The sequence below is a fragment of the Meridianimarinicoccus roseus genome (assembly GCF_003172915.1).
Classification (GTDB): domain Bacteria; phylum Pseudomonadota; class Alphaproteobacteria; order Rhodobacterales; family Rhodobacteraceae; genus Meridianimarinicoccus; species Meridianimarinicoccus roseus.
In genome coordinates this window covers 1-46946 of the sequence record NZ_QGKU01000041.1, presented here as the reverse complement: position 1 = coordinate 46946, position 46946 = coordinate 1, and the positions used below count along the sequence as shown (strand labels likewise).

At 64.6% G+C, this 46946-nt stretch carries 45 protein-coding genes; 27 read left to right on the top strand and 18 right to left on the bottom strand.

What is annotated here, in order from left to right:
* Nucleotides 1-77: 77 nt before the first annotated feature.
* A protein-coding gene (locus tag DKT77_RS13610; RefSeq protein ID WP_109810157.1) for an IS3 family transposase occupies nt 78-1180 on the top strand; the annotation gives its coding sequence in 2 pieces (ribosomal slippage) (nt 78-339 and nt 339-1180; 1104 coding nt in all).
* A gap of 248 nt (nt 1181-1428) precedes the next feature.
* On the opposite strand, the gene DKT77_RS13605 is transcribed toward DKT77_RS13610, so the two are convergent.
* The 5 genes from DKT77_RS13605 to DKT77_RS13585 all read right to left on the bottom strand — a co-directional run bounded on the left by DKT77_RS13605 (nt 1429) and on the right by DKT77_RS13585 (nt 7622).
* Nucleotides 1429-3066 (bottom strand): FAD-dependent oxidoreductase, encoded by a 1638-nt coding sequence (locus DKT77_RS13605; protein WP_109812238.1) that lies wholly within the window; start codon nt 3064-3066, stop codon nt 1429-1431.
* A gap of 128 nt (nt 3067-3194) precedes the next feature.
* A complete protein-coding gene (locus tag DKT77_RS13600) occupies nt 3195-3983 on the bottom strand; it encodes an SDR family oxidoreductase (RefSeq protein ID WP_109812237.1) in 789 nt (262 codons plus the stop codon).
* 22 nt (nt 3984-4005) lie between these two features.
* On the bottom strand, nt 4006-5499 hold the full coding sequence (locus DKT77_RS13595; protein ID WP_109812236.1) for a sugar ABC transporter ATP-binding protein: 1494 nt from the start codon (nt 5497-5499) through the stop codon (nt 4006-4008).
* Between the two features lie 22 nt (nt 5500-5521).
* Nucleotides 5522-6472, bottom strand: coding sequence for a substrate-binding domain-containing protein (locus DKT77_RS13590; protein ID WP_109812235.1), 951 nt, complete (start codon nt 6470-6472; stop codon nt 5522-5524).
* A gap of 94 nt (nt 6473-6566) precedes the next feature.
* The gene (locus DKT77_RS13585; RefSeq protein ID WP_238547895.1) at nt 6567-7622 is read right to left on the bottom strand and encodes an ABC transporter permease; all 1056 of its coding nucleotides are present in this window, start codon (nt 7620-7622) and stop codon (nt 6567-6569) included.
* Nucleotides 7623-7737: 115 nt separating this feature from the next.
* Between DKT77_RS13585 and DKT77_RS13580 the strand changes: the two genes are divergently transcribed.
* The 7 genes from DKT77_RS13580 to DKT77_RS13550 all read left to right on the top strand — a co-directional run bounded on the left by DKT77_RS13580 (nt 7738) and on the right by DKT77_RS13550 (nt 14101).
* Nucleotides 7738-8559 (top strand): transketolase, encoded by an 822-nt coding sequence (locus tag DKT77_RS13580; RefSeq protein ID WP_109812242.1) that lies wholly within the window; start codon nt 7738-7740, stop codon nt 8557-8559.
* On the top strand, nt 8556-9515 hold the full coding sequence (locus DKT77_RS13575) for a transketolase family protein (protein WP_109812233.1): 960 nt from the start codon (nt 8556-8558) through the stop codon (nt 9513-9515). The genes DKT77_RS13580 and DKT77_RS13575 overlap by 4 nt, the downstream gene beginning before the upstream one ends.
* 3 nt (nt 9516-9518) lie before the next feature.
* The gene (locus DKT77_RS13570; RefSeq protein ID WP_109812232.1) at nt 9519-10982 is read left to right on the top strand and encodes an FGGY family carbohydrate kinase; all 1464 of its coding nucleotides are present in this window, start codon (nt 9519-9521) and stop codon (nt 10980-10982) included.
* A 43-nt stretch (nt 10983-11025) separates the two neighbouring features.
* A complete protein-coding gene (locus tag DKT77_RS13565; RefSeq protein ID WP_109812231.1) occupies nt 11026-12024 on the top strand; it encodes a sugar-binding transcriptional regulator in 999 nt (332 codons plus the stop codon).
* A complete protein-coding gene (locus tag DKT77_RS13560; protein WP_109812230.1) occupies nt 12011-12790 on the top strand; it encodes a glucose 1-dehydrogenase in 780 nt (259 codons plus the stop codon). Before DKT77_RS13565 ends, DKT77_RS13560 begins: the two co-directional genes overlap by 14 nt.
* Nucleotides 12791-13538: 748 nt before the next feature.
* On the top strand, nt 13539-13838 hold the full coding sequence (locus tag DKT77_RS13555) for a hypothetical protein (RefSeq protein ID WP_109812229.1): 300 nt from the start codon (nt 13539-13541) through the stop codon (nt 13836-13838).
* Nucleotides 13835-14101: a cupin domain-containing protein gene (locus DKT77_RS13550; RefSeq protein WP_238547894.1), complete on the top strand. Its 267-nt coding sequence runs from the start codon at nt 13835-13837 to the stop codon at nt 14099-14101. The genes DKT77_RS13555 and DKT77_RS13550 overlap by 4 nt, the downstream gene beginning before the upstream one ends.
* A 644-nt stretch (nt 14102-14745) precedes the next feature.
* Here DKT77_RS13550 and DKT77_RS13545 read toward each other — a convergent pair.
* The 7 genes from DKT77_RS13545 to chvE form a co-directional block, all read right to left on the bottom strand.
* Nucleotides 14746-16263: an aldehyde dehydrogenase (NADP(+)) gene (locus DKT77_RS13545; protein WP_109812227.1), complete on the bottom strand. Its 1518-nt coding sequence runs from the start codon at nt 16261-16263 to the stop codon at nt 14746-14748.
* Nucleotides 16264-16275: 12 nt separating this feature from the next.
* Complete coding sequence (locus tag DKT77_RS13540) at nt 16276-17193, bottom strand: dihydrodipicolinate synthase family protein (protein WP_109812226.1); 918 nt, start codon at nt 17191-17193, stop codon at nt 16276-16278.
* 44 nt (nt 17194-17237) lie between these two features.
* Entirely contained in the window at nt 17238-18161 is a 924-nt protein-coding gene (locus DKT77_RS13535; protein WP_109812225.1) for a Gfo/Idh/MocA family protein, read from the bottom strand.
* A complete protein-coding gene (gene araD, locus DKT77_RS13530; protein ID WP_109812224.1) occupies nt 18161-19903 on the bottom strand; it encodes an L-arabinonate dehydratase in 1743 nt (580 codons plus the stop codon). Before araD ends, DKT77_RS13535 begins: the two co-directional genes overlap by 1 nt.
* Before the next feature lie 3 nt (nt 19904-19906).
* Entirely contained in the window at nt 19907-21136 is a 1230-nt protein-coding gene (mmsB, locus tag DKT77_RS13525; RefSeq protein WP_109812223.1) for a multiple monosaccharide ABC transporter permease, read from the bottom strand.
* Nucleotides 21137-21145: 9 nt separating this feature from the next.
* Entirely contained in the window at nt 21146-22666 is a 1521-nt protein-coding gene (gene mmsA, locus DKT77_RS13520; RefSeq protein WP_109812222.1) for a multiple monosaccharide ABC transporter ATP-binding protein, read from the bottom strand.
* A 105-nt stretch (nt 22667-22771) separates the two neighbouring features.
* Nucleotides 22772-23827: a multiple monosaccharide ABC transporter substrate-binding protein gene (gene chvE, locus DKT77_RS13515; RefSeq protein WP_109812221.1), complete on the bottom strand. Its 1056-nt coding sequence runs from the start codon at nt 23825-23827 to the stop codon at nt 22772-22774.
* Nucleotides 23828-23954: 127 nt separating this feature from the next.
* Here chvE and DKT77_RS13510 point away from each other — a divergent pair, with 127 nt between their 5' ends.
* Nucleotides 23955-24869 (top strand): LysR family transcriptional regulator, encoded by a 915-nt coding sequence (locus tag DKT77_RS13510; RefSeq protein ID WP_109812220.1) that lies wholly within the window; start codon nt 23955-23957, stop codon nt 24867-24869.
* Nucleotides 24870-25000: 131 nt separating this feature from the next.
* Here the strand turns inward: DKT77_RS13510 and hpxZ are convergent, their stop codons facing one another.
* The 5 genes from hpxZ to DKT77_RS13490 are packed head-to-tail and all read right to left on the bottom strand — an operon-like array spanning nt 25001 to nt 28757.
* Nucleotides 25001-25384: an oxalurate catabolism protein HpxZ gene (hpxZ, locus tag DKT77_RS13505; protein WP_109812219.1), complete on the bottom strand. Its 384-nt coding sequence runs from the start codon at nt 25382-25384 to the stop codon at nt 25001-25003.
* 9 nt (nt 25385-25393) lie between these two features.
* Complete coding sequence (locus tag DKT77_RS13500; RefSeq protein ID WP_274520090.1) at nt 25394-26743, bottom strand: AtzE family amidohydrolase; 1350 nt, start codon at nt 26741-26743, stop codon at nt 25394-25396.
* Nucleotides 26740-26925: a hypothetical protein gene (locus DKT77_RS21070; protein ID WP_238547892.1), complete on the bottom strand. Its 186-nt coding sequence runs from the start codon at nt 26923-26925 to the stop codon at nt 26740-26742. Before DKT77_RS21070 ends, DKT77_RS13500 begins: the two co-directional genes overlap by 4 nt.
* Nucleotides 26926-26940: 15 nt before the next feature.
* Complete coding sequence (locus tag DKT77_RS13495; RefSeq protein ID WP_109812217.1) at nt 26941-27816, bottom strand: ABC transporter permease; 876 nt, start codon at nt 27814-27816, stop codon at nt 26941-26943.
* Nucleotides 27817-27818: 2 nt separating this feature from the next.
* Nucleotides 27819-28757, bottom strand: coding sequence for an ABC transporter permease (locus DKT77_RS13490; protein ID WP_109812216.1), 939 nt, complete (start codon nt 28755-28757; stop codon nt 27819-27821).
* A 75-nt stretch (nt 28758-28832) separates the two neighbouring features.
* Here DKT77_RS13490 and DKT77_RS13485 point away from each other — a divergent pair, with 75 nt between their 5' ends.
* The 13 genes from DKT77_RS13485 to DKT77_RS13425 all read left to right on the top strand — a co-directional run bounded on the left by DKT77_RS13485 (nt 28833) and on the right by DKT77_RS13425 (nt 41147).
* A complete protein-coding gene (locus DKT77_RS13485) occupies nt 28833-29852 on the top strand; it encodes an ABC transporter ATP-binding protein (RefSeq protein WP_109812215.1) in 1020 nt (339 codons plus the stop codon).
* Nucleotides 29849-30904, top strand: a complete 1056-nt coding sequence (locus tag DKT77_RS13480; protein WP_109812214.1) for an oligopeptide/dipeptide ABC transporter ATP-binding protein — start codon at nt 29849-29851, stop codon at nt 30902-30904. The genes DKT77_RS13485 and DKT77_RS13480 overlap by 4 nt, the downstream gene beginning before the upstream one ends.
* Nucleotides 30905-30982: 78 nt before the next feature.
* Nucleotides 30983-32494: an ABC transporter substrate-binding protein gene (locus tag DKT77_RS13475; RefSeq protein ID WP_109812213.1), complete on the top strand. Its 1512-nt coding sequence runs from the start codon at nt 30983-30985 to the stop codon at nt 32492-32494.
* Complete coding sequence (locus tag DKT77_RS21370) at nt 32491-32811, top strand: SH3-like domain-containing protein (RefSeq protein WP_109812212.1); 321 nt, start codon at nt 32491-32493, stop codon at nt 32809-32811. The genes DKT77_RS13475 and DKT77_RS21370 overlap by 4 nt, the downstream gene beginning before the upstream one ends.
* Complete coding sequence (locus DKT77_RS21365; protein WP_109812211.1) at nt 32811-33122, top strand: SH3-like domain-containing protein; 312 nt, start codon at nt 32811-32813, stop codon at nt 33120-33122. The genes DKT77_RS21370 and DKT77_RS21365 overlap by 1 nt, the downstream gene beginning before the upstream one ends.
* Nucleotides 33112-33750: a nitrile hydratase subunit alpha gene (locus tag DKT77_RS13460; RefSeq protein ID WP_109812210.1), complete on the top strand. Its 639-nt coding sequence runs from the start codon at nt 33112-33114 to the stop codon at nt 33748-33750. Before DKT77_RS21365 ends, DKT77_RS13460 begins: the two co-directional genes overlap by 11 nt.
* Nucleotides 33751-33889: 139 nt before the next feature.
* Nucleotides 33890-35068 (top strand): carbohydrate kinase family protein, encoded by a 1179-nt coding sequence (locus tag DKT77_RS13455; protein WP_238547891.1) that lies wholly within the window; start codon nt 33890-33892, stop codon nt 35066-35068.
* A gap of 259 nt (nt 35069-35327) precedes the next feature.
* Nucleotides 35328-36098 carry a glutamine amidotransferase gene (locus DKT77_RS13450; RefSeq protein ID WP_109812208.1) on the top strand — a complete coding sequence of 257 codons (771 nt, stop codon included), beginning with the start codon at nt 35328-35330 and terminating at the stop codon, nt 36096-36098.
* A 5-nt stretch (nt 36099-36103) separates the two neighbouring features.
* The gene (locus tag DKT77_RS13445) at nt 36104-36883 is read left to right on the top strand and encodes an ATP-binding cassette domain-containing protein (RefSeq protein WP_238547890.1); all 780 of its coding nucleotides are present in this window, start codon (nt 36104-36106) and stop codon (nt 36881-36883) included.
* A 28-nt stretch (nt 36884-36911) separates the two neighbouring features.
* Nucleotides 36912-37895: an autoinducer 2 ABC transporter substrate-binding protein gene (locus tag DKT77_RS13440; protein ID WP_109812207.1), complete on the top strand. Its 984-nt coding sequence runs from the start codon at nt 36912-36914 to the stop codon at nt 37893-37895.
* A 31-nt stretch (nt 37896-37926) separates the two neighbouring features.
* Nucleotides 37927-38874: an ABC transporter permease gene (locus DKT77_RS13435; RefSeq protein ID WP_109812206.1), complete on the top strand. Its 948-nt coding sequence runs from the start codon at nt 37927-37929 to the stop codon at nt 38872-38874.
* Entirely contained in the window at nt 38874-39821 is a 948-nt protein-coding gene (locus DKT77_RS13430) for an ABC transporter permease (RefSeq protein WP_109812205.1), read from the top strand. The genes DKT77_RS13435 and DKT77_RS13430 overlap by 1 nt, the downstream gene beginning before the upstream one ends.
* Before the next feature lie 3 nt (nt 39822-39824).
* Complete coding sequence (locus tag DKT77_RS13425; RefSeq protein ID WP_109812204.1) at nt 39825-41147, top strand: M20 family metallopeptidase; 1323 nt, start codon at nt 39825-39827, stop codon at nt 41145-41147.
* A gap of 14 nt (nt 41148-41161) precedes the next feature.
* Here the strand turns inward: DKT77_RS13425 and DKT77_RS13420 are convergent, their stop codons facing one another.
* Nucleotides 41162-42112, bottom strand: coding sequence for a ribokinase (locus tag DKT77_RS13420; protein ID WP_109812203.1), 951 nt, complete (start codon nt 42110-42112; stop codon nt 41162-41164).
* Between the two features lie 60 nt (nt 42113-42172).
* Between DKT77_RS13420 and DKT77_RS13415 the strand changes: the two genes are divergently transcribed.
* From DKT77_RS13415 to DKT77_RS13395, 5 genes are read left to right on the top strand one after another with little or no spacing between them, the layout of a single operon-like run.
* A complete protein-coding gene (locus DKT77_RS13415) occupies nt 42173-43297 on the top strand; it encodes a LacI family DNA-binding transcriptional regulator (protein ID WP_338016080.1) in 1125 nt (374 codons plus the stop codon).
* Complete coding sequence (locus DKT77_RS13410) at nt 43294-44229, top strand: ABC transporter substrate-binding protein (RefSeq protein WP_109812202.1); 936 nt, start codon at nt 43294-43296, stop codon at nt 44227-44229. The genes DKT77_RS13415 and DKT77_RS13410 overlap by 4 nt, the downstream gene beginning before the upstream one ends.
* Nucleotides 44229-45038, top strand: a complete 810-nt coding sequence (locus DKT77_RS13405) for an ATP-binding cassette domain-containing protein (protein ID WP_238547888.1) — start codon at nt 44229-44231, stop codon at nt 45036-45038. Before DKT77_RS13410 ends, DKT77_RS13405 begins: the two co-directional genes overlap by 1 nt.
* The gene (locus tag DKT77_RS13400; protein WP_109812201.1) at nt 45035-46036 is read left to right on the top strand and encodes an ABC transporter permease; all 1002 of its coding nucleotides are present in this window, start codon (nt 45035-45037) and stop codon (nt 46034-46036) included. Before DKT77_RS13405 ends, DKT77_RS13400 begins: the two co-directional genes overlap by 4 nt.
* Nucleotides 46037-46077: 41 nt before the next feature.
* A complete protein-coding gene (locus DKT77_RS13395; RefSeq protein WP_109809928.1) occupies nt 46078-46923 on the top strand; it encodes a BtpA family protein in 846 nt (281 codons plus the stop codon).
* Nucleotides 46924-46946 lie beyond the last annotated feature (23 nt).

The following is a 46946-nucleotide window of genomic DNA, read 5'->3' as shown; positions in this document are numbered from 1 at the left end:
CTGCCCCCTGAAAACTGGACCGTTTGAAGCTGGAGTTTTCGGCTAATCTTTCCTGGCTGGGAGAGGAGCGGAAACGCATGAAGGCATCGAAGTTCACGGAGGCGCAGAAGGCGTTCATCCTGAAGCAGGGGGAGCAGGGAACGCCGGTCGCGGAGATCTGTCGCAAGGCGGGGATCAGCCAGGCGACCTATTTCAATTGGAAGAAGAAATATGGCGGGTTGCTGCCAGACGAGATGCGCCGGCTGAAGGCGCTTGAGGACGAGAACACACGGCTGAAGAAGATCGTCGCCGATCTGACCCTCGATCGGGAGATGTTGCAGGACGTGATCCGCCGAAAGCTCTGAAGCCTGGGCGTCTGCGAGAGATCGTGACCGGGATGTGCGTCGACTGGGGCGTGTCGATCCGGAAGGCCTGTGGGGCCATCTGCCTTGACACGTCCAGCTACCACTACAAGTCCCGGCGGACGCATCAGGCTGCCGTCGAAAGGCGGATCAGGGAGATCTGCGAGACGCGTGTGCGGTATGGCTATCGCCGTGTGCATGTCTTGCTTCGGCGAGAAGGTTGGATCATCAACATGAAGAAGACGCGCAGGATTTACAACGAATTGGGGCTTCAGCTGCGGAACAAGCACCCGAAACGCCGGGTGAAAGCGAAGCTGCGCGAGGACCGCCAGGAAGCGGTCGGCCCGAACGATGTCTGGGCGATGGACTTCGTTCACGACCAACTCGCCATGGGCAAGAAGCTCCGCATCCTGACCGTGGTGGACACCCATTCCCGGCTCTGTCCAGCGGCTGATGCCCGCTTCGCCTACCGCGGCGAAGACGTCGTGCAAACACTGGAGAAGGTCTGCGCCAAGATCGGCTACCCGAAGACCATTCGGGTCGATAATGGCAGCGAGTTCATCTCCCGTGACCTCGACCTCTGGGCCTATGCCAACGACGTCACGTTGGACTTCTCGCGACCGGGAAAACCGACCGACAACGGGTTCATCGAGGCGTTCAATTCGAAGCTCCGCGCGGAATGCCTGAACGCGCACTGGTTCATGAGCCTTGCCGACGCCCGCGAAAAGCTGGAAGATTGGCGTAGACACTACAACGAAGACCGACCTCACAGCGCGATCGGATACAACATCCCGATGGCCATGCATTATCCCGATGGCGTCACCAGCCCGTCATCGTGAGACAGCCGGAAAAATCCAGCTTCCGGCGGTCCAAGGTCGGGGAGCAGTGCAATCCCACCTGTAGACTCTCATTGTGAATGAGGAACCGGAAGGGGGCAGGTCAGATACCGTCATGCGATTCCGCTCTTCTCCCAGTCTGGGCAACTTGGCGGAAAACGCCAGCTTCAAACGTTTTTCTGCGGATCAGAGCAATTCGTTGGCCGACCCGTTGGGGCCGCCCGGCACCTTTACGCGGACGTGCTGCGCGGCTATTGGGCAGCGTTTTTGCGGCCGGGCCGGGACGGGGTCCAATCGAGGCCGTGCGTTTCGCGCAGGTAGTCGCTGAAATAGGATTGCAGCGGCGCGAAGCCCTCGGCCAGGTTCAGGAAAGCTTCTTCGTGGATCACCATGACCCTGCTGTCTTCCAGCGCGCGGACCGTTGCGCCGCGCCGGGTCTCGCCGAAGAGGATCCGCTCGCCAAAGTGATCGCCCGGCCCGATGTTCCGGGTCGTTTCGGTGCCGTCCTTGTTCATGCGGCGCACCTCGAGTGCGCCTTCGATCACCGTGTAGACCCCGTCGGCGCGATTGCCGCGCTCGTAGACCCTGTCGCCCGCGCGGTACTGGTGATGGCGGATGTCGCGCGGAGTCTCGGCCCGCAGGTGCACCACGCTGCGCGGGCTGAGTCCGTCGAGAATCCAGTTTATCAGGACGCGCGCGCGCGTGGCGATGCCCGGCAGGAAGGCCAGGTAGTACATCCGCCACAGGAGCCACGCAGAGAAGCCCGTGAACTGCATTCCACGCACTTCGGCCACGCCGCGCCGTGCGCCGAGCGAGGCAAGCGCCCCCTGCGAGGCATAGACGAACGGCGACAGCGGCTTTCCCTCCAGCGACGCCGCGATGTTCTCCGCCACCTGCCGGGCCTCGCGGACGGCGAACTGCGCGGTCGGCGGCGCGAAATCTCCGCGTGCACTGGCGTTGTCCTTCATGGGGATCATCGCGCAATCGCCCAGCGACCAGACATCGTCGCGGCCCGTCACACGCATCGTCCTGTCCACGGCGATCTTGCCCTTCTCGATCGGAAGGTCGAGCCGCAGAACGATCGGCGATGGCGCATTGCCAATCGTCGCGACGATAGTGCGGGTGTCGATCACTTCTCCTGCGGTCGTAACAAGCTGCGTTCCGGTCGCGGATGCCACGCCGACCCCGGTCTGGATCTCGATCCCGCGCCGAGCGAGCGTCCTATGGGCATAGTCTGCCAGCTTTTCAGGCATCTCGCCCAAAATGCGGTGCGCGAATTCCAGCACCACGACGCGCACTTCGCCGGGGTCGACATTGGGATAGAAGCGCAGCGAGCGGTCGATCAGTTCCTTCATCTCGCCAACGGTTTCGATCCCCGAGAAGCCGCCGCCGATCACGGTGAATGTCAGCGCGCCGCGTTTCACGTCCGGCAATTGCGTGATCTCGGCATGTTCGAGCCGTTCGATAACATGCGCCCGCAAGCGGCGTGCATCCTCGAGCGTCTTCATGGTCAGCGCGTGGTCTGTCAGGCCCGGCATCCGGCTGAGATCGACCTCCTGCCCGAGTGCGACTACAAGGTGATCATAGGGCACTTCGGTCGGACGGCGCTGCACGCCCTGGAAGACTGTCACGATCTTTCGCTCGAAATCGACGCTTTCGACGCGGGCCTTGCGGACGAATACGCCCCTCAGAAGTTCCCGCAGTGGTGAGACAGCGTGCAGCGGGGCGATGGAGCCGGCCGCGACTTCCGGCAGGAGGGGCTGGAAGACGAAGTAGTTGTCGCGGCTAATGACCTCAACATCGGCCTTTGCGCCGAGTCTGCGTTTCACCTGATTGGCCGCGTACATCCCGGCGAAGCCGCCGCCGAGGACCAGAATTTTCTGTGCCATGACCGCACCCCCTGCGACGAAAGCATAATGCATCGCGCGCGAAAGGCGACCCCACGGGGTCGCGGAATCTATGCACGGGGTGGCGGTGCGGCGTCGGCGGTGGCTTCACGCGCCGTCGTGTTTGCGGCTCACCAGCAGCAAAAGCCCCCATCGACCAGCAGGTCGACCCCGGTGCAGTAGGACGAGGCATCGGAGGCGAGAAACACGGCGGGGCCGACCATTTCGTCCACGCTCGCCATGCGTTGCATCGGTGTCTGGCTTTCGAATTCCCTGGTCTGGTGGACCATCTCGGGGCGCGTGTTCATGGGAGTTGCGGTGTAGCCGGGAGAAATGGAATTCACCCGCACGCCGCGATCAACCCATTCCATTGCCATGGATTTTGACATGTGAATCACGCCAGCCTTCGACGCGTTGTAGTGCACCTGCGAAAGACCGCGATTGACGATCACGCCCGACATGGACGCGATGTTGATGATGGAGCCCTTTCCGTGCCGCAGCATCGCGTTCGCCTCGGCCTGGCAGGACAGGAAGACGCCCTTCATGTTGATGTCCATGAGGGTCTGATACTGCTCCTCACCCATTTCCTCGGCCGGGTTCGCATTGGCGATCCCGGCGGCGTTGACCGCGATGCCAAGGGCCCCGAACGTGCGTTCGGCCTGCGCCACGGCGTCGTCGAGCGCGGCGCGGTCCGTGACATCGGCCGAGACGGCGATGGCCCTGCGCCCGGTGGCGTCGATCATTTCAACCGTGTCCGCAAGGCCGCCGTCCGTACGTCGGTCGAGGCAGGCCACGTCGGCGCCGCATTGTGCAAGTCCAACCGCTATGCGCTGGCCGATGCCGCTTCCCGCGCCGGTAACCAGTGCCGTGCGGCCGGACAGATCGAAAAGGGCGGGTGCGTTCAACGTCGTTTGTGTCATGGAAATCCCTCGTGGTGTCAGTTCACGCCGTCGCCAATTCCATGACGGAGACGTCGTTCGCTTCTTTATGGTCGAGGATGCCGGCCTGCCGCCCCGCCGCCATGACGAGTATGCGGTTCGACACGCCCAGCACCTCTTCAAGATCGGAACTGACGACGATCACCGCCACGCCGGCCTCGGCAAGGGCGTGGATGATTTCGTAGATCGAGGACCGGGCGCCCACATCGATTCCTCGGGTCGGTTCGTCCAGAAGCACGACCGACGGGTTGCGGGCCAGCCATTTCGCGATCACAACCTTCTGCTGGTTGCCGCCCGACATCTCGTTGGCCTTTTGATGCCCGCGGCCTTTCACGCCGAACCGCAAGATGCTGTCATCGGCAAAGCTGCGCACCTTGCGCGCCGCGATCCATCCGCCACGCGCAACGGCGTCGAGATTGGAGTAGGCGATATTCTCGGCAATGCTGTGGTCCAGGATGATGCCCTGCTGCTTGCGGTCCTCGGGCACAAGAACGATGCCTCTGTCCATCGCATCGCGCGGCGAGCGGGGGGTCACGTCCTGCCCGTTCAGCAGCACGCTGCCCTCGGCCAGCGGATCGGCGCCGGCGATCGCGCGGACAAGCTCCGTCCGGCCCGCCCCGACCAGCCCCGAGATGCCAAAGATCTCGCCCCGGCGCACCTCGAAATCCACGCCCGAAAATGCCCCCGCGCGGGATTTCAGGCCTTTGACTTCTAGAACGATGCGGTCTGACGGGGTGGACAGCGGCGGGAACAGCTGGTCCATGCTGCGCCCCACCATCGCCTCGACTATGGTCCTGACAGGCATGTCGGCCGTATCGAAATCCCTTACCCGTTCCCCGTCGCGCAAAACCACGATCCGGTCGGCGATCTGCTTTATCTCTTCCAGCCGATGGGAAATGTAGACAATCCCGACGCCTTCCGCTTTCAGGCGTTCGATCTGGCGGAACAGAAGCTGCGTTTCCTCCCCGCCAAGCGCGGCGGTCGGCTCGTCCAGAATCAGTAGCCTCGCATCGTGGGTGAGCGCCTTTGCGATCTCGATCAGCTGCTGGCTGGCCGTCGACAGACCCGCGACAAGGCGCCCCGGCGGCAGGTCAAGACCAAGCCGCGCCATGCCCTCCCTTGCGCGGCGGCGCATCTCGGCGCGATCGACCCGACCCGCCCGCGACGGGTAGCGGCCGACGAACATGTTCTCGGCGATCGACAATTGCGGCAGCAGCAGCAATTCCTGCTGGATCATGCCGACGCCCGCTGTGATCGCCTCCTTGGGATTGGCGGGCGCATAGGGGGCGCCCTGCCAGGTCATCTTGCCGGAACTCGGGCGCACGGCGCCCGAGATGATGTTCGAGAGAGTCGATTTTCCGGCCCCGTTCTCGCCAAGAAGCGCCACGACCTCGCCGGCATGCACATCCAGATCGACCCCGTGCAAGACCTCGATCGGGCCATAGGACTTGCAGATGTTTCGCAGGGTCAGGATCGGACCGGACGACGGCTTGGTCATGGCGCACCTGTGTCGGGACGGATCAGGGATGCTTCTCGACGAACTGCTGGGCGTTCTCGCAGTCGGTCAGCACGGCGTTCGGGATCTGCCGCGCGGGTACCGAGGCGCCCTTCGAAACGGCGATGGCCGAGTTGACGGCAAGCACGCCCATGGCTTGGGTGCTTTGCGTTGCGGTTACCACGAACGGCGTGTCGCACCGTGCCAGCGATTCCAGCGCGGCGACGTCGCCGTCATACCCGCCAACGACGATCTGATCGTCGAGGCCAGCCGCCTGTACCGCCTTCGCGGCACCCATTGCGATCCCGTCTGCCTGCCCGAAGATCATCTTCAGGTCGGGATGCGCCTGAAGCATGTTCTGCCCGATGGAGAAGCCTTCATCGGGTGACCACATCTGCGTCCACTGCTGGGCCACCAGTTCCACGCCCGGGTTTTCGTCGATGGCCATCTTGCAGCCTTCGAAGCGCTGGACCTCCGGGGTCGTGCCCTTCTGGCCATGGATTATCACCATCTTGCCTTCGCCGCCGGCCCGTTCGATGATCGACGAACAGACTTCGTAGGAGGACATGACATTCTCGCCGTAGATCACCGTGTCGCCGGGCTCTCCCTCGGGTTCGCGGTCCACGTTGATGACCGGGATGCCTTCCTGGCGCGCGAGCCGCGTGGGCACGGCAGCAGCCGCGGCCCCGGCGGGGATGTAGATGAAGGCGTCGATGCCCTGAGTGATCAGGTCCTGGACCTGGCTTACCTGCGTTGCGGTATCCCCCTTGGCGTCGACGGTGATCACCTCGATCCCGAGAGAGGCGGCATAATTCTCGACCCCCAGCTTGATCTGGTTGAAGAAGTCGGCCTGAAGGTTGGGCACGGCGAGGCCGATCTTCTCGATGCCGATGCCGACATGATCGTCAGCCGATGCGGTGGTGGCCGCCGCCGTCAGTGCGGCGACTGCCAGCACCTTGCGTGTCGTGGATTTCATTGAATTTCCTCCTCCTTGGGTGATCCATTGTTTTTCCGGATCGGTTGTACCCGGTTTGCCGGGCCGGTTTCTTGTTGGGATTTCATGCCGCCCCTTACCTTCGGGCGCGCTTGAACGTTTCGGCGGCGACGGCCAGCACGATGACAAGGCCTATAATCACCGCCTGCAGGAACGGGGACACCGACAGCAGATTGAGACCGTTGCGCAGCACGCCGATGATCAGCACACCGATCAGGGTGCCGACGATCCCTCCGGTGCCGCCCGACAAGCTGGTGCCGCCGATGACCACGGCCGCGATCGCGTCGAGTTCGTAGGCGATGCCGATGGTCGGTTGTACCGCGTCGAGGCGTGCGGCCAGCAGAACCCCGCCCAGGCCCGACAGCGCGGCGCAGGCGGTGTAGACTAGGATGGTCATGCGGTTTACGTTGATGCCGGCAAGGCGCGCCACTTCCGGGTTGCCGCCGATCGCGTAAAGCTCACGCCCCTCTTTGCGGTAGCGCTGGAACAGCCAGGCAGCGATGAAGACCGCCAGCATCACCGCGACGGTCATCGTCAGGAAGCCGCCATGCCGGACGATCGCGCCCATGTTGAACCAGATCGGGAAGCCGATGATCTGCGAGCCGTTGGTGATCATGCTCGCCAAGCCCCGAGCGATGGACATCATGGCAAGGGTCGCGATGAAGGCCGGAACGGCGAAAACCGTTATCATGACCCCGGACAAGGCCCCGGCCAGCCCGGAGGCCAGCAGCGCGCCTGAAATCGCCAGCCCCATAGGCAGCCCGGCCTCGACGTTCAGGAAGCCGAGGACCATCATCGACAGGGCAAGAACCGATCCGACCGACAGATCGATGCCGCCGATCAGGATCACGAAGGTCATGCCGACTGCGAGAATACCAAGAACCGTGATTTGATCGAGGATATTCAGGAAATTGCGGATCGACAGGAACGAGTCGGTGGCCAGGGACAGAAAGGCGCACAGCAGCAGTAGACCTATGAGAGGTCCAGTTGCACCGGTGAGCGAGAAGGCCTCCCGCAGGGCGCCGATGCCAAAACGTGAGTCAGCTGTATCCGACATAGTTCCCGTTTTCTTGTTAGCATAAATATTCAATACCGTTGTAAAATTCGTATCTGAGTGAATTGAGCCTGTCAAGCACGCCGGATTCTGAGAGTGCCCCGCCTTTCTAGCTTTTTGCGGGCCGACGGCGACTTGACATATCGAGTGAATGGATGTTTTTTGAGGGGCAAATAATTATGCAGGTATGAAAATGGATTCTCAGGAGCTCCGCTTCGTCGCCAGCCGGATACGCCGCCGAGACCTTCAGGCTGTATTCGAGGCAGGCGCAGGCCATGTCGGCGGCGAAATGTCGGTGATCGATATCCTGACCTGCCTCTACTTCAACGAGCTTTCCGTGGATCCCGCGGCGCCGCTTGATCCTGAACGCGACAGGCTGGTGCTCAGCAAGGGGCACACGGCGCTTGCGCTCTACGTCGTGCTGGCCGAGCGCGGTTTTCTGCCCCGCGACGAAATCTCGACCTTCCTAAAGCACAGGTCGCGGCTGAACGGGCACCCCAACCGGGTCTATCTGCCCGGTGTTGAAACCAACACGGGACCGCTTGGGCATGGGCTTCCCGTGGCGGTCGGTATGGCCAAGGCGGCCAAACTTGATGATCGGTCATGGCGCACTTTCGTCATCGTCGGCGACGGCGAGATGCAGGAGGGGTCCAACTGGGAGGCGATCATGGCTGCCGCGCAATTCCGTCTCGACAACCTGACGCTCATCATCGATCACAACCGCCTTCAGCAGGGCGCGCGCCTTTCCGAAACCAACGATCTCGCCCCGTTCAGGCCCAAGCTCGAGGCCTTCGGATGGCATGTCGAAGACATCGACGGCCATGACCATTCTCAGATCTGCCATGCCGTTTCGACGGCGACCGGAACGCCAGGAAAACCGAAATGCGTCGTCGCCAACACCAACAAGGGCCACGGTATCTCGTTCATGTCGGATAATGTGGCGTGGCACCACAAGGTGCCGGACGAAAGTCAGTACCGGCAGGCGATGGCCGAACTGATGGAGACCGGGGAATGAACGCGCCATTCGAAACGGCCAGGCTGCACGACTGCCGCGATGCCTTCGTGGGAATGCTGGAAGAGCTTGCAGCGGCGAACCGCGACATCGTCGCAGTTTGCAACGATTCTGTCGGATCGTCCAAGCTGACAGGGTTTCGTGACCGCTTTCCGGACCGGCTGATCAATGTCGGCATCGCCGAGCAGAACATGGTCGGTGTCGGGGCGGGCCTTGCCAATGGTGGCAAGGTTCCCTTCGTTTGCGCTGCCGCGCCGTTCCTGACCGGGCGCGCTCTGGAGCAGATCAAGGCGGACGTCGCTTATTCGCAGACCAATGTGAAGCTGGTCGGGATCAGTTCTGGCATGGCCTACGGCGAACTTGGCGCGACACACCACTCGATCGAGGATTTTGCCTGGATCCGGGCTCTGCCCAATGTGCCGGTAATCGCACCCGCCGACCGCCTTGAGACCGCGGCGGCGGTGGCCTGGGCCGCCGTGCACGACGGCGGTTGCTTCCTGCGGTTAAGTCGCGTGGGTGTCCCCGACCTGTTCACTGAAGGCCATGTTTTCGAATTGGGAAAGGCGAACCTGCTGCGCGACGGCGGCGATGTCACGCTGATCGCGAACGGTGTTCTGACGCATCGGACGCTTATTGCGGCAGCGCGGCTCGCTGCGCGGGGCGTGTCGGCGCGCGTGCTGAACATGGCCAGTGTCCGACCCATCGACGCAGACGCTATCCGGGCCGCCGCCTCGGAAACGGGCGCCATCCTGACCTGCGAGGAGCACACGATTTTCGGCGGCCTCGGCAGCGCCGTTGCCGAGGTCGTGGTGGACAGTTGCCCCGTTCCGATGACACGGCTGGGCGTGCCTGGTGTGTTCGCGCATACCGGTTCAGCCAACCAGTTGCTCGACGATTTCGGCATGTCGCCCGAGGCGATCGCCGACAGCGCCGTCGCCCTGCTTGGCCGCAAGGTCTGACTTATGCGGACCGGCGCCGTTCTGGCCATCGACGAAGGCACCACGAACTGCAAGGCGATCCTTGTCGGCCATGACGGCCGGGTGCTTGCCAGCGGGTCGTCGCCCGTACCGATCCGCCATCCCAAGGCAGGATGGGTCGAACAGGATGCTTGCGAGATCTGGTCCGCGACCCGGTCGGCCGTCAAGGACTGCCTATCAAACGCTGCCGACGCCGAAATCGTTGCCCTGGGCATCTCCAACCAGCGCGAATCGATCCTGATCTGGGACCGGAGAACCGGCGCGCCTCTCGGACCGGTGATCACGTGGCAATGCCGACGCACCGCGCCCGAATGCGCCGCGCTGCGCGGCGCAGGCCATGAACCCGGCGTGATCGCGCGGACCGGCCTGCCTATCGATCCGCTCTTCCCGGCCACGAAAATCGGCTGGCTTTTGCGCGAAGCCGCGCAAAGCAGCCCTGACATCTGTATCGGCACCGTGGACAGCTGGCTGATCTGGAACCTGTCAGGGCGCGCGCTTCATGAAACCGACCGATCGAATGCGGCTCGCACGCAGTTGTTCAACCTCGCGGACGGGGCTTGGGACGATGCACTATGCGAGTTGTTCGGCGTGGACAGGGCAATGCTGCCCACGGTGCGAGACTCTGCCCACGTGTTCGGCACCACCCGTGACACCGGCGTGATGCCTGACGGAATTCCGATCGCGTCGGCCATAGGCGACTCCCATGCCGCACTGTTCAGCCACGGTGCCTTCACGCCGGGCGACGGCAAGGTGACTTTCGGCACCGGATCGTCGGTGATGACCGCGGTGGCCGACTACATCTCCCCGCCGAAGGGCATCACGACCACGATCGCTTGGTCGCTGGGCGGCGTGTCAACCTTCGCCTTCGAGGGCAACATCCTGACAAGCGCATCGGTCTTTCCCTGGACGGCCGAGCTTTTGGGGCTGAACAGCGTGGAGGAGCTGCTGACCCTCGCCGAGAGCGTCGAGGACAGCGGCGGCGTATCGCTCGTTCCGGCGCATGTGGGGCTCGGGGCGCCGCATTGGGTTTCGGAAGCGCGTGGCCTCGTGACGGGGCTTTCCTTCGCCTCCGGTCGGGCCCATTTGGCGCGCGCTGCCACGGAAAGCATGGCGCTTCAGGTCGCCGATGTGTTCACTGTCATGGCTGGAGCCGCAGGGCATATCGGCCGCCTTTCCGTCGATGGCGGCCCGAGCCGGAACCGGTTCCTGATGCAGATGGTGGCCGACTACATTGCACACCCGATCGTTCCATGCAGGCAGGCCGAAGCCTCCGCGCTCGGGGCGGCGCATCTTGCCGGGCTGGCCGTCGGCTTCTGGGCGGATCTGCATGCGCTTTCGGCACTCGTGCAGCACGACCTGGCGATCCCGCCGCGGATGCCCGACGCCCGGCGCGAGGAGGATCTAAAGAGATGGCGGGGCGCCGTTGCGCGCGCGCTTCAAACTGGCTAGTGAATAAAAATTCACATGGATCCGCACAGAGTGACCATCCTGTATGTCTCGCCTGAATGAACTGAGGCTCATCGCGCGCGTCGCGCAGATGTATCATATCGAAGGTGCGCGTCAGGCGGATATCGCCCGGCACCTTCGGATGTCGCAGGCCACAGTATCGCGGATGCTGAAGAAGGCCGTCGAAGAAGAGATCGTGCGAACCACGGTCGTCTCGCCATCTGGAACCTATGCCGATCTCGAAACCGCCATCCGGGACGCGTTCGGCATCGTCGAGGTCATCGTCGTGGAATGTTCCGAGGACCGGGATGGCGCAATCATGGCACGCATCGGGGAGGCCGCCGCGCATTTCCTCGAGGCGACCCTGCAACCGGCCGAGATCATCGGCGTGTCGAGTTGGTCCGAAACCATCCTGCGCATGGTGGACAACATCCACCCGATGAAGGGCGGGCGGGCGAAGCACGTGGTTCAGACGCTGGGCGGCATGGGCGATCCGACCGTGCAGATCCACGCCAACCAGTTGACCACCCGGCTTGCCCGGTTGACCGGGGCCGAGGCGCATCTGCTCAGCGCGCCGGGCGTGGCGCAATCGCGTGAAGCCAAGCTGGTGTTGCTGAGCGATGCTTATGTCCGCGAAACGATGGACCTTTTTGGAAAGATCACACTCGCCATCGTAGGGATCGGCGCGATGGAACCGTCCAGCATGCTGGCCCGTAGCGGCAACGTGTTCTCGTCCCGCGAGTTGGCCGATATCGCCGAGGCAGGCGGCGTCGGCGACATGAGCCTGCGCTTTTTCGATGCCGATGGCGCGACAGTCAAGACGCCGCTCGATGACCGGGTCATCGGCATGTCGCTGGAAAGTCTTGAAAACGTGGATCGCGTTATCGCGCTGGCCGGCGGCCGGTCAAAAACGCAGGCGATCCGGGGCGCACTCAGGACCGGCGCGATCAACGTGCTGATCACCGACAAGTTCACGGCCGAGCGGCTGGTGGCGGACAACCCGCCCGATGCGTCGAAGGAGGGGGAACAGGATGCACAGGTTTGAGGGGAAGACCGTTGTCGTGACGGGCGGCAACAAAGGGATCGGCCTGGCTCTGGCCCGAAGGTTCGTGGACGAGGGAGCGAACCTTGTTATCGGTTCGATCGATGCGGATGTGGAAGACACTGCCGCCAAGCTTGGCGATGCCGGGCGCGTCCGTGGATTTCGCTGCGACGTTTCCTCGAAGCCGCAAGTCGAGGCGCTTTACGATTTCGCGGCAGGAACATTCGGGCAGATCGATGTATCCGTTCAGAATGCCGGCATAATCACGATCTCAAAGGTCGAAGACCTGACCGAAGCGGAATGGGACGCAACGCTTGCTGTCAACACCAAGGGCGTGTTCTTGTGCTGCCAGACGGCGATCCGGCACATGAGAGCCCAAGGCAGGGGCGGGCGGCTGATCAATACCGCTTCGGGCCAGGCCCGCGAAGGGTTCATCTATACCCCGCACTATGCCGCGTCCAAATTCGGGGTGATGGGCGTCACGCAAAGCCTTGCAAAGGAAGTCGCGCTCGATGCCATAACGGTCAATGCGATCTGCCCCGGCATCATCGAAACCGACATGTGGGACTACAATGACCGGGTGTGGGGCAAGATGCTGGGCGACTATGGCCCGGGCGAATTGATGCGTGACTGGGTGCAGAACATACCGATGAAGCGCGCGGGGCAGGGCCGAGATGTTGCCGGGCTGGTCGCTTTTCTCGCCAGTGACGACGCCGCTTACATCACCGGGCAGACGATCAATGTGGATGGCGGACTGATCATGTCCTAGGCGCGGCACGCCGTCGGCCCTCCGGCGCTGAAATTTCTTGTGCGGCTACCGATCGGACGCGGCTCGGGGCGAGCAGCTGACAGAACATTCTGGCAGGTTCTCGTATCGCAGGTGCGTGCGTGTAGAAGGCAGTTGGCCGGTCATGTGCCAGCCCGGTTCGCGAAGATGTGGCGGTTCACCGGGGCGCAAGACCAAAAGACTTCACAGAACCCGGGTTTCGCCTCGTCCGCTAGAGCGAACTGTCCGCGAATGATCGAACTCGGGCACATCCCCGGTCAAGGCTTCAAGCACACTGGCGGTGATCGCTCTGCGGCTTCCGGGTCATCGCTGACGGTCGGCCAAGATCGTTTCCGCAATTGGCAGCCTTCTTGGCGAGCCGCAGGAATTCCCAACGACCCTTCGCTGTGAGACCGGTAGGCATGTCGTGTTGCATCGCGCGGACCGCGGGTCTCGTGTCGTCGAGCAGTGTTTCTTACCCATCGGCTTGAGCGACAATTGCCGGACAGGGTGGTCGCGCGGGCGGGTTTTAGCCCTTCGCCCCTAGCCGTTCGATCACCCCGCCGAAGGTGGCGCGGTCATGGGGGATAAGCTCTGCTAGGCTGGCATGGTTGATCACGGGATTTGCATGGATGGCGACCTTCGCAGCGGACTGCACAGACGTCAGCGCGTGTCCGGCCGCCTTCATCCGGTTCTGAAGAATCAATCGGCCGATTGACTGCCATGGTTCACCGAGTGGGTCGGCCTCACCTTGAGCGCGCTGAGAACCGCGCTTGCGGACGGCTGCGGCGTCGGGCGCCTCTGCTACCGCAACACGCCGGGCCGAGCCGATCTGTGCCTTGACGCGCAGGTGTGGAACAACCGCTGCTGCGCCACTGTGCCCGACGCTTGGCCCGCCACCGGGCGCATCTCGACGCGCTCCCCGCGTTCGGCCAGGGTCCGACGCCTCCTGACCCCGACACAAGGAGGAAAGACCGTGGACCATGCCATGCAACCCGAGGATTTGCCGGGCCTGCGCGCGCTTTGTGACTGGTTCGCGCAGAACATGTGAACCCGCTCTGGACCCAGAGCGGTGACCTGATGCCGGAATTCCCAAAGCTCAAGGCGCAGCCCCATGGCTTGAAAAGGGCGGTCCTGCTGCCGATGGCCGAACGGTCCGATAAGCTGCTATTGGTGGACTGGGCCGGGGAGTGGCGCGCCATCGAAGGTGCCGATCCCGGCCGTGGCGTGTGGGCCCACATCACACCAAAGCTGTGGTGCGTGATCGAGTCCCTTCCGACGTTTGAGAACGCCGCCGCGAACCGCCATTCGTAGCACTCGTTTCATGGTCAAGGGCGCGGGCGTTCGGACAGCCGTGAACGGCGATCCGGTGCGCATGTCGCGGTACGTTCGGTTGCTGACGCCGGGCTGGAACGTTCATGGCCACCCCAACGTCGCCACAGGGGCGATGGGGTGGACCTAAGGGCTCGACATCCCGTTCAGTCGGCAAATGGACTTGGGCTTCTTCGAATCCGGAGCCGTGCGCGTGACCGACAATGCCACGCTGAACTATGGCCAAGGGGAACGCCTCTGGTGTCATCCAGGCCTGTGCCCGAGCTCGCAGTTGGGGGACACAGGGACCTCGCCCCTCGGCGCCTCCCGCTGGGACCATACCGACGCAGCCTGACAGAGCAACTTAGCTCGAGGAAGAAGGGAACCCGGCGACGCTGGAACAGGACCATGCCGCGATCCGGCACGTCAACGCGACGCGGATGCAGGCGAGTCGCGCGCATCTTTCAGCGGTGCGCTACCGGCCACCGCGACTTCAAGGGTGCGGCGGTGAGCGCGCAATTCTGGCATCTGGCCCCCCAGCCCGGCTGTTGGCGCCGTGGATCATCTGCCGGACCATCGGGTCCACAGTATGTCCCGCGCGGGCGCATCCGCCAAGGTCACCGATGTGACGTATCAATCCGGCCGTTCTATGGCCTGAGATCGTCCGGCAGCAGCGGGCTTGCCACGTTCTGATAGCAGACCGGCCGAAGAAAGCGACGGATCGCCAGCGTGCCGACAGAGGTTGCGCCGAAATTCGTCGATGCCGGGTATGGCCCGCCATGGACCATGGCATCGGCCACTTCGACGCCCGTGGGAAAGCCGTTTACAAGGATCCGCCCGGCCTTGCGTTCAAGCACCGGGACGAAGGGACGCGCGATGTCTGTGTCGGCATCGTCCATCTGCAAGGTCGCCGTCAGTTGGCCCTGCAAGCTGCGCGCAACATGCAGCATGTGGTCCGGGCCGCTGGCTACCACAAGAATGCCGAGGGGGCCGAACACCTCTTCGGCCAGCACGTCATTGGCCAGCCAAGTTTCGGCATCGACCTTGTAAAGGGCCGGTGCGGCATTGCGGTGTGCGCTGCTGCGGCCAAGCAGGTCCTGAACGCCCTTCACCGAACCGACCTCGGCCGCGCCGTGCCGAAATGCTGCCGCAATCCCGTCTGTCAGCATTGCGCAGGCCTCCAAGGGCATCAATGCATCGACCGCGGCTTTCTCGAAGGCGTCGAGCCCCGGTCCCTCAGGCGCGACGACGATGCCCGGGTTGGTGCAGAACTGGCCAACCCCCATTGTCAGCGACCCGGCCCAGCCCGCACCAAGATCCGCCCCGCGCCGGGCCAGCGCAGCGGGCATCACGAAGACCGGGTTGACCGATCCGAGTTCACCGAAGAACGGGATCGGAACCGGCCGCGCGGCGCACAGATCGAACAGCGCGCGGCCGGCCCCGAGCGAGCCGGTGAATCCGACCGCAGTGATCAGCGGATGCCGTACAAGCGCACCGCCGAGGTCATGGCCGGTGCCTTGGACCAATGAGAACGTGCCCGGCGGCATTCCGCAGCGCGCAATCGCCGCCGAGATCGCATCGGCCACGATTTCGCCGGTGGCCGGGTGTGCCGGGTGCCCCTTGACGATGACCGGGCAGCCCGCTGCCAGCGCGGAGGCCGTGTCGCCCCCAGCCGTCGAAAACGCCAGGGGGAAGTTGGACGCGCCGAACACTGCTACCGGCCCGACGGGACGCTGCACCATCTTCAGATCGGGCCGGGGCAGGGGCTGACGGTCTGGCATTGCCGCGTCGTGGCGACGGTCAAGATATGCGCCGTCGCGGATATGGTCCGCGAAAAGGCGCAGCTGACCGACCGTGCGCCCCCGCTCTGCCTGGAGCCTGGCCTCGGGCAGGCCGGTTTCCGAGGAACCCAGCCGCGTGATGTCGTCCCCCCGCGCGTCGATCTCTTCCGCAATGGTTTCAAGGAAGGTGGCGCGCGTCGCGCGACCAGTCCATCCGTAGGCGGCGAAAGCGTCTTCGGCGGCGCGCGCCGCGCGATCCACCTCGTCGGGTCCGCCTTCGCAAAAACCCGTGCCTTCCCCGGTCACGGGCTGAGACCTGAAGGTCGTCCGGCCGGACACCCATTCGCCGGCGATCAGGTGTTTGCCATTCGGTTCATAGCCCATTGGACCTCTCCTTCATTTGCCCCAGCGCAACGCGATCAGGTCGTGTTCGGCAGCCAGGTGCAGCAGTCGCTTGCGGGTGCGCCCCGACATCGGTTTGAGGGGGTGGCGCACATGATCCGACGCGATCACCCCGCCGACCTGCATCACCACCTTGGCGGCCCGCAGACCGCATTGACGGTTCTCGTGGTTGATCAGTGGCAGGCAGTCGCGCCATCGCGCCAGTGCCGCGTCGATGTCGCCCGCGAGGTAGCTGTTCACGATCGGCCCGATCCGTTCGGGTTGCAGGGCTGAGGTCATTGTGCCGGTGCAGCCCGCATCCAGATCCGCCAGCAAGGTCGCCGCTTCTTCGCCGTCGAATGGCCCGATGACATGATCGCCCCCCGTTTCGATCAGGGCCGCCAGTTTGTCCGCGGCGAAGGGCGTTTCGATCTTGAAATAGCTTACATTCTCGATCTCCTGCGCCATCCTCGCCAGCAGCGGCACCGACAGCGAAACACCGGACAGCGGCGCGTCCTGCACCATGATCGGGATCGACACGACGCCCGACACTTCGGCGAAGTGCTCGAAAACGCCCGCTTCGGCGGGAGCCAGGCCGACGCCGTGATAGGGCGGCATCATCATCAGCATCGCAGCCCCCATCGCCTCGGCCTCGCGGGCACGTTCCATCACGATCCGGGTGCTGAAATGGCTGACGGTGACGATCACGGGCACACGTCCCGCGACATGCTCCAGCGAAAGCCGGGTGAGGGTGGCGCGCTCCGCGTCCGACAAGACAAACTGTTCGGAATAGTTCGCAAGGACGCAGATCGCATCGACGCCTTGGTCGATCATGCAGTCCAGCACGCGTGTCATGCCTTCGGTATCGAGGGACCCATCCTCGTGAAACGGTGTCGGGGCCACGGGCAGAATGCCGGTCAACGGATGTTTCATGGTCTGTCTTTCAAGGTTTCTTGCAGTCCGGCAGGTGCGGGGCTTCAGTCGTGAAACGTGTCCGTGGGGATGCGGCGGCCAAGCGCAAGCGCATCGGTGGCAAGCGTCATCGGGCGCAGGTCCATGTCGATCTCGCCCTTTCGGACAAGCTGCGCCATCCGGGCATAGAGACGCGGGTATTCCCCATCAAGCGGCGCAGCGTCTCCGGTGCGGATACCGTCAACCTCCATGACCGCGCCCCCTTCGCATAGCCTGAGCGTGCCGACATCTGTCTGCGCTTCGATCTCCCATGTCTGGTCTCCGTCTTGACGCCAGTCGAACACGGCGCCGATGCGCGCGCCGCCGGGATGGTGAAAGGCGATCCGCGCGCCGATCGGGGTCTGGCAATTCTCGGGAATGTCGAGTTCCGCCTCTGACACGTGAATGTCGTCCGGCAGGATCTCGGTCACGATGGACAGGGCGTTGATGCCGGGATCGAAAACGCCCAGCCCGCCCGGTTCCCAGATCCAGGCCTGGCCGGGGTGCCAGCGGCGCACGTCTTCCTTCCAGGTCACGGTCAGCGCCCGCAGCGCGGTGCCTGCCAGCCACTCTTTCGCGGCGGCCACCATGTCGGCATGGCGGGAATGCCAGGTGGCATAGATCGAAAGGCCAGCCCGACGCGCGGCGGCCTCCAGCGCGTGACATTCGGCGATGGTTGCGCCGGGTGGCTTTTCCAGCATCACGTGCCGCCCTGCCTTCAACGCCTGCATCGCGTAGTCGAATCTTGGAACCGGCGGCAGGCACAGCGACACCACGCGGATGTCCGATCGTGCGTCCAGCATCGCGCCAAGGTCGGTGAACGCCTCGATGCCGTCGACCTTGCCATGGCGACTGACGGTCGCCGCAAGGTCCCAGTCCGTGCTGCCTGCAATGGCCGGAACGTGCTGATCCACTGCGATCTTCCCGATCCCGACAAGTGCGATCTTCATCAGTGACTGTCCTTTCCGACCGGGGCACCCCGGCATCCTTTGAGGAAATCGAGGTCCGCGCCCGTGTCGGCCCCCTCGACATGCTGCTGATGCAGCCACGCATAGCCGCTGTCCGGGCGATCGTGGGCGGGTGCCCATCGGGCAAGACGCCCGGCCAGTTCAGCGTCGGAAATGTCGAGGTGCAGACGCCGGGCATCCACGTCCACTTCGATCATGTCGCCGGTTCTGACGACCGCCAGCGGGCCGCCCGCTGCCGCCTCGGGCGAGGTGTGCAGGATCACGGTACCATAAGCGGTGCCCGACATGCGTGCATCAGAGATCCGGATCATGTCGGTGATGCCTTTCTTCAGAACCTTGGGAGGAAGACCCATGTTCCCGACCTCGGCCATGCCGGGGTAACCTTTGGGCCCGCAGTTCTTGAGCACCATGATGCAGGTCTCGTCGATGTCGAGCGTGTCATCGTTGATCTTCGACTTGTAGTCGTCGATGTTTTCGAACACCACGGCGCGCCCCCTGTGCCGCAACAGCGTCGGCGAGGCGGCAGAGGGTTTAAGGATCGCGCCCTTGGGCGCCAGGTTACCCTTAAGCACCGCGATGCCACCCTTTTCCGTCAGCGGCCGGTCAAGCGGGCGGATCACGTCCTCGTTCCAGTTCTGCGCTTCACGGACCTCGTTCCAGATCGTTTCGCCCGAGACGGTCAGCGCGTCCCTGTGCAGCTTGTCGGCCTCACCGAGGCGTCTCAGCACCACGGGCAGGCCCCCGGCATAAAAGAACTCTTCCATCAGGTATTTGCCCGATGGCTGCAGGTTCAGGATCGTCGGGATGTCGCGCCCGCACCGGTCCCAGTCGTCCAGCGTCAGGTCGATGCCGACGCGACCCGCGATCGCCAGCATGTGCACCACCGTATTGGTGGAGCCGCCAACGGCGCCGTTGCAGCGGATGGCGTTCTCGAACGCTGCGCGGGTCAGGATGTCGGACGGTTTCAGGTCGTCCTTGACCATCTGCACGATCCGCCGCCCCGAAAGTTGTGCCATGGTCCGTCGGCGCGCATCGACAGCAGGGATGGCCGCATTGCCGGACAGCGCCATTCCCAACGCCTCGGACATGCTGGCCATCGACGAAGCCGTCCCCATGGTGTTGCAGGTGCCGGTCGACCGAGTAACGGCAGATTCGGCGCCAAGGAACTGCTCCTGGGTCATCTCGCCGGCCTTGACCGCTTCGGAGAAACGCCAAAGATGCGTGCCCGCGCCGACGCGTTCACCCTGGAACCAGCCGTTCAGCATAGGCCCGCCGGTCACGATGATCGACGGCAGATCGCAGGAGGCGGCAGCCATCAGCAGGCTAGGCGTGGTCTTGTCACAGCCGACCATGAGCACGCAGCCATCCATCGGCTGACCCCGGATCTGCTCCTCGATGCTCAGTGCCGCAAGATTGCGGAACATCATCGCGGTGGGGCGGAACGTGTTTTCTGAGGCCGAGAAGACCGGCACTTCCATCGGGAAACCGCCCGACTCCCAGATCCCTGCCTTCACCTTTTCGGCCAGTTCGCGCAGGTGGCCGTTGCAGGGGGTCATGTCGGACCACGTGTTCAGGATGCCGATCACCGGCCGTCCGTCGAACAGGTCGTCCGGGTAGCCCTGGTTTTTCATCCAGCCGCGGTGATAGATCACGTCCTTGGTGCTGCCGCCGTACCATTCCTGGGACCGCAGCTTGCGGGGCCATTGGGCTGGTTTGAATGACATGCCTCAGCCCTTCTTCTTGTTGTAGACATCGAAGATCACTGCGGCGAGCAGGACCAGCCCCTTGATCATCTGCTGGTAGTCGATGCCGATGCCCATGATCGACATGCCATTGTTCAGCACACCCATCAGGAAGGCCCCGACCACGGCCCCCACGATCTTGCCGACCCCGCCGGACATGGATGCCCCGCCGATGAAAACCGCCGCGATCACGTCCAGTTCCAGTGCGAAACCGGCCTTGGGCGTCGCTGTATTGAGCCGCGCCGCGAAGACCAGTCCGGCGACGGCGGCTAGGATGCCCATGTTGACGAAGGCGAGGAAAGTCAGCCTTTCGGTTTTGATTCCTGACAGCTTGGCCGCCTTTTCGTTGCCCCCAAGCGCATAGATACGGCGGCCGAGGACCGTGCGTTCTGTGATGAAGGCGTAGATGATCGTCAGAACGCCCATCGTCAGCAGGACATTGGGCAGGCCCCGAAATGTCGCCAGCTTGTAGAGGATGAAAACCAGCGCAATCGCGATGACGGCGATCCGCGCCATGAAGAAGGCGCGGGGTTCGTCCTCGATCCCGTAAGCCCTGTTCTGCGCGCGCTGGCGCAGACCAGACCAGACCACCCAACTTGCAGCGACAAGACCCGTCGCAAACGCCAGCACGTTGAAGTTGCGCACGCCGAGCAGCGCCTTGAACGCCTCGCCGCCCGGCAGGATGTCGGGCACGAAGCCCGTCGCGATAACCTGGAACTCGCGCGGGAACGGTCCGACCGACTGCCCTTCGAGCAGCCATAGCGACAGCCCCCTGAACACCAGCATTCCTGCAAGGGTCACAATAAATGACGGGATTTTCCAATAGGCGATCCAATATCCCTGCGCACCGCCGATGACCGCGCCGACTGCCACGCAGGTCAACATCGTCACGCCGATCGGCAGCTCGTGATTGACGATCATCACCGCCGCCAGCGCGCCGATGAACCCCATGACGGAGCCGACCGACAGATCGATATGCCCCGCCACGATCACAACCAGCATGCCAAGCGCCATGATGATGATATAGCTGTTCTGAAGCAGCAGGTTTGTCAGGTTGATCGGTCTGAGCAGCGTGCCGCCCGTGACGATCTGAAAGAACCCCATGATGGCGATCAGTGCGAACAGCAGCCCGTATTCGCGCAGATGCGCCGCGAGGTAGCTGCCGATACGTCCGGTCGCGCCCGCGTTTCGGGACGAGTTTTCCGCTAAAGACATGCCTGCCCCCTATTCGTTCACGATGAGCGACATGATGCGCTCCTGGCTGGCCTCGGATGTGGGCATCTCGCCCACGAGGGTTCCTTCGTTCATCACGTAGATCCGGTCGCACATGCCCAGAAGTTCGGGCATCTCGGACGAGATCATCACCACGCCTTTTCCGGCCGCGGCCAGATCGTTGATCAGGCCATAGATCTCGTATTTCGCGCCGACATCGATGCCGCGCGTCGGTTCGTCTAGGATCAGCACCTCTGGTCCGACGAACAGCCATTTCGACAGCACGACCTTTTGCTGGTTGCCGCCCGACAGGTTGACCACCTTCTGGAACACGCCCGGTGTCCGAATGCTCAGATCCTTGCGGTATCGCTCGGCCACCTGCGTTTCCGCGCGATCGTTCAGAACCGGACCGCGCGCCACCTCGGCTAGGTTGGCGAGGGTGATGTTGCGCGTGATCGTGTCGTCCAGGATCAGCCCGAGGCTCTTGCGGTCTTCCGTGACGTAGGCAAGGCCGGCCCGGATCGCCCGGCCGACATCCGAGACATCCACCGGCTTGCCGTGCATTTCCACCGTGCCGGTGATGTTCCGCCCCCAGCTTCGCCCGAAGATCGACATCGCCAGTTCCGTGCGGCCGGAACCCATCAGCCCGGCAATGCCGACCACCTCGCCGGCGCGCACGTCGAATTCGACATCGCGGATCGCCTTCCGGTCCGCGTGATCGGGATGCGTCACCGACCAGTCGCGCACCCGCATCAGAAGATCGCCGATCCGCCGGGTGCGCGGCGGATAGCGGTTCTCCATCGACCGGCCCACCATGTCGCGCACGATCCGGTCTTCGGTGATGCCGTCGCTTGCCGCGAAACTCGATACGGACTGGCCGTCGCGGATCACCGTGACTGTATCGGCTATGCGCCTGACCTCGTTCAGCTTGTGGCTGATGATGATTTGCGTCATGCCCTGCGTCTTCAGTTCGAGCATGAGATCGAGCAGCGCCTGGCTGTCGCTTTCCGACAGCGCTGCGGTTGGCTCGTCCAGGATCAGCAGACGCACGTCCTTGGCCAGCGCTTTGGCGATCTCGACAAGCTGCTGCTTGCCCACACCCAGCTTTTCCACCAGCGTCGTTGGCGCGTCGCGCAGACCGACCTTGCGCAGCAGGCTTTCCGTACGCCGGTTGGTCTCGCGCCAGTCGATCACCCCGCCCCTGGCATTCTCGTTGCCGAGAAACAGGTTCTCTGCGATCGACAGAAGCGGCACCAGGGCCAGTTCCTGATGGATGATGATGATGCCCCGCGCCTCGCTGTCGGAAATGTCCCGAAACTGCGCCAGCGCGCCGTCATAATGAATTTCGCCGTCGTAGCTGCCCGCCGGATAGACCCCGGACAGTACCTTCATGAGCGTCGACTTGCCCGCACCGTTCTCGCCGCAGATCGCGTGGATCTCTCCGGTCCGGACTTTGAGGGACACATCGTCCAGCGCCTTTACGCCCGGAAACGTCTTGGTGATGGAACGCATGTCCAGCAGCGCGTCCTGCATGGGGGCAGCCTTAGGATTGCAAGGTTTCTTCGGGGCGGCGATCCGGCCCGCATCGCCTGCGGGCCGGTGTACCGGGCCTGTGTCGGACGCCCGGGTTCGGTGCGCCTACTGGATCTGGTCCATCGTGTAGTAGCCGCTATCGATCAGCCGTTCTTCCCAGTTGTCCGCAGTCACCTTCAGCGGTTCGAGCAGGTAGGAGGGCACGACCTTAACCCCATTGTCATAGGTGCTTGTGTCGTTGATCTCGGGTTCGCTGCCCTGCAGTACGGCTTCGACCATGCCTACCGTGACACGCGCCAGTTCGCGGGTATCCTTGAAGATTGTCGAATACTGCTCGCCGGCCAGGATCGACTTGACCGACGGCACTTCGGCGTCCTGGCCCGTCACGATGGGCATCGGCGTGTCGCCGGAGCCATATCCGACCCCTTTGAGCGAGGACAGGATGCCAATGGACAGCCCGTCATACGGCGACAGGACGCCGTGTACCTGCGTATCGGTGTAGTGGGCCGACAGCAGGTTATCCATCCGTGCCTGCGCCACCGCGCCGTCCCACCGCAGCGTCCCGACGGTGTCCATGCCCATCTGGCCCGACACGATGCTGACCTTGCCGCTGTCGATCAGCGGCTGAAGGACGGACATGCCGCCGTCGTAGAAGAAATATGCGTTGTTGTCGTCGGGCGACCCGCCGAACAGCTCCACATTCCAGGTCTCCGCGTCCGGGAACCGCTCTTGCAGGCCCGTGACCAGCGTTTCCGCTTGCTGCACGCCGACCTTGAAGTTGTCGAAGGTCGCGTAGTAGCTGACATGCGCGCTGTCGCGGATCAGCCGGTCATAGGCGATGACCTCGATCCCGGCGAAGCTCGCGTTCTCAAGAGCGTTGGACAGGGTGGTGCCGTCGATCGCCGCGATCACCAGCGCGTCGACGCCGTTTGTGATCATGTTCTCTATCTGGGCAAGCTGGTTGGGAATGTCATCTTCCGCATATTGCAGGATCGTCTCGTAGCCGGCGGCTTCGAACTGTTCCACCATCGACTCGCCATCCGAGATCCAGCGCGCCGATGATTTCGTGGGCATGGCGATGCCGACAAGGCCTTCTGCAAGGGCGGATGTCGCCAAGGTGGTCACCAGCGCCGTGGTGACCAGGATGGTCTTCAGGGTCATGTCTTCTCCTCCCGTGGCAGACGCTCTCCCATGCGGCTCTGCCTCCTGAAAAATCCCTAGTCGAGCGAAACATATCAAACTAATGCAAAATAGCTCGACCAACATATCGATAATGATATGCTTCGGTATGTCCTCATCTCTGTCCAACCGGCTCAAGCCCTCGCACCTCAGACTGATCCGCGCGATCAACGATTGGGGCAAACTGCAACTGGCAGCGGATGCCGTGGGCATGTCTCAGCCGGCTGCATCCCGCATGCTTTCCGATATCGAGGCGGATGCCGGGGGGGCGCTGTTCGACCGCTTGCCGCGCGGCATGGTGCCCACGGCGGTCGGCGCGGCCTTCGTCCGGCGCGCCCGCATCATCCTCGCCGAGGTGGAAGCGCTGGACAGCGAGATCGAACAATTGCGCACCGGCCTTTCCGGCGCTGTGCGCGTCGGCGCCGTTACCGGTCCTGCCGTCGGGGCACTGGTGCCGGCGCTGACTCAGATGCGGCAGAAGGCGCCCGAGATCCGGCCGACGGTCGAGGTGGCGCCATCGGTGACCCTGATCCGCGGGCTGGAAGAGGGGCGCTTCGATTTCGTCTTGGCGAGGCTCGGAGCGAACAACGACACCCGGTCCTTCCATGCCTATCCTGGCCGAACGGAAGAGGTGTCCCTTGTTGTCCGGAGCACCCATCCGCTTGCCGACCGGGTCGTGTCGCTGTCCGGCACCCTTCCTTTCGAATTCGTCATACAGGAGCCGGGCTCCCCCATCAGAACCGCGCTGGAAAAATCGTTCCTGGAGCACCGGCTGCCGACCCCGTCCAAGGTCACCAACAGTTCCTCCCTGCTGATCGCGCTCAGCTATATCGCCGTGACGGATGCGATCGCCCCGCAAACGCGCGAGGTGGCGCAATTGCTGACCCGGACCAATTCGGCCCTGTCCGTGATCGAAACCGAAGAGGACATCACCGTTTCATCCTTCCTCGTTCTGCATCACCGGCACCATCCGCTGTCACCGCTGGCCAAGAACCTGCTTCACGAGGTTCTTCAGCGGATGTGAACCGCCCGGTGGACCGTGCCCTTCGCGCCCGCGGCGCGAATGCAAAGGCGTCGAATTGTTTCCCATGGCGCAATGCGCGCCGACATTTTTCGATTGAAGGCGGCGCGTCGTCCCTTTCGCCCCGAACAAGCCTAGGCGGTTCCGAAACCCAAAAACGAAACATGCGCCGCCACGATGCGCCAGCCTTCAGGCAGACGGACCCAGGTTTGCGATTGCCGGCCCAGCCGGGTTTCTCGATCATGGACGAATTCCGTGTTTGCCGTCCCGAAATCGGTCCCGAAGCTTGTGAAGGTGGTGCGCCGCAGCGTGCGTTGCGGAACCTGCGTCATCGTCCGCCTGAAGCGCGCTATTGCGTCGTGCCCGTACAGGCATTCGCCCTCGCCAAAGCGCAGCACGCGTGCGTCCTTCCAAAAGAATGCGTCCAGCGCATCGGGGTCATAGGTCATCAGAGCGGCCTCGTAGCGCGCGAAGCAGGCGGCGATCTCGGCGATGACCTCGGGGGCATCGATCTTCATGGGCGGTCCTCAGGTAACGACATGGGCAGCGGCCACACCGGCCGCGACAAGCTGCCGGGCCGCACGAAAGAGCTGCCGTTCCTGCCAGGGCCGCGCCACAAGCTGGACGGCGCGGGGCAGGCCGGACCCGCCGACCAAAGGCACCATCATCGCGGGCCAGCCGATGCAGCTGAACGGTTGCGTGAACAGCCCCAGCATACTGCGCGGATCGACCGTTTCGCCGTTCAGCAGCAGCGCGTCGCAGCTCAGCGGCGGCGGCGCGAAGGGCAGGCCCGGCGTGATCAGGACATCGATATCCGCCGCTGCGTGCAGAGCGCGCGACTGCCAGAGTCGCCGGGCGCGCTGCGCGGCCAGATAGGCGGGCGCAGGCACCAGCGCACCGGCCAGAAACCTGTCGCGGGTCATCGGGTCGAAGGCGTCCGGTGCGTGGCGCAACTCGTCCAGATGCGCCTCGGACCCTTCGACCAGCGTGATGACCGTCGCCGCCGACCAGCCCGCGTCGATGCCCGGCAAATCAAGCCGCCGCGCCGCGCCCAACGCCTGCGCCGCCCGTTCAGCGCCTTTGCTCGCCGCTGGATCGCAACGGTCGAAGAATGCCCCAGCGGCAAGCGCTGCACGCAACGGTGCCGCGTTCTCGACCGGGTCCGGCGGTGGCGGCAGCTGCGCAGGATCGTCGGGGTCGGTCCCCTGCAGCGCGTCATAGGCTGCCTCCAGCATGTCGAGATCACGGGCGATCGGCCCGACATGATCTAAGCTTTCCGCAAACAGCACCGTGCCTGCCCGTGACAGGCGGCCGAAGGTCGGTTTGAGCCCGAAGACACCGCAGGCGGCGGCGGGCACCCGGATCGACCCGTTCGTGTCCGTGGCCAGCGCCAAAGGCACCATCCCTCCCGCAACCGCAGCCGCCGATCCGCCCGATGATCCGCCTGCCGTGCGGGCCGGATCATGCGGGTTGCGCGTCGGGCCGTAGTGGGTGTTTTCCGTGGTGAAGCCCGAAGCGAATTCATCCATGTTCAGGCTTCCGACCAGCACCCCGCCTGCCGCTTCCAGGCGGCGGATCGCGAAGGCGTCGCGCGGGGCAGGGGCATGGGTTTCGCGCAGTCGCGCGCCGGCCAGCGTCACCTCACCCGCCACGTCGAACAGCGCCTTCACGCCGAAACAGACTCCGGTCAGCGAGCCGGTCGTCGCCCCTGCGGCGGTCTGGTGGTCGAGCGCGTCCGCCCGCGCGCGGGCACGCAATGCCAGGACCGAGGTGAAGGCATTCAGTGCACCGTTGACGGCGTCGATGGCGCGCAGGCAGGTGTCCACCCGGGTCCTGATAGCTGTCTCTCCGGCGGGTGTGAGGCCGGGCTGCGTCACGGGCGAAAGACCGGTGCGATTGCCGGCAAAGGGGTTCCGAGGCTCTCCTCGCAGATCCGGGCCTGTGACAGCACGAAGGCCAGATCGCGGCGGATCGCGGCGCGGCTTGCCTCCGGCAGTGTAAGGTCCAGCGATGCGGCAGAGGCCTCCATCAACCGGTCGAGCGTGTGCGCATCCTCCAATTGAAATCTCCTTTTCTACAGAGACTTGCGCAGGCGCGGGTCCAGCCTGTCGCGCAGCGCATCGCCAACAAGGTTCAGCCCGAGCACTGCCACGAAAATCGCCAGCCCCGGGAACCAGGCCATCCAGGGCGCCAGCGAGAGGAAGCCGATCGCGTTCTTCAGCATTGCGCCCCAGCTTGGCTGTGGCGGCTGCGTGCCGAGCCCGAGAAACGACAGATAGCTTTCCACGATGATCGCGTCACCGAACAGAAGCGAAGCCTGCACGATCAAAGGCGCCATGATGTTCGGCAGGATCGCGCGCAGCATGATCGACAGGTCCGAGAACCCCATCGCGCGGTCCGCTTCGGTGAAGGTCTGTTCGCGCACCACAAGTGTCTGGGCGCGCGCGAGACGTGCGAAGATCGGCAGGTAAACGATGGAAATGGCCAGCATCGCGTTGGTCAGCGAAGGGCCAAGCGCCGCCGTGATCCCAAGCGCCAGAAGGACGGCCGGGAAGGCGAACAGCACGTCCATGACGCGCATCAGAACCATGCCGACCCAACCTCCGTAGAACCCCGCCAGAAGCCCGATCATCGTGCCGAAGATGATAGAACTGCCGACGCTGACGCAGCCCACAAGAAGCGCGACGCGTGCCCCTGACAGGATCCTCGAAAAAATGTCGCGCCCCAGATCGTCCGTGCCGAACGGGTGCGCCGCATTGGGCGCTTGCAGAGTGACGAGGAAGTCCGGCTTCACCGGGTCATAAGGCGATACCAGCGGGCCGATCAGTGCGCCCAGCACCAGCACCGCCAAAAGCAGTAGCCCGAGCGCAGCCCGTGGATTGGCCCCCGCCCGCCGCAGTAGGCCCGGCTTGCGCGCCGGTGTGGTCGCTGCTGTATCCGAAGCTGTCATGTTCAGCCCGTCGCGCGCGGGTCGAGCACCGCATAGACAAGATCGGTCGCAAGGTTGATCAGCACGAAAGCCGTTGCCGTCAGAAGCACAGCACCCTGCACCACCGGGTAGTCCCTCGCGAAGATTGCGTCCACCGTCAGCTTGCCGATCCCCGGCCAGGAAAACACGGTTTCGGTGATCACGACACCGCCCAGAACCTGTCCCATCTGGATGCCCAGAAGCGTCACCACCGGCATCAGCGCCGTGCGGAAGGCGTGGTGTGTAATGACCGCTGCGGGCGACAAACCCTTGGCCCATGCGGTGCGGATGTAGTCCTGCGACAGCACTTCCAGCATCGCCGACCGGGTCATCCGCATCGTGGCCGCAGCCAGCGAGGTGCCTAGCGTGATCGCGGGAAGCACCAGTGTTCTCAGATGGCCCGCCGGATCTTCGAAAAGCGGCACATAGCCCGAAGCGGGGAAGATCGGCCAGGTAACCGAGAAGGCGAGGATCAGCATCACGCCCAGCCAGAAGCTGGGAACCGACAGCCCGGCGAGTGCCACGAAGGAGGCGCCAAAATCCCACGCCCCGTTGCGCCGCACCGCTGACAGGATACCTGCCGGAATCGCGATCAGCAGCGAGATGAAGATCGCTGCGCCGGCGAGTTGCACCGTGGGCCAGATCGCATCACCGAGCATCGCCAGAACCGGCCGCCCGGTCTGGATCGACCGGCCCAGATCGCCCTGAAGAACATTTCCGAGCCATGCAAAATATTGCACCACGACAGGCTGATCCAGCCCGTAGCGCGCGCGCAGCGTTGCGATCGCCTCGTCCGTCGCCTCGAGCCCGATCATGGCGACGATCGGGTCTCCGGGCACCATCTGCACCACCGCGAAGGTCAGAACGGAGATCCCGAAAAGGATCGGCACGATGGCGAGCAACCGAAAAGTCAGGTAGCGCATCGACGACCCTCCAGCATTGCGCGTTTCTGCCGATTTGGCTTGATTGAAACGTATTATTAGTAAAGCATTGCCGCAATGCGGACGCTTGTCAAACCCTCATCCAAGCTTGCGAAGAACACGTCCGTCGCTGTCTCGGTCGACGGGTTGAGCATCGACGTGCCCGGCCCGACCGGGTTCCGACGGGTCGTCGATGCTATCTCGTTCGAGATTCCGAAAGGCCGGGTTCTTGGGCTGGTCGGCGAGTCCGGTTCGGGCAAGTCGCTTACGGGTATGGCTTTGAACGGACTTCTGCCGATGTCCGGCGCGCGCATCTCCGGTGGGCGTGTCCATCTTTCGGGGCGCGACGTCACCGCGTACCGGGACCGCGACTGGCGCCCGCTACGCGGGCAGGTTGTGTCTATGGTTTTCCAAGATCCGCTGATGTCGCTCAATCCGGTGCACCGCGTCGGCCGCCAGATCGCCGAGGCACTGCGCGTCCACAAGGGCCTTGGCCGCACCGCGGCGTGGGACGGTGCCGTCGCGATGCTTGACGCCGTCGGCGTGCCCGAAGCCGCGGCGCGGGCGCGCTTCTTTCCGCACCAGTTGTCGGGCGGAATGCGGCAGCGCGTGGGGATTGCCATGGCGCTTGCCTGCGGGCCGGATCTGCTGATTGCGGATGAACCGACCACTGCACTCGACGTTACGATACAGGCGCAGATTCTCGAACTGATCGACCGGATGCGCCGCGAGACGGGGGCGGCAGTGCTGTTCATAAGCCATGACCTGAGCGTCGTGAGTCAGGTCGCGGACGAGGTCGCCGTGATCTATGCCGGCCGCATCGTCGAGTCCGGCCCAACAGCCACAGTCTTTGCCGCGCCGGAGCATCCTTATACCATCGGGCTGCTTGGCTCGATGCCCGACCTGTCGCTGCCCGACGCGCCGCTGGTCGCCATTCCGGGTGCGGTGCCACACGCTGACGCGATGCCGGATGGTTGCCGCTTCGCCCCTCGCTGCCCTTATGCTACGAAAGAATGCCGGGTCGGACGCCCGCTGATGCGCAACCTTGGCGGCGGGCACGCGGCGGCCTGCCTGTATGTCCCTGTAAGCCCGTCATGACAGCCGCCGCTCCACCGCCCCCGCTGCTGGAAGCGCGGGGCCTGTGCAAGACCTTTGGCGGGGGGCTGTCCGGGCCTGCAGTGCGCGCGGTGGATGACGTCACGCTGATCGTGCGGCGCGGGGAAACGGTCGCGCTGGTGGGCGAAAGCGGGTCGGGCAAATCCACATTCGGGCGTCTGCTGAACGGGTTGATCGTTCCCGATGCTGGCGAGGTGCGCTTCGACGATGGCGCGGCACGGGGGCGCACGCAGGCCGCAAGACGCGCGCTCAGCCGCAAGGTGCAGATGGTGTTCCAGGACCCGATGGCGTCGCTCAACCCGCGGCACCGGATCGCAGAAACCCTGTCGCGGCCCCTGTTCCTGCACGGGCTTGCCGACAGCCGTGCGCAGGCGCGGGACCGGGCTGCGGAGCTTCTGGAAGAGGTCGGTATCGCGCAAGATGCGCTGGATCGCTTTCCACACGAGTTCTCGGGCGGCCAGCGCCAGCGCATCGGGATCGCCCGCGCGCTGTCGGTCGGCCCGGAATGCCTGATCTGCGACGAACCGGTCAGCGCGCTCGACGTGTCGGTGCAGGCGCAGATTGTTGGGCTGCTGGAAACGCTCAAGTCGCGGCACGGGCTTGCACAACTTTTCATCGCGCACGATCTGGCGCTGGTGCGCAAAATTGCCGACCGCGTGGCCGTGATGTATCGCGGCCGCATTGTCGAGGAAGGGCCTGCAGCCGCGCTGTTCGCGGCCCCTGCGCATCCCTACACCCGAGCACTGCTGGACGCTGTGCCACGCATCGGATGTCCGGCCCGCCCGCTCCCGATCGGGACAACGGCGCAAGGTGCGGAAACAGGTTGCAATTTCGCGCCGCGCTGCCCGCGTGCCACCGGGATCTGTTGCACGCAAAGGCCGCGTCTCGAAGGGCTGACGCAGCCGACGCATCTTGCCGCGTGCCACCATCCACTGTCCGATCCCGTCGCGGCGCCGGATGGGGCCGAAGGGCAGGAACGGGTGCGCCGGATTGCGGCCTTCGGTGCCGCACTGGCCCAAAAGAAGCTTCATTGAACGTTTCATTTTAGTTTGAAACGTTTCAAATACCGTGCCTAATGAACTCGACGATCAGCCACACAACAGGAGGATTCGATGCTGCAGTTCAGAAAAACGACGGCCGTGCTCGCACTCATGGCGCTCACAGGCTTCGCGCCGATGGCCAGTGCCCAACAGGCGGGCGGCGATCTTTCGATCGGTGTCGTCTCGGACCCGGTGACGCTCGATCCGCATTTCATGGGCTCATTCTTCGAGATCTACGCCCAGTACCTGATCCACGAGCCGCTTCTGACCATCACTCCGGATCTGGAAATCCGACCCGGCATGGCGTCGGTCGAGATCGTGGACCCGACAACCTATGATTTCACGCTGCGCGACGGGCTGACCTTCCACGACGGTACGCCGCTTGATGCCGAGGCCGCGAAATGGAACTTCGACCGGATGCTAGATCCGGCCGTCGGCTCGCCGCGGGGCAATGACCTTGGCCCGGTTGAGGCTGTCGAGGTGACCGGTCCGCTGACCTTCCGGGTCAGCTTTTCCGAACCCTTCGCGCCGTTTCTCAGTGTCATGACAAACCGCGCCGGGCTGATGGTATCGCCCACCGCCGTTCAGGAAATGGGCGATGATTTTGCCACGTCCGCCGTCGGTGCCGGGCCCTTCAAGGTGGTGTCATGGACAAAGAACTCCGAACTCAAACTCGAGAAGTTCGACGGCTACTGGAACGATGGCCAGCCGCTTCTGGATACGGTCACGCTGCGCCCGATCCCAGACGAAACGGTACGCCTTGCCAACCTGCAATCCGGAACGATTCAACTGATGGACAGCATTCCGGCGCAGAACGTCGCTGCGCTGCGCGCCAACGATGCGCTCACGGTCCACGAGGCTGGCGGGTTGGGGTTCAACGCCTTTTCGCTCAACGTGACACAGGCGCCGTTCGACGATCCGGTGGTGCGGCGCGCGCTCCAGCATGCGGTCGATCCCGATGTCGCGCAGCGCGTGGTGTTCTTCGACACCGGGTCGGTGTCCAGTGGACCGATCCCGCCGTCGCATGGCTGGGCGCATGACCCGGATTTCGACCCCTATGACTACGATCCCGAAGGTGCGAAGGCGATGCTGGCCGAGGCCGGCTATGCCGACCCGATCCCGTTCGAGATCACGGTCATCAACTCGCCCGCGCTGATCCGCATGGCGGAGATAATCCAGGCGCAAGCGTCGCAGGCCGGCTTTGCGCCGACGATCAAGCAGATCGACGGGGCCAGCCTGATCGTCGTGTTGCGCGCCAAGGATTTCGACATGTCGTGGTCGCCCTGGTCGGGCCGACCCGATCCTGATGGCAACATGTTCAATTACTTCACGCTGGACGGGCCGAACAACTTCCCCGGCTACGAGAACGCCGAGGTCGATGGCGCGCTGCGCGCCGCGCGCGTGACGGTGGATCAAGCGGAACGCGCCGCGCTGTACCAGCAGGCGCAGGCGCAGATCGCAGCCGATGCACCGATGCTGTTCATGCATTTCGACAGCACGCTGCAGGCGTCCAGCGCGAATTTCGTGTTCGAACAGCAGCCCGACGGGTCGTTCCGGCTGAACGGCGCAGGTTTCACCGAGTGACCGACCGGCCCGCGCAAAAGCGCTATCACGACATAGGCGGCGCTGATTTCGGCGCCGTCACCCGGGACGAAACCCCCATGAGCCAATGGCAATGGGAAAGCGAGGCGATCCGCGCGCTGATGGGTTCGGAGCGTCACCCCTACCTGACGCTGGACAAGCTGCGCCGCACCTACGAGGAATTTGGCGAGGAACTGTATGAGCGCGGCTTTCACCAGCGGCGCACCGCAAGCATGGTGCATCTGCTGATCGAACAGGGCGTCATCACCCGGTCAGAGCTTAACGCGGCGCTGAAAGCGCAGGACGGGCAGGCGCAGTGATGGACAGGCTGCGGTTCGCCATCGGCCAGCGAGTGCGCATCCGCGATCTGCCCGTCCCGGGCCACATGCGGACCCCGCGTTACGTGCGCGGCCGCACTGGCGAGGTGACGCAATATTGTGGCAGCTTCCGCAACCCCGAAACGTTGGCTTATGGTGGGAACGGGATGCCGACCCGCGGGCTTTATCGCGTGCGATTGCGGCAGGGCGATCTTTGGTCAGGGTATCGCGGGTCGGGGCAGGACACGCTCGAGATCGAGATCTACGAGCACTGGCTTGCCGAGGTCGGTAAAGGTGCCCCCGATGCCCCATGACAGCGCCGGTCACACCCCGATCGACATGCCGGACGACCCGGATGCGCGGATCATCCGTGCTCTCAAGGCGCTTCTGATCGGAAGGGGTTTCTTCAGCGCCGACGACGTGCGCCGCAAGATCGAGGAACTTCAATCGCCCGCCCCCGCTCGGGGGGCGGCCCTTGTCGCGGCGGCGTGGTCCGATCCGGCCTTCCGCGCGCATTTGCTGGCCGATGGCAAAGTTGCGGCTGCGGAGAGGGGCGTCCCGGTCCTCGAAGCCGGGCTGATTGTGGTCGAGAACACGCCGAGCCTGCACAACCTGATCACCTGTACATTGTGTTCCTGCTATCCGCGGTCGCTGCTGGGTCAGCCGCCACCCTGGTACACGTCGAAAGCCTATCGCGCGCGGTCGGTGCGGGACCCGCGCGGTGTTCTGGCCGAACTGGGATGGACCCCGCCTCGCGGCATCGCGATCCGCGTCCACGACAGCACGGCCGACATGCGCTATCTTGTACTGCCGCGGCGCCCCGATGGGACCGAAGGCTGGCCCGAAGGCGATCTGGCCCGGCTGGTGACCCGCGACAGCATGATCGGCGTGGCCCCTGCCTTGTCACCCTCGGCAGTAGGTCGCGACCCTTCCGGCATTTAGGCCTTCGCGGGCTTGAGAGCCGCTCGGACGGCGCGCTTGACGTTAGGGTGCCCGCTGGCTAGAACTCGTGGCCTTTTGAACATGCGGCCCGGGCGCGATGCAGCGCGCAAGGGTGGCCGACTTGCCTGGAGCGGATTTCTTGAAGCGACGTTGTACCATCCGCGATGTGGCCGAAGTGGCCGGGGTGTCTGTGGGCACCGTTTCCAACGTCCTGACGGGTCAACGGCCGGTACGAAGCGAAACACGCGCGCTGGTCGAGGCTGCGATCAAGAAACTGGGCTACGTTCCCGACGTGACAGCGCAGGCGCTGATAGGGCGGCGTGGCCGGGCCGTGCCATCGGTCCCGCCCGATGCACCGCGCCTTTATTGCGTCGGCTACGTGTGTTCGGACGATATTGCTCAGGTGGCGCAGACGCCGCAGCGTGGCGAACGTATGCTGGCCCGCAGCATCACTCGGAAGCTGGGCGGGCGCGCGGCAAACGTGGCGGTGGCCGCAGCGGGTCTCGGTCCGCCGATGGATCTGGGAGTGGAATTGCTCAGCGTGCTGGGCCATGACGGCGAAAGCGACTGGGCGACGGCAACGCTTGCGTCCCGGCGCGTAGCGCTTGCGCCCGAGACCTTGTTCGAGGGAGGTGGTCTGTCGCGCGCCATCATCGTGTTGCAGGGGGACGGGCTTCGCACCATCCTGAACGAGCCGCTTCAGGTGGCGCCCGCGGCGTTCGATGCCCTTGTGGCCCGGGCAGTGACCGGGGTGCAGCCGTTCGCTGTTTTCGTGCAGGGCGAACAGGTGGCGGCGCTGGCCGACGCGATACGCAGCGCGCCGTGCCGTGACCGGATCGTGACACAGGTCAGCGGAGCGGATGCCGCCGGAGATCCGGACGGCTGGCGGCGCAACATGGGACTGTTCGGCATGACCCTGCTTAACACCGAGGCGGCGACGGTGCTTTATGGCGCCGCAAACAGCGAGGCGGATCTGCTGGACAGGGTCGCGCGAGGGGCCGCGGCGCAGTGCCCGGTCGTCGCCCTTACGCTGGGCGCGTCAGGCGCTGCGCTGTTCCTTGACGGAACTCTTGCGGCGCGCCTTCCCGCGCAGGCCGGGCCGGTTCTGGATGAAACCGGCGCGGGCGATGCCTTCGCCGGGGCGTTTCTAGCAGGCTGGCTGCACGGTCACACGCCGGAGGCGACGCTGGCGCAGGCCATCGCCACGGGCACGCGCGCTGTCGCCCATGTCGGCGCTCAGGAACATGGCACCCGTGCCAGCGACATCATGCCGGGAGTTGCACAGCGCGGATCGGCCAGCGCGCAAGACGCGGTCTGATCCTCGATCTCGCGCCAAGGGGCCGACCATGCGTTGCCTTGCTTTCACTTTGTGCTGCAACATTGGCCGCTTGCCAAAATCCTTCTCGACAAAAATTGAAACGTATTAAAAAAATGTCTTTACTCCGGCCCGCGGCTGGTCAAGCCTGAACTACGGCGCGAGGCCCGATCCGCGCTTCGGCGCAGCTGGCCCCGTTCCGGCGGGCGCAACGTGACAGTGCGGGCCGTGCTCGGCGCGTGTGCGTAAAGGGAGAAAAGACATGACCAAAGAAATCCTTCTCGTCGGCGAAAGCTGGACGTCCACCGCCACGCATTTCAAGGGCTTCGATCTCTTCAACAGCACCACTTACCATCTGGGCGCCGAACCCTTCGTTGCAGACCTGGAGGCGGAAGGGGATTTCAAAGTCACCTACATGAAGGCGCACGAGGCGGCCGAGGAGTTTCCATTCGACCGCGCCGGGCTTGACCGGTATGCCGCTGTGATCCTGTCGGACATCGGCGCGAACACGCTGCTTCTGCCAGCGAAAGTCTGGCTTGAAGGTAAGCCGGTGCCGAACCGTCTGAAGCTGCTGCGTGACTGGACGCATGACGGGGGCGGGTTGATGATGGTCGGCGGTTACTTGACGTTTCAGGGCATCGACGCGCGCGCCCGTTGGCACCGGACGCCAGTGGAAACCGCGCTCCCGGTCACCTGCCTGCCCACCGATGACCGGCTGGAGGTGCCCCAAGGCTTTTCCGCCAGGATCACGCGGCCCGAGCATCCGATCCTGGAAGGGATCGCCGGGGACTGGCCGCTTCTGCTGGGCGCGAACGAGATCATCGCCGATGACGGGTCCGAAGTTCTGGCGACCCTGCCCGAGGACGAAGGCGGGCATCCGCTTCTGGTGACGGGCAGCTACGGTGCCGGGCGCACGCTGGCCTGGGCGTCGGACATCGGACCGCACTGGGTGCCCGCCGAATTCACAAAGTGGGAGGGCAGCGGCAGGCTGTGGCGCAACTGCCTGCGCTGGTTGACGGCGTCGAAAGACTGACCGACATGATGCAGGCACCGCCAGACGCCTTCGTTCAGGCCCGCGGCATCGGCAAACGCTTCGGCGCGCTGACCGCGCTGCGCGATGTCGACATCGACATCCGCGCGGGTGAGGTTCTGGCCCTTCTGGGCGACAACGGTGCAGGCAAGACGACCTTCGTGAAGGTGCTGGCGGGTGCGCATGTCCCCTCGGACGGGACATTGCGGATCGGTGGCGACACGGTGCGGTTTGCGTCGCCCCGCGATGCGGCAGATCACGGGGTGGCGACGATCTATCAGGAGCTAGCTCTGTCCGAGAACCTCAAGGTGGCCGAGAACATTTTCCTTGGGCACGAACTCGTGCGCCCGGTCCTCGGGGTGCCGTTCCTCGACCGGGCCGCGATGCGCGCGCGCGTCAGGGTACTTCTGGGAGAACTCGATGCGCATATCCCCGACATCGAAGCACCCGTGGGCAGCCTGTCGGGCGGGCAACGGCAGGCGGTGGCCATCGCCCGGGCGCTGAACCTCGATGCCCGGCTGATCATCATGGACGAACCCACCGCGGCGCTGGCCGTGGCCGAGACGCGCAAGGTGCTGAACCTGACGCGGCGGCTGGCAGAAAGCGGCCGTGCGGTGGTGATCGTCAGCCACAACATCGCCGACGTCTTCGAGGTCGCCGACCGCATGATCGTTTTTCGCCGGGGTCGTAAGATCGCGGAACGCAAGCGCGCCGAAACCGATCCGGACGAGATCGTCGCGCTGATTACGGGGGCCCACCCGGACGCACGGGTCGCCGACCAGCCCTGAACCCGCGTCCGATCCAACAGGAGTGACCATGACCATCGCAAGACTTGCTTCATGCCTTTCGATCGCCGCCCTGTCCGCGGCGCTGCCGCTTTCCGTCGCCGCGCAGGACACGCCGTCTGTCGCCTTCGTGCCGCAGTTGATCGGCATCCCCTATTTCAACGCCATGGAAAACGGCGGCAATGCCGCTGCCGAGGACTTGGGTATGCAGTTCATCTATCAGGGGCCGGTGGACGCCAACCCGTTGGACCAGTTGCAGATCGTCGAAAGTCTGATCTCGCGCGGGGTCGACGCCATCGCGGTGTCGGTGCTCGATGCTTCGGCCATCGCCCCGCTGGTGGACAGCGCTGCGTCGCAGGATGCGATCCTGTTCACTTCGGACAGCGATGCGGCCGACAGCGGGCGGCCGGTCTATGTCGCGCAGGCGACGGACGAAGGGCTCGGCTTCAAGCTGATCGACGAACTGGTGGCCCGCGTGGGCGATGACGCCACCATCGGCATCGTCTCGGGCGAAGCGACGGCAAGCAACCTGAACGCCTGGATCGGCTTCATGCGCGACCGCGTCGCCGCCGAGTATCCGGGCGTGACCCTGCTTGATCCGGAATTCGCAGGTGGCACCGCAGAACGGGCGGCGCAGCTTTCGACCGATCTGATCGCGGCGCATCCCGATCTCGACGCGATCATTGCGGTGGCGTCCTCGACCTGCCCCGGTGTGGCGCAGGCCATAGAAACCTCGGGCAAGGAGATCATGGGCACCGGCTATTGCAGCCCGAATACCGCGCGCGCTTACCTGAAAAGCGGCGCGTTCGGCTTCACCGTGCTGTGGGACCCCTACCAGCTTGGCTATCTGACGGTATGGGCGGGCAAGCAACTGATCGATGGCGCCGGGTTTGCCGCCGAGAACGAGGTTCCGACATTCGATGCGCCGGTCACTTTTGATGCCGAAACCGGCATCCTGCTTCTGGGTGAGCCGTTCGTGTTCACCGCCGAGAACGTGGACGATTTCGACTTCTGATCCGGGGCGCGTGACGACGGGAGTGCGGGCGATGGACGACCAGAGCGGAGTGGGGCGTGATCTGACGCTGGCGGCGGCCTGTGTCGCTGCGGTATTCCTCTTCGCTTTGCTGTCGCCCGCATTCGGCACCGCTGGCAACGCAGCCACCGTGCTGCGCAACGGGTACGAGTTGTGGCTTATCGCGCTTGGTATGACACTGCTGATGGCCATGGGGGCCATCGACGTGTCGGTCGGCGCGGTCATGGGCGTGACGGCGATACTGACCGGGCAGGCGCTGCTTGCCGATCTGCCCCTCGGGGTGGTGATGCTGGTCGGTCCTGCAGCAGGGGCCATGCTTGGCCTTTGTGCCGGCGCAGTCGTGGTCTGGGGCCGGATTCCCGCCATCGTCGCCACGCTGGGCCTGTTCGGCGTTTTTCGGATGCTGATCTTCCTGGTGCTGGGTGGGCAATGGCTGTCCGGGCTTCCGGCGGACCTGACCCGGGTCGTGGATTGGCGCGCGGCCGGGGTCCCTGCCGGTTTGCTGATTGTCGCGCTTGCCTATGGCGCGGCGTGGGTCTTCCTGCGCCGCACTACCTATGGACCGCATCTTCTGGCCATCGGTTTCGACGAGGACCGCGCCCGCCTGATGGGTCTTGCGGTGACCCGCGTGCGGCTGGCCACCTTCGCCGCGTCGGGGGCGCTATGTGGCCTTGCGGGAGTTTTCTACATCGCCATCTACCGCAACGTGTCGATGACGATCGGTGCCGATATCGCACTTGAGGCAGTCGCGGCGGTCATCCTTGGCGGAACACCGATATTCGGGGGGCGGATCAGCCTTGTCGGCACGGTCCTTGGCGTGCTTCTGCTTCGCATCCTGCAAAATGGGCTGTTGCTGATCGGCGTGCCTTCCCTGTGGCAGACCGTCGTCACCGGGGCGCTGCTTCTTGGGGTGCTCAGCGCCGAGGTGGTGTTGCGCCGGGCCAGGACCGGAGCGGCGTGATGAACCACGCGCTGCGACGCAACCTGGTTCCGGTGATGCTGTGTGTGCTGTGGGTCGCGCTCCTCGGGACGCTGGCCGCGACCCATGCCTGGATCCTGTCGCCGCGCACGCTGACATCGGTCCTGCAATTCGCGACGATCCTGTCGCTGGCGGCGATGGGGATGGGGCTTGTGGTGATCGCGGGCGGGGCGGGGATCGACCTGTCGGTCGGCGGCACCATTTCGCTTAGCGCGGTGTTGGGCATGATGGGCCTTGGCGCGGGCCTGCCGGGCTATTGGCTGCCGATGGTCTGCCTTGGCTGCGGGGTGATGCTAGGGTTGTTCAACGGGCTGCTGGTCACTCGCCTTGGAATCTTGCCACTGATCGTGACGCTGGGCACGTTTTACCTCTTTTCCGGTCTCGCGCTGGCGCTGACGGGGGGCGGGGCCATCGCAGGGGTGCCCGACTGGGCGGTCGGCTGGGGGCGCGCCCGATGGGGCGCCCTGCCGATGCCCTTCATTACCGTTGTTCTGCCCGCCTTCGTGTTGCTCAGTGGGCTGATGGCGCTCACGTCCTGGGGGCGCTGGATCGTGGCGATGGGCGACAACGAACGCGCCGCGCGCCTTGCCGGGCTGCCGGTCGATCGCGTGCGCCTAATGCTCTATGCACTCAGCGGAGCGCTGGCGGGCCTTGGCGGATTCATCTCGCTGGCCTGGCTCGGCTCCGCACGCCCGAATATTGGCGTCAACGTCGAGTTGGAGGCGCTGACAGCCGTTCTGCTCGGCGGCGTGGCGATCACCGGTGGGCGCGGCGGGCTGGTCGGTGTCGTGTCGGCCGCACTTCTGGTGGTGATGCTGCGCACCGCTCTTCTTCAGATCGGCATCAATACCGTGTGGCAGACCGGTGCGATCGGCGCGCTGCTGGTCGTCGCGCTGCTGGTCAACCGTTTCTCGAACTCCAGGGGCTGAACCATGACAGACCGCGACGCACTATTGCGCCTGATAGACGACGAACGCTCGCGCATCGTGCAGACCCTGTGCGATCTCATCGCCTTCCCGTCGGTGGTCAAGGCCGATCCGACTACGGCAGGACCGGGTGAGGCCGACTGCCAGCGTTACCTGCAGGCCCGGCTTGAACGGTTGGGTATGACGACCGACCTTTGGGAACCGGACGGGCCCGCGCTGCTGGAGAAATACCGGGGGCGCCCCGGCGCGCACGAGGGCCGCACCTTCGATGGGCGGCCCAACCTCGCCGGTCGGCTTGCCGGAAACGGTGCGGGGCGCTCGCTTCTGCTGACCGGGCATATCGACGTCGTGCCGCCGGGCCCACCCGAGCACTGGAACACCGACCCGTTCGTGCCCACCGTCCGAGATGGGCGCGTGCATGGGCGCGGCGCGGTGGATATGAAGGGCGGCGTCGCCTGCATGCTGATGGCGGTGGAATTCCTGCGTGAGGCGGGACTCACGCTGAAAGGCGACGTGGTATTCGCCACCGTAGTCGACGAGGAGATCGGCGGCATGGGCACGCTGGCCATGGTGGATCGCGGCATCCGCGCCGATGCAGGCATCCTTACGGAACCCACGGCGAACCGGATCGCCCCGATCTGTCACGGCATCCTCTGGGGACGGCTGATCGTGGACGGCATCGGGGGCCACGCCGAACTGACTCCGAACAGCTGGGACAGCACCGGCCCGGTCGATGCGGTGCAGCTGGTCCGACACGTGCTGCACGGGATCGATATGCTCAACGCGCGCTGGCGCACCGATCCGCGCAAGAACCACCCGCTGATGGCGCTGCCGAACCAGGTGATCGTCACTCAGCTGAAAGTGGGCGAGCATCCGTCCTCCATCGCCGGTCGCGGCGAGATCGTGATCGACGTCCAGTATCTGCCGCACGAACAGGACGCGCTGTTGACCGGAGGGCATGTCCGACGGGAGATCGAGGCGCATGTCGCGGCGATTTGCCAGTCGGATCCTTACCTGCGCAAGCGGCCCGTGCGGGTCGAATGGATCCTCGATGCCGATTGTGCTGAGGTTCCGGCCGATCATTCCATCGTGACCACGATGCAGGCGGCCACGCGCGCGGCGGGCAACGATCCCACGCTCGACGGATTCGGGGCGCATTCGGACATGGGCCTGCCGACCAGCCTGGGGCAGACGCCGACCGTGAACTTCGGCCCCGGCGATCCCGCCTATGCGCACCAGCCCAACGAACAGGTTCCAGTCGGTGATCTTGTCGCCTGCACCAAGGCGCTTGCGCTGAGCCTGATGGACTGGTGCGGCGTGGACGACTGAGCCGCCCGCGCGTGTCAGTCCGGGTCGCTGTTCAGCAACCCGGCAAGCTCTGCCGTGGTCGGAAACGAGGCCGAGGTGCCCCGCCGCGTGACGGTGATCGCCGCCGCGCGCGCCGCGCAACGCAGATCGTCCGGCGCGAGCGGTCCGCCCCGGCGCATCGCCGACGCCAGCGCCACACCCTGAAAGGTGTCGCCCGCCCCGGTCGGATCGACGACGGCCGCCGGAAAGGCCGGGACCATTACCGGGGCGGACCTGGAATGGCCCAGAAGCGCGCCCGCGCTGCCCAGCGTGAGCACCACCGTCCTCGCGCCAAGATCGTGCAGTGCCTTGATGGCGTCGTCGGGTGGCATTTCCTCGCCGAGAAGTACCCTCGCTTCGGGCCGGTTGAGAAACAGCGTGTCCGCGCGCCCGAGCAGCGGGGCGAAGGCAGGGTCAACCGGCGACGGGTTCAGGACAACCTGCAAGCCGCGCGCCGTGGCGTCGCGCATCATATCGGCGGTCGCCTCGGCCGTCAGGTTCCCCTGCAACAGCAGCAGATCGCCGGGCCGCGCGCCCGCCAGTGTGCCCCGCAGGTGTTCGGATGTCAGGCCACGGGCACATTCCGATGTGGTGATCACCACGTTGCCGCCATGCCCGTCGGCCAGGATGATCGACAAATCCGTGGCAGCGTCGGGCAGGATTACGACATCGGCTTGCAGGTTTTCCACTGCCAGTGCCGCGCGCACGCTTTCTGCGCGGGCGTCGCGTCCGATCGCGGTGGTGAAACGCACAGGCATGCCGCAGCGCGCCAGCACGATCGCTTGATTCGCGCCCTTTCCGCCAAGTCCCAGACCGATACTGCGCGCCAGCACAGACTCGCCTTCGAGTGGCAGGTCGTCCACGGCATAGCTTTCATCCAGTGCCGCGTTACCCACCACATGGCACCGGACCCCGCGAGGGAAGGGATCACTGACCTGCCGTGTCATCGCGCGTGCCCGTTCATCGTTGCCTCATGTTCATGATTGGCCTTGACTTGCGCCGGACCTGTGCGTGTTAATGCGTTTACTAAACCCTTTTACCTCAGTCCAGAGGCTAGTGTGGCGATACGCGAAAGACAACGACACAGTCTCAAGGATGTTGCGCGAAAGGCCGATGTCTCCGTTGCGACCGTGTCGCGGTATCTAAATGGCACGCTCGATCTGCCCGCGCGCACGCGGGCGCGGATCGACGGCGCCGTCGCTTCGCTGGGCTATCGCCCCAACCCCCATGCGCGCAGGCTCAGCCTTGGGAGATCCGATACCATCGCCCTTGTCGTGCCCGACATTGCCAACCCGTTCTTCGCCCGGCTGTCCGCGGCTATGGAACGAGCCGCGGCGGCGCGCGGGCAGATGGTGACGCTGCACGCCACCCGCAGTTGCCACGACCGCGAGGTGGCCGTGCTGGAATTGGCGGCGGAGAACCTCGTGGATGGCGTGGTGTTTCTCACGCATCACGCGACAGGGCCCGAGATTGCGGAGCGTTTGAACCACTTTCCCCGAGCCGTGGTGCTGGACGAGGATGTGCCTGGCGTGACCGCTCCACGACTGATGTGCGACAACGAACTGGGTGGTTTCCTTGCCGGGCGGCACTTGTACGGCGCAGGTCACCGCAAGGTGGCCTATATCGGCGGCGGAGGCGAACTGTTCAGCACAGCGGCGCGGCTGAACGGTCTTCGGCGCGGGATGGACGGACTTGATGCGACGCGCTGCTACGTGGGCGAACACGCGGCCCGGTCGGGGCGCAGCCTTGCGCGGCGATTCCTCGACGAACGCGACGGCGAGACCGCGATCTTCGTGGGATCGGACGAATTGCTACTCGGCGTGCTTGAGGTGTTCCGCGACGCGGGCATCCTGGTGCCGCACGACGTGTCGCTTGTCAGTTTTGACGATGTCCGCTCGCTTCACTTGTTCGATCCGCCCATTACGGCGGTGGCGCAACCCGTCGACACGCTGGGTCGCCGCGCGGTCGAATTGCTGCTCGACGGAGCGTGGGACGATCCCGAATTCCGCAGGACCACGGAATTGCTGCCGGTTCATCTGATCGACCGCGGGTCGGTTGGGCCGCCGACCGGCTCGGGACAAAAAGAAACGGGTCCTTCACCACTACACAGCCAACACGGAGACACATCATGACTCACCGTATCAAGACGACCCTGCTGGCGGCCACGGCACTGGCAACATTGACCGCCGGGTGGGCCGCTGCCGAAAGCACCTTCGCCATGGTGCAGATCAACCAGCAGGCGCTCTTTTTCAACCAGATGAATGAGGGCGCCAGCGCCGCCGCGACGGAGCTTGGCGACGAACTGGTGATCTTCAATGCCAACAATGACCCCGCTGAACAGAACAGTGCGATCGAGACCTACATCCAGCAAGGCGTCGATGGGATCATCGTGGTGGCAATCGACGTGAACGGCATCATGCCGGCGGTGGAACAGGCTGTCGCCGCTGGCATCCCCGTTGTCGCCGTCGATGCCGTGCTGCCCGACGGTCCGCAGGCCGCGCAGGTCGGTGTGAACAACGGAGAGGCGGGCGCGATGATGGGCGAATTCTTCGTCGATTACGTTGCGTCCGAGATGGGCGGCGAAGCGAAGATCGGTGTCGTGGGAGCGCTAAACTCCGCGATCCAGAACCTGCGCCAAGCCGGGTTCGAGGAGGTGGTCAGCGCCGCCGACGGCATCACAATGGCCACTGTCGTTGACGGTCAGAACGTGCAGGATATCGCCCTGACTGCGGCGGAGAACCTGATGACCGCCAATCCCGACCTCGACGCGATCTACGCCACCGGCGAACCCGCACTTCTGGGCGCAATCGCCGCCGTAGAAAGCCAGGGCAAGACCGACAGTGTCAAGGTCTTTGGGTGGGACCTTACGGCAAGCGCGGTGAACGGGATCGACGCGGGCTATGTCACGGCCGTCATCCAGCAGGACCCGGGCGAGATGGGCGCGACCGCCGTGCGCATCCTGAACGATCTGGCGGCAGGCGGGTCGACCGAAGCGATCGTGTCGGTGCCCGTGACCATCGTGACCAGCGAGAATGTCGACGACTTCCGGAGCATCTTCGAATAATGGCGCAAGCCGCACACACCGACATCATGGCACCGGAGGGGTCTGTCCCCTCCGGTAAACCCGCCGCTGTAGCGCCGGTGCCCCGGATCAGCCTGCGCGGCATCCGCAAGACCTTCGGGTCGGTGGAAGCGTTGCGCGGGGTCGATCTGGACATCGCGCCCGGTGAATGCGTCGGCCTGATAGGCGACAACGCCGCCGGCAAGTCGACGCTGACCAAAATCATCTCGGGCACCTACGTCCCCGACGCGGGCAGCATCGCCATCGACGGTCAGGCGGTGAAATTCGCCAGCCCCGCCGATGCGCGCGCGCGACACATCGAGATGGTGTTCCAAGACCTTAGCCTATGCGACCACATTGACGTCATGGGCAACCTCTTTCTGGGGCGCGAGGAAACCCGCTGGTCGTTCCTGAATACCCGTTCGATGCGGGTCCATGCGCGTGCAATGCTCGACGATCTCGACATCCGCATCCCGCGCCTTAACGCCAAGGTCGCGCAACTGTCCGGCGGGCAGCGGCAGGCCATCGCCATCGCGCGCGCCGCGTCGTTCGAGCCGCGCGTGCTGATCATGGACGAGCCGACCTCCGCGCTCGCCGTGGCCGAGGTGGAGGCAGTGTTGCGCCTGATCAATCGCGTGAAGGCACGCGGCGTGTCGGTCATCCTGATCACCCACCGCTTGCAGGACCTCTTTCGCGTCTGCGACCGGATCGCGGTCATGTACGAAGGCACCAAGGTCGCCGAACGCCAGATCGGCGAGACGAGTCTCGAAGACCTTGTGAAACTCATCGTCGGCAAGGGGGAAGAGCTGTGAGCGCAGGATACACCGAACGCGGGCAGGGCTCCGCCGCCGCAGATTTTCTGGCCGAACATGCGCAGGTGCTGTCCATCGCGGCGTTCTTCGCGCTGTGCCTCGTCTTTTTCACCGTCATGACGGACGTTTTCCTGACTTCGGGCAACATCCTCAACATCCTGCGGCAGGCGGCCCCGATCCTGATCGTCGCCGTCGCCATGACCTTCGTCATCATCACCGCCGGGATCGATCTGTCGGTCGGCAGCCAGGTCGCGCTGATCAACGCCTCGGCCGCGCTGACGCTGGCTGCCGGGGTTCCGTGGCCGCTCGTCATCCTTGCCATGCTGGGCCTAGGTGCACTGATCGGGTTGGGGCAGGGGTGGTTCATCGCCTACCAGGGCATACCGGCTTTCATCGTCACGCTGGCGGGGCTGTCGATCCTGCGTGGCGCGGCGCTTTACATGACGCAGGGCTATTCGATCCCGATCCGCGATGTGCCGGGCTTCTTCTATCTGGGGCGCGGAACGCTATTCGACATTCCGGTGCCAGCCCTCGTCGCGGTTGGGATCGCGGTCATCGGCGGCGTGGTCATGGCGCGCACGCTTTACGGGCGCCGCGTGGTGGCAGTGGGATCCAACCCCGAGGCTGCGCGGCGCGTCGGCATGCCTGCGCGCTGGACGATTGCTTCGGTCTACATGCTGACCGGGCTGGCCTCTGCCGTGGCGGGCCTGCTGATCGCGGCGCGGCTGGGGTCCGGGTCGTCGAACGCGGCCGTCGGGTTCGAGTTGCAGGTCATCGCCGCGGTGGTACTTGGCGGCACCTCGCTGTTCGGCGGACGCGGCACGATCCTCGGGACCGTGCTGGGGGCGCTGACCATCGCCGTCATAGGCAACGGACTGATCCTGATGCATATATCGCCCTTTTTCACGCAGATCGTCACCGGGGCCATCATCCTGATCGCGATCTGGCTCAACACCCGGATCTTCACGGCGAATTTCTCGCTTCGCAGGCGCGGCTGACCGCTGCGCGCCAACGATCCAAAGAACGGACCCATCCCGACATGCAGACCATTTCCAGCAGCACCGGCACCGCCATCCGCGACATCTTCGGGCGGCCCAAGGCGCTGATCGGCATGATCCACTGCCCGCCGTTTCCGGGCGCGCCGCGCTATGACGGCACGCCGATGCCCGCCATCCTCGATGCGTGCCTGCGCGATGCCGAGGCGCTGGTCGAAAACGGAATCCACGGGCTGATGGTGGAAAACCACGGCGACATCCCGTTCTCCAAGCCCGAGGATATCGGACCCGAAACCGCCGCCTTCATGGCCGTCGTGGCGGACCGGGTGACGCAGGCCTTCGGCGTGCCGATGGGTGTGAACGTGCTGGCCAACGCGCCGATCCATGCCTTCGCCATCGCACGCGCCACCGGGGCGCAGTTCATCCGCGTCAACCAGTGGGCCAATGCCTATGTCGCCAACGAAGGCTTCATGGAAGGTCGCGCTGCCGAGGCGCTGCGCTATCGCGCGGCGCTACGCGGCGAGGGGATAAAAGTTTTCGCCGACAGCCATGTCAAACACGGCAGCCATGCCATAACGGGCGACCGGAGCGTGGCGGAACTGACCCGCGATCTGGCGTTCTTCGATGCCGACGCGGTGATCGCCACCGGCCAGCGCACCGGCAACAGCGCGACGCTGGAAGAACTGGAGGAAGTCGCATCGGCCACCAACCTGCCGGTGCTTGTCGGCTCCGGCCTGACGGCGGACAACATCGCCACGATCCTTGGCCGGGCCGATGCGGTCATCGTTGCATCATCGCTCAAGAACGGAGGCGTGTGGTGGAACCCCGTCGATCCTGAACGCGTAAAGGCCTTCGTCACCGCCGCGACACCCGCGCTGGGGGCGACATGAGCCTGTCGGACGATATCCTGCGC

Coding starts and splice junctions, on each gene's coding strand:
- DKT77_RS13605 (WP_109812238.1), bottom strand. CDS start 3,066: ATGGCACAGAAAATTCTGGTCCTCGGCGGCGGCTTCGCCGGGATGTAC.
- DKT77_RS13600 (WP_109812237.1), bottom strand. CDS start 3,983: ATGACACAAACGACGTTGAACGCACCCGCCCTTTTCGATCTGTCCGGC.
- DKT77_RS13595 (WP_109812236.1), bottom strand. CDS start 5,499: ATGACCAAGCCGTCGTCCGGTCCGATCCTGACCCTGCGAAACATCTGC.
- DKT77_RS13590 (WP_109812235.1), bottom strand. CDS start 6,472: ATGAAATCCACGACACGCAAGGTGCTGGCAGTCGCCGCACTGACGGCG.
- DKT77_RS13580 (WP_109812242.1), top strand. CDS start 7,738: ATGGATTCTCAGGAGCTCCGCTTCGTCGCCAGCCGGATACGCCGCCGA.
- DKT77_RS13575 (WP_109812233.1), top strand. CDS start 8,556: ATGAACGCGCCATTCGAAACGGCCAGGCTGCACGACTGCCGCGATGCC.
- DKT77_RS13570 (WP_109812232.1), top strand. CDS start 9,519: ATGCGGACCGGCGCCGTTCTGGCCATCGACGAAGGCACCACGAACTGC.
- DKT77_RS13565 (WP_109812231.1), top strand. CDS start 11,026: ATGTCTCGCCTGAATGAACTGAGGCTCATCGCGCGCGTCGCGCAGATG.
- DKT77_RS13560 (WP_109812230.1), top strand. CDS start 12,011: ATGCACAGGTTTGAGGGGAAGACCGTTGTCGTGACGGGCGGCAACAAA.
- DKT77_RS13545 (WP_109812227.1), bottom strand. CDS start 16,263: ATGGGCTATGAACCGAATGGCAAACACCTGATCGCCGGCGAATGGGTG.
- DKT77_RS13540 (WP_109812226.1), bottom strand. CDS start 17,193: ATGAAACATCCGTTGACCGGCATTCTGCCCGTGGCCCCGACACCGTTT.
- DKT77_RS13535 (WP_109812225.1), bottom strand. CDS start 18,161: ATGAAGATCGCACTTGTCGGGATCGGGAAGATCGCAGTGGATCAGCAC.
- araD (WP_109812224.1), bottom strand. CDS start 19,903: ATGTCATTCAAACCAGCCCAATGGCCCCGCAAGCTGCGGTCCCAGGAA.
- mmsB (WP_109812223.1), bottom strand. CDS start 21,136: ATGTCTTTAGCGGAAAACTCGTCCCGAAACGCGGGCGCGACCGGACGT.
- mmsA (WP_109812222.1), bottom strand. CDS start 22,666: ATGCAGGACGCGCTGCTGGACATGCGTTCCATCACCAAGACGTTTCCG.
- chvE (WP_109812221.1), bottom strand. CDS start 23,827: ATGACCCTGAAGACCATCCTGGTCACCACGGCGCTGGTGACCACCTTG.
- DKT77_RS13510 (WP_109812220.1), top strand. CDS start 23,955: ATGTCCTCATCTCTGTCCAACCGGCTCAAGCCCTCGCACCTCAGACTG.
- hpxZ (WP_109812219.1), bottom strand. CDS start 25,384: ATGAAGATCGATGCCCCCGAGGTCATCGCCGAGATCGCCGCCTGCTTC.
- DKT77_RS13495 (WP_109812217.1), bottom strand. CDS start 27,816: ATGACAGCTTCGGATACAGCAGCGACCACACCGGCGCGCAAGCCGGGC.
- DKT77_RS13490 (WP_109812216.1), bottom strand. CDS start 28,757: ATGCGCTACCTGACTTTTCGGTTGCTCGCCATCGTGCCGATCCTTTTC.
- DKT77_RS13485 (WP_109812215.1), top strand. CDS start 28,833: ATGCGGACGCTTGTCAAACCCTCATCCAAGCTTGCGAAGAACACGTCC.
- DKT77_RS13480 (WP_109812214.1), top strand. CDS start 29,849: ATGACAGCCGCCGCTCCACCGCCCCCGCTGCTGGAAGCGCGGGGCCTG.
- DKT77_RS13475 (WP_109812213.1), top strand. CDS start 30,983: ATGCTGCAGTTCAGAAAAACGACGGCCGTGCTCGCACTCATGGCGCTC.
- DKT77_RS21365 (WP_109812211.1), top strand. CDS start 32,811: ATGGACAGGCTGCGGTTCGCCATCGGCCAGCGAGTGCGCATCCGCGAT.
- DKT77_RS13460 (WP_109812210.1), top strand. CDS start 33,112: ATGCCCCATGACAGCGCCGGTCACACCCCGATCGACATGCCGGACGAC.
- DKT77_RS13450 (WP_109812208.1), top strand. CDS start 35,328: ATGACCAAAGAAATCCTTCTCGTCGGCGAAAGCTGGACGTCCACCGCC.
- DKT77_RS13445 (WP_238547890.1), top strand. CDS start 36,104: ATGATGCAGGCACCGCCAGACGCCTTCGTTCAGGCCCGCGGCATCGGC.
- DKT77_RS13440 (WP_109812207.1), top strand. CDS start 36,912: ATGACCATCGCAAGACTTGCTTCATGCCTTTCGATCGCCGCCCTGTCC.
- DKT77_RS13435 (WP_109812206.1), top strand. CDS start 37,927: ATGGACGACCAGAGCGGAGTGGGGCGTGATCTGACGCTGGCGGCGGCC.
- DKT77_RS13430 (WP_109812205.1), top strand. CDS start 38,874: ATGAACCACGCGCTGCGACGCAACCTGGTTCCGGTGATGCTGTGTGTG.
- DKT77_RS13425 (WP_109812204.1), top strand. CDS start 39,825: ATGACAGACCGCGACGCACTATTGCGCCTGATAGACGACGAACGCTCG.
- DKT77_RS13420 (WP_109812203.1), bottom strand. CDS start 42,112: ATGACACGGCAGGTCAGTGATCCCTTCCCTCGCGGGGTCCGGTGCCAT.
- DKT77_RS13410 (WP_109812202.1), top strand. CDS start 43,294: ATGACTCACCGTATCAAGACGACCCTGCTGGCGGCCACGGCACTGGCA.
- DKT77_RS13405 (WP_238547888.1), top strand. CDS start 44,229: ATGGCGCAAGCCGCACACACCGACATCATGGCACCGGAGGGGTCTGTC.
- DKT77_RS13395 (WP_109809928.1), top strand. CDS start 46,078: ATGCAGACCATTTCCAGCAGCACCGGCACCGCCATCCGCGACATCTTC.